The 57,671-nt window shown below is 69.8% G+C and carries 49 protein-coding genes and 1 pseudogene (1 of these 50 running past the window's edge); 28 read left to right on the forward strand and 22 right to left on the reverse strand.

Features of this window, described 5'->3' with window-relative positions:
• Positions 1 to 186, reverse strand: a 186-nt coding sequence (locus HLK59_RS09160; RefSeq protein WP_171140791.1) for a DUF397 domain-containing protein, incomplete at its 3' end; no start/stop codon positions are given.
• A gap of 8 nt (positions 187 to 194) precedes the next feature.
• Positions 195 to 1,046 carry a helix-turn-helix transcriptional regulator gene (locus tag HLK59_RS09165; protein WP_171140792.1) on the reverse strand — a complete coding sequence of 284 codons (852 nt, stop codon included), beginning with the start codon at positions 1,044 to 1,046 and terminating at the stop codon, positions 195 to 197.
• A gap of 222 nt (positions 1,047 to 1,268) precedes the next feature.
• Between HLK59_RS09165 and HLK59_RS09170 the strand changes: the two genes are divergently transcribed.
• Together HLK59_RS09170 and HLK59_RS09175 are read left to right on the forward strand one after the other, a co-directional pair.
• Positions 1,269 to 1,676 (forward strand): ATP-binding protein, encoded by a 408-nt coding sequence (locus tag HLK59_RS09170; protein ID WP_171140793.1) that lies wholly within the window; start codon positions 1,269 to 1,271, stop codon positions 1,674 to 1,676.
• Positions 1,677 to 1,709: 33 nt separating this feature from the next.
• Positions 1,710 to 2,636, forward strand: a complete 927-nt coding sequence (locus HLK59_RS09175) for a hypothetical protein (protein WP_171140794.1) — start codon at positions 1,710 to 1,712, stop codon at positions 2,634 to 2,636.
• A 19-nt stretch (positions 2,637 to 2,655) separates the two neighbouring features.
• Here HLK59_RS09175 and HLK59_RS09180 read toward each other — a convergent pair whose 3' ends face one another.
• The 3 genes and pseudogenes from HLK59_RS09180 to HLK59_RS09190 form a co-directional block, all read right to left on the reverse strand.
• Positions 2,656 to 3,684 carry a hypothetical protein gene (locus HLK59_RS09180; protein ID WP_171140795.1) on the reverse strand — a complete coding sequence of 343 codons (1,029 nt, stop codon included), beginning with the start codon at positions 3,682 to 3,684 and terminating at the stop codon, positions 2,656 to 2,658.
• 179 nt (positions 3,685 to 3,863) lie between these two features.
• Positions 3,864 to 4,875, reverse strand: a pseudogene (locus HLK59_RS09185) (hypothetical protein).
• A gap of 56 nt (positions 4,876 to 4,931) precedes the next feature.
• Entirely contained in the window at positions 4,932 to 5,609 is a 678-nt protein-coding gene (locus HLK59_RS09190; RefSeq protein WP_171140796.1) for a hypothetical protein, read from the reverse strand.
• 328 nt (positions 5,610 to 5,937) lie between these two features.
• On the opposite strand from HLK59_RS09190, the gene HLK59_RS09195 reads away from it, so the two are divergent.
• The 4 genes from HLK59_RS09195 (at position 5,938) to HLK59_RS09210 (ending at position 11,402) form a co-directional block, all read left to right on the forward strand.
• On the forward strand, positions 5,938 to 8,937 hold the full coding sequence (locus HLK59_RS09195; RefSeq protein WP_171140797.1) for a BTAD domain-containing putative transcriptional regulator: 3,000 nt from the start codon (positions 5,938 to 5,940) through the stop codon (positions 8,935 to 8,937).
• Positions 8,934 to 9,659, forward strand: coding sequence for an A24 family peptidase (locus HLK59_RS09200; protein ID WP_171140798.1), 726 nt, complete (start codon positions 8,934 to 8,936; stop codon positions 9,657 to 9,659). The genes HLK59_RS09195 and HLK59_RS09200 overlap by 4 nt, the downstream gene beginning before the upstream one ends.
• A 71-nt stretch (positions 9,660 to 9,730) precedes the next feature.
• Positions 9,731 to 10,930 carry a cyclic dehypoxanthinyl futalosine synthase gene (gene mqnC, locus HLK59_RS09205; protein WP_171140799.1) on the forward strand — a complete coding sequence of 400 codons (1,200 nt, stop codon included), beginning with the start codon at positions 9,731 to 9,733 and terminating at the stop codon, positions 10,928 to 10,930.
• Positions 10,931 to 10,937: 7 nt separating this feature from the next.
• A complete protein-coding gene (locus HLK59_RS09210) occupies positions 10,938 to 11,402 on the forward strand; it encodes a hypothetical protein (protein WP_171140801.1) in 465 nt (154 codons plus the stop codon).
• Here HLK59_RS09210 and HLK59_RS09215 read toward each other — a convergent pair.
• Positions 11,399 to 12,430: a chitinase gene (locus tag HLK59_RS09215; RefSeq protein ID WP_171140802.1), complete on the reverse strand. Its 1,032-nt coding sequence runs from the start codon at positions 12,428 to 12,430 to the stop codon at positions 11,399 to 11,401. The two genes, HLK59_RS09210 and HLK59_RS09215, sit on opposite strands and share 4 nt — an antisense overlap.
• Before the next feature lie 307 nt (positions 12,431 to 12,737).
• Here HLK59_RS09215 and HLK59_RS09220 point away from each other — a divergent pair, with 307 nt between their 5' ends.
• From HLK59_RS09220 to HLK59_RS09235, 4 genes are read left to right on the forward strand one after another with little or no spacing between them, the layout of a single operon-like run.
• Positions 12,738 to 13,127, forward strand: a complete 390-nt coding sequence (locus HLK59_RS09220) for a hypothetical protein (RefSeq protein WP_171140803.1) — start codon at positions 12,738 to 12,740, stop codon at positions 13,125 to 13,127.
• Positions 13,128 to 13,146: 19 nt separating this feature from the next.
• Positions 13,147 to 15,441 (forward strand): glycosyltransferase, encoded by a 2,295-nt coding sequence (locus tag HLK59_RS09225; RefSeq protein ID WP_171140805.1) that lies wholly within the window; start codon positions 13,147 to 13,149, stop codon positions 15,439 to 15,441.
• A complete protein-coding gene (locus HLK59_RS09230; RefSeq protein WP_171140807.1) occupies positions 15,441 to 16,778 on the forward strand; it encodes an acyltransferase in 1,338 nt (445 codons plus the stop codon). Before HLK59_RS09225 ends, HLK59_RS09230 begins: the two co-directional genes overlap by 1 nt.
• Positions 16,779 to 16,813: 35 nt before the next feature.
• Positions 16,814 to 17,509, forward strand: coding sequence for a demethylmenaquinone methyltransferase (locus HLK59_RS09235; protein WP_171140809.1), 696 nt, complete (start codon positions 16,814 to 16,816; stop codon positions 17,507 to 17,509).
• A 57-nt stretch (positions 17,510 to 17,566) separates the two neighbouring features.
• On the opposite strand, the gene HLK59_RS09240 is transcribed toward HLK59_RS09235, so the two are convergent.
• Positions 17,567 to 17,881 (reverse strand): PASTA domain-containing protein, encoded by a 315-nt coding sequence (locus HLK59_RS09240; protein WP_171140811.1) that lies wholly within the window; start codon positions 17,879 to 17,881, stop codon positions 17,567 to 17,569.
• 264 nt (positions 17,882 to 18,145) lie between these two features.
• Between HLK59_RS09240 and HLK59_RS09245 the strand changes: the two genes are divergently transcribed.
• A complete protein-coding gene (locus HLK59_RS09245; RefSeq protein WP_171140874.1) occupies positions 18,146 to 19,435 on the forward strand; it encodes a geranylgeranyl reductase family protein in 1,290 nt (429 codons plus the stop codon).
• Positions 19,436 to 19,450: 15 nt separating this feature from the next.
• On the opposite strand, the gene def is transcribed toward HLK59_RS09245, so the two are convergent.
• Positions 19,451 to 20,077 carry a peptide deformylase gene (def, locus tag HLK59_RS09250; RefSeq protein WP_171140813.1) on the reverse strand — a complete coding sequence of 209 codons (627 nt, stop codon included), beginning with the start codon at positions 20,075 to 20,077 and terminating at the stop codon, positions 19,451 to 19,453.
• A gap of 396 nt (positions 20,078 to 20,473) precedes the next feature.
• Positions 20,474 to 21,295, reverse strand: coding sequence for a C40 family peptidase (locus HLK59_RS09255; RefSeq protein WP_171140814.1), 822 nt, complete (start codon positions 21,293 to 21,295; stop codon positions 20,474 to 20,476).
• Between the two features lie 714 nt (positions 21,296 to 22,009).
• Here HLK59_RS09255 and HLK59_RS09260 point away from each other — a divergent pair.
• The 14 genes from HLK59_RS09260 to nuoN are packed head-to-tail and all read left to right on the forward strand — an operon-like array spanning position 22,010 to position 37,892.
• A complete protein-coding gene (locus HLK59_RS09260) occupies positions 22,010 to 22,369 on the forward strand; it encodes an NADH-quinone oxidoreductase subunit A (protein ID WP_046261007.1) in 360 nt (119 codons plus the stop codon).
• Positions 22,370 to 22,383: 14 nt separating this feature from the next.
• Positions 22,384 to 22,938: an NADH-quinone oxidoreductase subunit B gene (locus HLK59_RS09265; protein ID WP_171140816.1), complete on the forward strand. Its 555-nt coding sequence runs from the start codon at positions 22,384 to 22,386 to the stop codon at positions 22,936 to 22,938.
• Positions 22,935 to 23,681 (forward strand): NADH-quinone oxidoreductase subunit C, encoded by a 747-nt coding sequence (locus tag HLK59_RS09270; RefSeq protein ID WP_171140817.1) that lies wholly within the window; start codon positions 22,935 to 22,937, stop codon positions 23,679 to 23,681. The genes HLK59_RS09265 and HLK59_RS09270 overlap by 4 nt, the downstream gene beginning before the upstream one ends.
• Positions 23,678 to 25,009, forward strand: coding sequence for an NADH-quinone oxidoreductase subunit D (locus HLK59_RS09275; RefSeq protein ID WP_171140819.1), 1,332 nt, complete (start codon positions 23,678 to 23,680; stop codon positions 25,007 to 25,009). The genes HLK59_RS09270 and HLK59_RS09275 overlap by 4 nt, the downstream gene beginning before the upstream one ends.
• Positions 25,006 to 25,788, forward strand: coding sequence for an NADH-quinone oxidoreductase subunit NuoE (nuoE, locus tag HLK59_RS09280; RefSeq protein WP_171140821.1), 783 nt, complete (start codon positions 25,006 to 25,008; stop codon positions 25,786 to 25,788). Before HLK59_RS09275 ends, nuoE begins: the two co-directional genes overlap by 4 nt.
• Positions 25,785 to 27,134, forward strand: a complete 1,350-nt coding sequence (gene nuoF / locus HLK59_RS09285; protein ID WP_171140823.1) for an NADH-quinone oxidoreductase subunit NuoF — start codon at positions 25,785 to 25,787, stop codon at positions 27,132 to 27,134. The genes nuoE and nuoF overlap by 4 nt, the downstream gene beginning before the upstream one ends.
• The gene (locus HLK59_RS09290; protein WP_171140824.1) at positions 27,131 to 29,635 is read left to right on the forward strand and encodes an NADH-quinone oxidoreductase subunit G; all 2,505 of its coding nucleotides are present in this window, start codon (positions 27,131 to 27,133) and stop codon (positions 29,633 to 29,635) included. Before nuoF ends, HLK59_RS09290 begins: the two co-directional genes overlap by 4 nt.
• Positions 29,632 to 30,987 (forward strand): NADH-quinone oxidoreductase subunit NuoH, encoded by a 1,356-nt coding sequence (gene nuoH, locus HLK59_RS09295; protein WP_171140826.1) that lies wholly within the window; start codon positions 29,632 to 29,634, stop codon positions 30,985 to 30,987. The genes HLK59_RS09290 and nuoH overlap by 4 nt, the downstream gene beginning before the upstream one ends.
• Entirely contained in the window at positions 30,980 to 31,582 is a 603-nt protein-coding gene (gene nuoI, locus HLK59_RS09300) for an NADH-quinone oxidoreductase subunit NuoI (protein ID WP_171140828.1), read from the forward strand. The genes nuoH and nuoI overlap by 8 nt, the downstream gene beginning before the upstream one ends.
• Positions 31,579 to 32,421, forward strand: coding sequence for an NADH-quinone oxidoreductase subunit J (locus HLK59_RS09305; RefSeq protein ID WP_171140829.1), 843 nt, complete (start codon positions 31,579 to 31,581; stop codon positions 32,419 to 32,421). The genes nuoI and HLK59_RS09305 overlap by 4 nt, the downstream gene beginning before the upstream one ends.
• Positions 32,418 to 32,717 carry an NADH-quinone oxidoreductase subunit NuoK gene (nuoK, locus tag HLK59_RS09310; protein ID WP_003974374.1) on the forward strand — a complete coding sequence of 100 codons (300 nt, stop codon included), beginning with the start codon at positions 32,418 to 32,420 and terminating at the stop codon, positions 32,715 to 32,717. The genes HLK59_RS09305 and nuoK overlap by 4 nt, the downstream gene beginning before the upstream one ends.
• Positions 32,718 to 32,731: 14 nt before the next feature.
• Positions 32,732 to 34,645 carry an NADH-quinone oxidoreductase subunit L gene (nuoL, locus tag HLK59_RS09315; RefSeq protein WP_171140831.1) on the forward strand — a complete coding sequence of 638 codons (1,914 nt, stop codon included), beginning with the start codon at positions 32,732 to 32,734 and terminating at the stop codon, positions 34,643 to 34,645.
• Between the two features lie 5 nt (positions 34,646 to 34,650).
• Positions 34,651 to 36,246, forward strand: coding sequence for an NADH-quinone oxidoreductase subunit M (locus HLK59_RS09320; RefSeq protein ID WP_171140832.1), 1,596 nt, complete (start codon positions 34,651 to 34,653; stop codon positions 36,244 to 36,246).
• Entirely contained in the window at positions 36,243 to 37,892 is a 1,650-nt protein-coding gene (nuoN, locus tag HLK59_RS09325) for an NADH-quinone oxidoreductase subunit NuoN (protein ID WP_171140833.1), read from the forward strand. The genes HLK59_RS09320 and nuoN overlap by 4 nt, the downstream gene beginning before the upstream one ends.
• A 121-nt stretch (positions 37,893 to 38,013) precedes the next feature.
• Here nuoN and HLK59_RS09330 read toward each other — a convergent pair whose 3' ends face one another.
• Positions 38,014 to 38,577 carry a hypothetical protein gene (locus tag HLK59_RS09330; protein ID WP_171140834.1) on the reverse strand — a complete coding sequence of 188 codons (564 nt, stop codon included), beginning with the start codon at positions 38,575 to 38,577 and terminating at the stop codon, positions 38,014 to 38,016.
• A gap of 242 nt (positions 38,578 to 38,819) precedes the next feature.
• Here HLK59_RS09330 and recQ point away from each other — a divergent pair, with 242 nt between their 5' ends.
• On the forward strand, positions 38,820 to 40,847 hold the full coding sequence (gene recQ / locus HLK59_RS09335) for a DNA helicase RecQ (RefSeq protein ID WP_171140836.1): 2,028 nt from the start codon (positions 38,820 to 38,822) through the stop codon (positions 40,845 to 40,847).
• 85 nt (positions 40,848 to 40,932) lie between these two features.
• On the opposite strand, the gene HLK59_RS09340 is transcribed toward recQ, so the two are convergent.
• From HLK59_RS09340 to fahA, 8 genes are all read right to left on the reverse strand, one after another.
• The gene (locus HLK59_RS09340; protein WP_171140837.1) at positions 40,933 to 43,755 is read right to left on the reverse strand and encodes a fumarate reductase/succinate dehydrogenase flavoprotein subunit; all 2,823 of its coding nucleotides are present in this window, start codon (positions 43,753 to 43,755) and stop codon (positions 40,933 to 40,935) included.
• Between the two features lie 11 nt (positions 43,756 to 43,766).
• Positions 43,767 to 44,588, reverse strand: coding sequence for an ABC transporter ATP-binding protein (locus tag HLK59_RS09345; RefSeq protein ID WP_171140838.1), 822 nt, complete (start codon positions 44,586 to 44,588; stop codon positions 43,767 to 43,769).
• A 94-nt stretch (positions 44,589 to 44,682) separates the two neighbouring features.
• Positions 44,683 to 45,678, reverse strand: a complete 996-nt coding sequence (locus HLK59_RS09350; RefSeq protein WP_346779679.1) for an ABC transporter permease — start codon at positions 45,676 to 45,678, stop codon at positions 44,683 to 44,685.
• Positions 45,675 to 47,033, reverse strand: a complete 1,359-nt coding sequence (locus tag HLK59_RS09355; RefSeq protein WP_171140839.1) for an ABC transporter substrate-binding protein — start codon at positions 47,031 to 47,033, stop codon at positions 45,675 to 45,677. Before HLK59_RS09355 ends, HLK59_RS09350 begins: the two co-directional genes overlap by 4 nt.
• 16 nt (positions 47,034 to 47,049) lie before the next feature.
• On the reverse strand, positions 47,050 to 47,277 hold the full coding sequence (locus HLK59_RS09360; RefSeq protein WP_010986276.1) for a ferredoxin family protein: 228 nt from the start codon (positions 47,275 to 47,277) through the stop codon (positions 47,050 to 47,052).
• 88 nt (positions 47,278 to 47,365) lie between these two features.
• A complete protein-coding gene (locus HLK59_RS09365) occupies positions 47,366 to 48,154 on the reverse strand; it encodes a GntR family transcriptional regulator (RefSeq protein WP_171140841.1) in 789 nt (262 codons plus the stop codon).
• A gap of 191 nt (positions 48,155 to 48,345) precedes the next feature.
• The gene (locus tag HLK59_RS09370) at positions 48,346 to 49,287 is read right to left on the reverse strand and encodes a M56 family metallopeptidase (protein ID WP_171140843.1); all 942 of its coding nucleotides are present in this window, start codon (positions 49,285 to 49,287) and stop codon (positions 48,346 to 48,348) included.
• Between the two features lie 157 nt (positions 49,288 to 49,444).
• Positions 49,445 to 50,602, reverse strand: a complete 1,158-nt coding sequence (gene fahA / locus HLK59_RS09375; protein ID WP_171140844.1) for a fumarylacetoacetase — start codon at positions 50,600 to 50,602, stop codon at positions 49,445 to 49,447.
• A gap of 248 nt (positions 50,603 to 50,850) precedes the next feature.
• On the opposite strand from fahA, the gene HLK59_RS09380 reads away from it, so the two are divergent.
• Positions 50,851 to 52,089, forward strand: coding sequence for an ATP-grasp domain-containing protein (locus tag HLK59_RS09380; protein WP_171140846.1), 1,239 nt, complete (start codon positions 50,851 to 50,853; stop codon positions 52,087 to 52,089).
• A 28-nt stretch (positions 52,090 to 52,117) separates the two neighbouring features.
• Positions 52,118 to 53,311 (forward strand): NAD(P)-binding domain-containing protein, encoded by a 1,194-nt coding sequence (locus tag HLK59_RS09385; protein ID WP_171140847.1) that lies wholly within the window; start codon positions 52,118 to 52,120, stop codon positions 53,309 to 53,311.
• Here the strand turns inward: HLK59_RS09385 and HLK59_RS09390 are convergent.
• From HLK59_RS09390 to HLK59_RS09405, 4 genes are all read right to left on the reverse strand, one after another.
• The gene (locus HLK59_RS09390) at positions 53,308 to 53,913 is read right to left on the reverse strand and encodes a hypothetical protein (RefSeq protein ID WP_171140849.1); all 606 of its coding nucleotides are present in this window, start codon (positions 53,911 to 53,913) and stop codon (positions 53,308 to 53,310) included. The two genes, HLK59_RS09385 and HLK59_RS09390, sit on opposite strands and share 4 nt — an antisense overlap.
• Before the next feature lie 12 nt (positions 53,914 to 53,925).
• Positions 53,926 to 55,056: a glycosyl hydrolase 53 family protein gene (locus HLK59_RS09395; RefSeq protein ID WP_171140851.1), complete on the reverse strand. Its 1,131-nt coding sequence runs from the start codon at positions 55,054 to 55,056 to the stop codon at positions 53,926 to 53,928.
• 108 nt (positions 55,057 to 55,164) lie between these two features.
• The gene (locus tag HLK59_RS09400; protein WP_171140853.1) at positions 55,165 to 56,313 is read right to left on the reverse strand and encodes an arabinogalactan endo-1,4-beta-galactosidase; all 1,149 of its coding nucleotides are present in this window, start codon (positions 56,311 to 56,313) and stop codon (positions 55,165 to 55,167) included.
• Positions 56,314 to 56,402: 89 nt separating this feature from the next.
• A protein-coding gene (locus HLK59_RS09405; RefSeq protein WP_171140854.1) for a beta-galactosidase crosses the window boundary here: on the reverse strand, positions 56,403 to 57,671 show its 3' portion. The gene runs 720 nt beyond the window's last position; the window shows 1,269 of its 1,989 coding nt (coding positions 721-1,989); the start codon falls outside the window, past its right edge — the gene reads right to left on this strand; it ends in the stop codon at positions 56,403 to 56,405.

Below are 57,671 nucleotides of genomic sequence, written 5' to 3' on the forward strand. Positions count from 1 at the left end.
ATAGGAGTTGCTCAGGGGTGTCGTGGGCTCGGAGATGGGTATAAGAGACCGGGAGAGGGTGGCGTGGGTGGGGGTTTTTGAGTCGCGTATGGCTACTCGGGTGGGCAGGTTCGCTATCTCCACGCAGGCGTTGCCGTCGCCGCTGCCGGAGTAGGAGGACTTCCGCCAGGCGTCGGGGGTGGTCATCGAGTGCCTCACAGTTCCTTGGCCAGCCCGTGGATGAGATCACGCGACCGCACGGGGTCGAGTGATGCTGACTCCACCCTACGGAAGAGTGTTCGGAACACGCTGAGCTGTGCCTCGGAGTCGATGAAGAGCGTGCCGTGGGGTCCGTCGCGTACCACGGTGTCCAGCTTGGGGGCGGCACCTCCCGCGTACACCATGGCGGCCGTGATGTCGGCGAAGCTCTCCAGGTCGAAGGGGATGACGCGTACGGTGACGTGATCCGCTTCGGAGAGTTCCAGGATGCGGGCGAGTTGGGAACGTGAGGTGCTGCGGCCTCCGACCCTGATCCGAAGCGCCGCCTCGTGGACCAGCGCTTCGTACGGGACCGGCTGGTCCTCTCCGATGACGACGCGCCGCTGCATGCGGTGCCGGACGCGCAACTCGAGATCGCTGTCGGGGAGTTCGGGAACTCGGCACGAGAAGAGGGCCCGCGCGTAGTCCTCGGTCTGGAGGAGGCCGGGGATGTGCAGGAAGTCGACGTCCCAGCGGTGGGTCGCGTGGTGCTCCAGTTCGGACAGGTCCAGGAACGATGTGGGCAGGTGCCCTCTGTACTCCTCCCACCAGCCGTGGGTCCGGTCTGTGGCCATGGCGACCAACGCACTGACGAAGTCGCGGTCCGTGCAGGCGTAATGGGCCGCGAGTCGGCGCAGTCGCTGCTCGCTCACACCGGAGGTGCCGGACTCGATCTGGCTGATCTGGACGGAGTTCACGCCGAGCAGCTCCGCCGCCTCTCGGGCGCTCAGGCCGGCGGCCTCTCTCAGTCGACGTAGTTCGACCGCCAGACGCAACTGTCGCGCTGTCGGTTGGCGTTTGGTCCCCATCGACTGCTCCTTGGTCCAACGCGCGGGTGGGGTCGACTCGTTCAGGGGGAGGTTACGCGATCAGCTTGCCGTTTCTTAAATATAAGGTCTACCGTCGGTGACGCGACGCACACCCTGCGGAACCCCGGGCCCCGGAAGCGCACCACTCCGTCCTGCCATGACGGTCGCGGCATTGCCGCCGGAGCCCGCCTCTACCCCCTCACTCCTCACAGGAGTTCACCCATGCCCGAAAGCGAGCGCTGGGAGTACACCCTGTACATCCCGGCCGACCCCCGAGCCGTCACCGTCTGCCGCCGTACCCTCCGGCTGATCCTCACCCTGCACGGCCTGATCCGCCTGGTCGACACCGCCGAGCTGCTGGCGACGGAGCTGGTCTCCAACGCCGTGCGGCACACGCAGGGTCCGGCCGCTCTGCGGGTGCGGTGGGCCGCCGGTGTGCTGCGGATCGGGGCGTGGGACGCGGACCCCGAACCGCCTGAGCCGCCGGGGGAGTTCGACATGCCCGACCTCGCCGAGGACGGGCGCGGGCTCGGCCTCGTGCGTGCCTGTGCCGACCTCTGGGGGTGGCAGCCGCTCACCCGGAACGGCCAGCGGGGCAAGCTCGTCTGGTGTGACCTCGTCGCGGCGTAGCTCGTTGATCACGTCGTATGGAAAGGAGGGCGGATGGTCGGTTCGTCGCACGAAGGTCTCCATCGGCTCAGTCAGAAGGACCCGGCGGGTTTCACGCGGACCCTTCAACGGGTCCTGCGTATCCCGATTCCCGAGCCTCGCGAATTCGCGGTCCTCAACGCCGACCTGACGGAGATCGAGCCGATCGAGCGGCGCGTGGACACGTTGTTGCAGGCGGAGACGGACGAGGGGACGTATCTGCTGGTCGTCGAGTCCCAGGGGAAGCCGGACGACGACAAGCGGAGCAGTTGGGCGTACTACCTCAGCTATCTCTACGCGAAGTACCGCTGGGAACCGGTGCTCATCGTCCTGACGCAGAGCAGGGCGACGGCTCGCTGGGCGGCCGAGCCGATTCGGTTGGGGCTGCCCGGCTGGCACTCGCTCGCCGTACGGCCGCTCGTGCTGAGTCCGGAGAACGTGCCGCTCATCGCCGATGAGGAAGAGGCCAAACGGGATGTGTTCCTCGCGGCCTTCTCGGCGATGACGCATGGTATCGGGAGGGGCGCCGCTGCCCTACTGAAACCGCTGGCGGCAGCCTTGGAGACGACCGATTCCGACAGCGCGGGGATGCTCGCGCAGTTCGTGGAGTCATGTCTGGTCGATGACCAGGCACGGCAGATCTGGAAGGAGCTGATGATGTCGGTGAACTACTTCTTCCGGCACGAGGTCGCCGAGAAGGTCCGTGAAGAGGGTCGTGAAGAAGGCCGTGAAGAGGGTCGTGAAGAAGGCTTTGGGCTTGGTCAGGAGCAGGAACGGCTGTCGATGATCCTGCGGATCCTCGAGTGGCGCGATATCCCGGTACCGATCTCCGTGCGAAGGCGGGTGGAGGGCTGCACCGACCTGGCGCAGCTCGAAGCGTGGGCGCAACGGGCGGTGCACGCGACGAAGGCGGAAGACCTGTTCGCCGACACCTTGGCCTGACCCGACCCTCAAGCGCGGCTCACCGCGAATCGACGTGCTGGAAGTCGACGGTCGTGATCCGGGCGGACTTCGGCGTCAGTTCGGCCACGCCCTGGCCCTGGAACTCGTCGGTGATCACAGCGCCCCGCGTGGCACCGAGGGCGGACTGCGCATCGCTCGGCACGAGTGCGGCGTTGGAGCGGTAGGCGGGCTTCAGCAGGGTTTCCTGGGTGTGCGAGGCCGGGAACAGGGCGAGGACGCCGCCGTCCGCGGTGCGCAGCGCGTACACGCTGGGGTCGGCCGGGGTCTTGGTGAAGAACTTCAGGGTGGCGGCGCCGTCGGCCGCACCCTTGGTGCTGCTGCTCTGGTAGGTCTTGAGAGCGTTTCTGACCGGCTCCGTGGAGGCGAGGCTCTTGCCTTCCTTCGTGCCCCCGGTCGCGAGCAGGTCTTCGTAGGCGGTGGCCACACCGGACGGGGTGAGCGCGCCGACCTTCGTGCCGGGGTCGACGGCCTGGGCCAGACCGCCCTGGCCGACGGCGAGCTTCGGGAACGGTTCCGCGCTGTCGGCCCACAGGGACAGCACCATCTTGTACGCCCCGTCCACCCTGTCGAAGACCAGCAGCACCGAACTCTTCTCGTCCTCGCTGGACCTGGCCTGGACGGCGAACCAGTCGCCGGTCCCCTTCTCCGGGATCACGTACCGGCGGTCCTGGTAGGAGAAGGGCTTGGCGTAGGCCTTCCGTTCCTTTGCCGAGAAGGTCGGGACGAGGATGTAGTTGGCCTTGTCCATCGCGTGGACCTGGCCCCCTTCGACCGTGCCCAGGAGCTTCTCGTCCAAGGCCGCGTTGGCCTTGTTGTTGACCTTCTCGTAGTTGTCCATCACCGCGGCGGCGGCCTTCTCCGTCACCACGCCCTGGGGAGCGGCGCTCGCGGACGCCTCACCGTTCGCGCCGTCGGAGCCCGCGCCGCCACCGCATGCCGTGAGACTGACCGCCACGGCCACGCCGAGCAGGGTCGCGCCGAGGCGGTGGCCGGGCCGGAAGCGGAGGGTGTGCGCGGGGGGCGTCATCGGGCTCTCTTCTCTCTCACAACTGTTCAGGTGGGTAACGCGTCGGCTGATGGTGGAGCAGCGGGCAGGGAGCTGCTCGGAAGTGTGATCCTGGGCGGTTCGCCTTGGTCGACGCGGGCGTCGAAGCGGCGGGCACTGTCTCGTGCTGTTGCGGCTCAGTGGCTCAGCGGCTCAGTGGCTCAGCGGTTGATCGACTGGATCTCCTGGACGGTCATGTCCTGCGTCGTCTCGAACGTGCCGTCGGGCAGGTCGCCGCCGGTGCCGCCGGAGCCTTGCCAGGTGATCTGCCAGGTGATGGACGCCCTCAGCCGGTACGGCGTGCCGTCCGTGGCCTTGAGGTAGCGGATGCCGCACGGTGGCGTCCGGTCGGAGTCACCCCTCACGTACGGGGTGCCGGTCGAGCCGTCGGCGTTGATCCCGCAGGCACCCGAGGCCGGGTACGTCTGCGCGTACTCCGTGCCCGGGTCCAGGTGCAGGGCGATCGGCTCGGCCGTCGTCTCCGCCCACAGGCCCGTGTTCGGCAGCTCCGCGCGGACCTTGACCTCGTGGAAGGTGCCCTTGTCCAGCCAGGCCCAGGTCGGGGCGTTCACCGTGGACTTGGTCCGCGGCTTCAGGTCGATCTCGGTGGTCGGGACCTTGACCTTGTCGTAGGCGTACTCGGCGAGGGTCTTCGCCGTGGGGGCGTTCGGTACGTCGGGGATCTCGCCGGCGTCCTGCCAGAACATGACGCGTTCGCAGCCGAAGGAGTCCCGGTCGGCGGGATCGCGGGCCACGCCACGCCAGAAGGCCGTCCTCGCCGGTGTTGTAGTCCTTGTAGCCGTCGCGCGTCACGAGGGAGTCGTCCTCGTAGTTGTAGGCGGCTTTGCCGTCCCGGTAGTGGTCCGTCCACAGCTTCTGGCCTCCCCACATCTCATGCGGGGCGACATACCCGAGCGGATTGTCCCCCTCCGAGAACGCCTTGAGCTGCGCCGGCGTGTAGACGGGCTCGTACCAGCAGGCCGGGGGCTCCCAGTTCACGTCCGTCGACGAGAGGCCGCCGGTGCTGTCGCCGGTGGGACCGCTGAGCTGGGTGACCTTGATCCGGGAGACGGCGGCCGACAGCTCTCCGGTGCCGTTCGTGTCGCCCGAGGCCGGGGGAGGAGTCGTGTTGTCGGCGGGCCCGTTGGCGTGAGCGGCGCCACCGACGCCCAGCACCGCTGCCGCGCCGACGGCGGCACCCCGGCGCAGCCTCCGCCGCGCGGGCGTACTCACCGGCACTCCTTGGACTTGCCCACCACCTCGACGCTCCAGGCTCTCCAGACCTCGGAGGAACCGGACGGCGGCACCATACGCAGCCGGAACGTCTGGTAACTGCTCAGGTTCTCCTCCGAGTAGAGGACCTTCCCGCTCTTGATCTCCTTGCCGTAGAACTTGGCCTGGTTCCGGCAGAACGCGACCAGGACGCCCTGGCCACCACTGAGCGTGCTGACCTCTTCGTCGTAGTACTTGTCCGTCCCGGTGACGGTCCAGCCGCCCTTCTTCCAGGTCTCGATCTGCGACTTGGCGTACTGCGCGGCCTGGTTGAGCGAGTAGTACTGGTACGCCGGGTCGTTCGGGTCCTGCTCGTCGATGCCGTGATCCAGCGCACGGATGTAGTTCTGCGCGCCGGCGAGAGCCGCCGCGTGCTTCGCGTCGGACGGCTCGTCGAAGTCGAAGACCAGGTCGAGGTCCTTCGGAGCGCTGATGTCGGGGGCGCCTTCCGGCGTCGACGTCGAGGCCGAAGCCGAAGCCGAGGCCGATGGACTGGCCGATGGACTGTCCGACGTCCCGTCCGCGCCCTTGATGTCGTCCGGAGCCCCCTCGTCACCCCCACCGCACGCGGTGAGCACAAGGGTCGCCGCCATGGCGAACGCGGCGGCGGTGGCGGGCAGGGCGCGGCGGGCCACGATGGATCTCCCCCGGAGGTCGGCGTGTGCAATGGGGAACGAAGCTATCAGGGGCCGGTGATGGGCCTTTGATCACCTGCGGGGGATTGTGTAGAGAGCGTGAGGGTGTGGCGTGGCGATTGCGAACAGAGCGATCGGCGCGAGCTCAAAGGGGCGTCAACTCGGGCATGTCCGGCAGGTCGTGAGGAAGTGATCCGGGAGGTTGTCCACAGGCCCCTGCCCGACCTTCGACGTCGTACATAAGATCTCTGTAGGCTCAGCACACCCCTCAGGACACCCTCAGGACCCCTTCACCCACTCCCTCCACACACCACCCAGGACACCCGCCATGCCGCGACGCCGCACTTCCAGCTCGTCAAGCTCGACGGGAAGCTCGACGGGCAGCCCGAGTACCCCGAGGAACCGGACCCCGCAGGCCGTGCGGATCCGACGGCGTTCGTTCGGGGACTTCGTCAAGGCGTTCTTCGCGTTCGTCGCGCTGCTCGTGCTGGTCGTGGGAGTGCCGGGTGCGTTGGCCATGTCCGTCGGGTGGCCGTTGCCCAGCGGGGTGCCCGAGCTGGAGTGGTTGCAGAAGCCCATCACCACCGGCACCTTCCTGAACATCCTCACGGTCATCGTGTGGCTCGCGTGGGCCCAGTTCACCGCCTGTGTGCTCGTCGAGATAAAGGCCGCGGTCTCCGGCATCGGCGTCCCCGGCCGCGTTCCCGGCTCCGGCCCCAGCCAGCTCCTCGCCCGGCAGCTCGTCGCCGCCCTCCTGCTCATCGGCGCCACCGCCGCCAGCCTCACCCCGGGGCTGTCCCAGCTCGGGCACAGCATGGAGGGGAACCAGAAGGGCACGGTCGCCGCCGCGCAACAGACCCCGGGCGGCGGCCTCTTCGCCCAGCAGCAGGAGCAGGCCGCCAGCACCGCCGCCGCCCTCGCCGAGCAGGCAGCCGGTGCGGCCGCCGCGCACGCCGACACCGGGGGCAGCGCGTCCAAAGCCGACGACACGAAGTACTACCGGATCCAGCCGCCCGAGGGCCGTCACCACGACTCCCTCTGGGAGATCGCCGAACGGCACCTCGGTGACGGACGCCGGTACAAGGAGATCTTCGACCTCAACAAGGACCGGGTGCAGCCGGACGGCTCCAAGCTGTCCGAGGCCAGCCTCATCCGGCCCGGCTGGATCATGGAGATGCCGGGCGACGCCCGCGGCGGGGACCTCGTCGAGATGCCCGAGGCGGGTGGCTCCGCCGCCCAGCAGCAGCTCCACGACTACGGCAAGGCCGGTGGTGACCAGGCCGGAGGGGGCGGCGGTCACGCACAGGGCGGCGGACAGCAGGGTGGCGGACAGCAGGGCGGCGCCGCCCAGGTCTCCCTTCCCGAGCAGCGCCCCGCACCCGACCAGCAGACCGGCGGTCACCAGCAGCACGCCACCGCTTCCGACAGCGCCTCCGACGCCTTCGGCCTCCCGCAGGCCCTCGTCGGCGCCCCCCTCCTCGCCGCCGGTCTCCTCGGCGCCCTCGGGCGCCGCCGCCGGCAGGCCCTGTGGCAGTCGGCCTTCGGTGCCGTCGGCGGCCGGCGCGGCATGGAGCCGCCCACGCCGACCGGGGACGCCGCCGACGCACAGGACGCGCTGCTCGTGGGCGCCGACCCCGAAGGCGTACGCCTGCTCGACCGCTCCCTGCGCGGACTCGCCGCCTCCCTCGCCGCCGAGTCCCGCCCCCTGCCCACCGTCTACGCGACCTGGCTCAGCAACAACGGCGACCTCCACCTCCAGCTCGCCCAGCCGTCCGGAAACCCGCCGGCCCCCTGGCAGCTCGGGCAGGACCAGACGTTCTGGATGCTCGCGCGCACCGACGCCGAGCGGTACGAGGACGTCGACGCCGCCGCCCCCTACCCCGGCCTCGTCAGCCTCGGCACCATGGACGACTCCCGCCTGCTGCTCAACCTGGAGTCGGTGCCCGGCATCGTGTCGCTGAGCGGCCGCGAGGCCGACCGCGCCGCCGTCTTCGCCTCCGTCGCCGCCGAACTGGCCACCAACGGCTGGTCGGACCGTATGACCATCACCCTCGTCGGCTTCGGCGAGGACCTCACGCCCCTCGCGCCCAACCGGCTCCGGCACCTCGAAGGGATCGACGACCTCGTCGAGACCATGGAGGCCGAGACCCGGCAGCGGCGCGGCGCGCTGGGGGCCGCCGGGCACGACTCGGTCCTCACCGGCCGTACCGGCCCCGCCCAGCACACCCGCTGGGCCCCGCACCTCGTCCTCCTCGCCGCCGAGCCCTCCGCCGACGACGCGATCAAGCTCGCCGAGCTCGCCGCCGACGCCAGCCGGCTCGGCATCGGCTACCTCGTCGGCACCGAGAGCGGTGATCTGCCCGGCGCCGCCTGGGAGATGGAGATCACCGGCGAGGGCAAGCTGCTCGCCCCGCTGCTCGGCCTCGAACTCGACGCCCAGCTCCTGCCCGTACCCCTCCAGCGCGCGGTCGTCGAACTGTTCGTCGAGTCCGACCCGGAGCGCGAACCGCAGGGACCGGCCACCACGCCCCCGTTCCTCGTCGACATCAGCGAGCAGGGACGGCCCGCGGTGTACGCGCGGCTCGTCGGGCCGTACGAGATCATCGGTCTGGACACCCCCGACGGCGACCGCAGCGCCCTGCTCCACGAGGCGCTCGCTCTGCTGCTCCTGCACCGCGAGGGCGTGCACCCGCGCGTGCTGTCCTCCGCGCTCTGGCCGCGCGGCGTCACGGACGACGTACGCGAGGCCCTCCTCGACCGGCTCCGGGCCTGGCTCGGCACCGACCCCGACGGCTCGCCGCGCCTCAGGACCGACAGCACCGGCCGGCTCACGCTCGCCAAGACCGTCGTCTCCGACCTCGACGTCCTGCGCTCCCTCTACCACGAGGCCACACAGGGCCGCGGTGTCGACAGCCGTGCCGTGCGCGGGCGGCTGCTCACCGACGCGCTGGTGCTGGTGCGCGGGCCGCTGCTCGCCGACCGGCAGGAGGGACGCTACCGCTGGCTCACGCACGAGATCATCGACGCCCAACTCCCGCTGCTCGTCGCGGACATCGGGCTCGCGCTCTCCGAGTTCCACCTCGTCAAGGACCGCGCGGAGAAGGCCATCGAGGCCCTCGGCGCCGCCCTGAACTCCGCGCCCGGCGACGAGCGCCTCTGGCACGAACTGCTCCGCGCCACCCACGCCACCGGCGACACCGACCGGCTCCAGGCCCTCGCCGCCGACCTCATCGGCCGCAGCGGGGCCCGCGGACTGCCGCCGCGCACCGAGGCACTGCTCGACGAGCTCCTGCCGACGTGGCGCAACGGCGTCGCGGCCGTGGGATGACCCCCCTTCTCGTGATCGCCGCCGCGCTGTGGGGCGCGGCGGCGGGCGCGCTCCTGCCGAGGGCCGCCTATCGGTTCTCCGTCCCGGCGGGGGAGGACTGGCGCACGGTGTGCCCCGGCGGCCACCAGGTCACGGGGTGGCTCGGGCGGGGCCGGTGCAGGCAGTGCGAAGCGCGGTCCTACGGTCCTCCCGCCGCCCTTCTCGCCGCCGTCACCGCCGTCGTCTGCGCCGCCCTCGCCGCCGCCACCGGCACCCGGCCCGAGATCGCCGTCTGGCTGCTGCTCGCCCCCGTCGGCGTCCTGCTGGCCGTGGTCGACCTGCGGGTGCAGCGGCTGCCCGACGCCCTGACCCTGTCGCTCGCGGGCGCCGCGCTCGCGCTGCTGGGCGTGGTCTCCTTCGTGCCCGAGCACACCGGGGAGTGGCTGACGGCACTCCTGGGCGCCCTCGCGCTCGGCGGCGGCTACTTCGTGCTGTTCCTGATCAACCCCGCCGGCATGGGCTTCGGCGATGTGAAGCTCGCGCTCGGGACCGGGGCGGTACTGGGCTGGTACGGGTGGCCGACGGTCATGCTCGGGACCTTCGCCGGGTTCCTGCTGGGGGCGCTGTACGGCGGTGCGCTGATCGTGGCGCGGAAGGCGGGGCGCAAGACGTCGATCCCGTTCGGGCCGTTCCTGATCATGGGGGCGTTCGTGGGGGTCCTGATCGGCGCGTACGCGGCCTGACGTCGGCGCCCCGAACCGGCTGGCGTAGGCTGGATCAGTCCGTCCACAACCCTTGACGAAAGGGACGCCCGGTGACCGAGATGGCCGACCTTCAGTCCGTTCTCGACCGCGCCGCCGACGGTGGGAGGATCACCCCTGAAGAGGCGCTCGACCTGTACCGCGACGCCCCGCTGCACGCGCTGGGCGCCGCCGCCGACGCCGTACGCCGCCGTCGGTACGCCGGGACCGAGCACATCGCGACGTACATCATCGAGCGGAACATCAACTACACGAACGTCTGCGTGACGGCGTGCAAGTTCTGCGCGTTCTACGCCCCGCCGAAGGCCAAGGACAAGGGCTGGACGCGCGACCTCGACGACATCCTGCGCCGCTGCGCGGAGACCGTCGAGCTGGGCGGTACGCAGATCATGTTCCAGGGCGGCCACCACCCGGACTACGGCGTCGAGTACTACGAGGAGCACTTCTCCGCGATCAAGCAGGCCTTCCCGCAGCTGGTGATCCACTCGCTGGGCGCGTCCGAGGTCGAGCACATGGCGCGGATCTCGAAGGTGAGCGCGGAGGACGCGATCCGGCGCATCCACGCCGCCGGTCTCGACTCCTTCGCCGGTGCCGGTGCCGAGCTGCTGCCCGAGCGCCCCCGCAAGGCCATCGCGCCCCTCAAGGAGTCCGGCGAGCGCTGGCTGGAGATCATGGAGACCGCCCACCGGATGGGCGTCGAGTCGACGTCGACGATGCTCATGGGCACCGGCGAGACCAACGCCGAGCGCATCGAGCACCTGCGGATGATCCGTGACGTCCAGGACCGCACCGGCGGTTTCCGGGCCTTCATCCCGTACCTCTACCAGCCGATGAACAACCACCTGAAGGGCCGCACCCAGGCCACGATCTTCGAGTACCTGCGGATGATCGCGATCTCCCGGCTCTTCATGGACAACATCGCCCACATCCAGGGCTCCTGGCTGACCACCGGCCAGGACGCGGGTCAGCTGACGCTGCACTACGGCGCGGACGACCTCGGCTCGGTCATGCTGGAGGAGAACGTCGTCTCGGCGGCCGGCGCCAAGCACCGCTCCAACCTCCAGGAAATGATCGACATGATCCGTACGGCGGGGCGGGTCCCGGCCCAGCGCTCCACCACGTACGAGCACCTCGTCGTCCACGACGACCCGGCGAACGACCCCGCCGACGCGCGCGTCATGTCCCACATCTCCTCCACGGCGATCGAGGGCGGCACGGCACATCCCGAGCTGAAGATCCTCGCCTCCAACTGACGTACCGGTGCTGACGATCCACGCCGCCGACGCGCTGCGGTACGGGTGGGACGAGGAGTTCGAGCCGGTGCCGGGCGGCGCCGTGGCCGTGCAGGGCAACCGGGTCGTCGGGATGGGGACGCTGGCCGAGGTGCGGGAGCAGTTCCCGGACGCCCGGGTGCGGCACTGGCCCGGCGTCCTCGGCCCCGCCTTCCTCCACCGGGGCCCGCTCCCGGATGCGCCGACCCCGCGCGAGCGCATGCACGCGGTGCTGAAACTGGGGGCGACGGCCGTCCTGGAGGAGCATGCCGACACCCCCGAACTGCGGGCCGCGGCCGCCCGGAACGACATCGTCGTGGTGCCGACGAGCATGCCGACCCACCGCCGGTACGGCTTCCTCCACGCCGGCCGCGCCGACTTCGCCGTCTTCGACGAGAACGGCGAGTGCGTCGCGACGGTCCTCGGCGGCCGACTGGTGCACCGCAGACGCTAGTTCTCCGCGAACGCCTCGGCGAAAGCGCCCGAACTCTGCTCCACCCCACTGCAGTTGGTCAGCGCGTCGTCCTCATCGGAGTCCCCCTCCACGCACGCCTGGTCCCGGAACGTCGACCACATCGACACCCACCCGATCTCCTTCTCCTCGGCGAAGGAACGCACCTGGGCCGCGTCCGACAACGTGAACGTCTCGTTGTCGACGTCGTTGACGCCGATCATCGACGTCAGCGCGATCGCCCGCCACGCGACGGCGTCCGAGGTGCCGAAGACATCCATCAGCTGCGTGTGCGCGGCCTTCGCCGCCGTGATCGCGTAGTCGCCCATGTCCTCGTCGTACGACTCGCCGTAGTTCATGGTCATGATGTTGATCGTCGAGACCTGCACCGCGCTGTTGTTGGCGGACTCCAGCAGCGCGAGGCTGTCGTCGTCGAGCCCCGACGGCATCACCGGAAGGGTGAAGGAGACCGTCAGGTCGCTCCGCTCCTCCTGTAGCAACGCGATGGCCTCCGACCGCAGTTCCACCGAGTCGGAGTCCGTCAGCGCGTCCCCCTCGATGTCGAAGTCGGCCTGGGTGGAGCCGGCCGCGTCGAGCGCCTCGCCGTACGCCTTCGCGAGCGCCGACGCGCTGTCGCAGCTCTCCGCCAGCTCCTTGCCCGACGCCCCGCCGAAGGAGACCCGCACACTCGCGCCGTCCTCCTTGAGCTGCGAGATCCGGGACGCCACCGAGGAGTCGCCGATGGCGTGCGAGTCGTTCCACGTCGGCGTGCAGTCGCTGCCGTCCGCGATCACGAAGGCCAGGTTGTACGTCGTCGGCGAGCCGGCGGAGTCGTTGTCGGAGGCCTCCGTGGCGCTGACGTAGGGGGCGTACGAGGTGCTCGACGACGTCTCCTCGGACGCCTCGGCGGATGCCTCGGCGGACTGGGTCGGCGTCGCTTCCGAGGTGGTGTCGGTGTTCGAGGAACAACCCGCCGTGGCCAGGGCAAACAGGCAACTGAGCCCTGCCGCCGGCCGTAGGAAACGCCGCATTCCGCATGCACCCGCTCTCGTGATTTCTGTCTCAGGATGGAAACAAACTGTGTTGGGCGAGTGGAAATGTCTCACACGAGGCTGAGCTTCATGAGGACAGGATTTACACGGAGAGCTCATGGGCACGTGCGGACAAAACGGGCTATACGACCACGCGAAGCGGACAATCAACCCCTTTCCCCTACCCGGGAGTTGCGCAGGCGTTCCAGCGAACTCTCAGGAAAGAGACAGGTTAAGACGTTTCTCATAAGCGCCTCACATGAATACCTGAGTTTCGGACACATAAAGACTCTCTAACGTCCGGGGAATGCATTCCGAGCCTGCCATCGAAAACCGCGCCGAACGTGGTCGCCGTCGCAAACGCCGCGGCAACGAGTCCGCCGACGGACCCGTGTTCGTTGACAACTCCGGACGCCGCTCCAAGCTGCTGCGCCGGATCGGTCTTCTCGTCGGTGTCCTGTGTGTGGGGTACGCCGTCGTCCTGGGCCTCGCCTTCATGGGCATCGGCACCTCGAACCCGTCCTCGCTGCTGCCCTTCGGAGGCGGCCAGGGCCAGGGCGGTCCGGGTGTCCAGAACGGCAACGGACCCGGCACCCAGCCGCAGGGCGGCATCGGCAACAGCGTGAAGCCCAGCGGTTCCCCGCCCGCGCTGCCGTCGGGCGTGCCCACCCCCTCGGCCTCCGCGACCGCCAACTGACCGGAGCGCAGCCACCGCTATGACTACGACGACTCCCTCCCGCGGCCGCCGCCGCGCCCCCTCCCGTCTGGGACGGGCGGCCGGCAAGGCCGCGGCGCTCCAGAAGCCGCGCGTCCTCCTCGCCGGCCTGCTCCTGCTCGCGCTGACCAGCGTGATGCTGCTCGACGGCTATCTGCGCGCCGAGGTCGGCGGCGACGAGCGGGTCCGCGACGGGGCCAGCTCCAGCAAGGTGCCGGACAAGGTCCTCGACGGCGGCCCGATCGTCAGCTTCCGCGGCGGCTCGGCGACCAGCATCTCCGTCCCGGACAAGACGATCGCGCTGACCTTCGACGACGGGCCCAACCCGACGTACACCCCGCAGGTGCTGAAGATCCTGGAGGAGTACGACGTCCCCGCCACGTTCTTCGTGGTCGGCTCGATGGTCTCGCGCTACCCGGGGATCGTGAAGGACATGGTCGAGCAGGGCAACGAGGTGGGCATCCACACCTTCACCCACGTCGACCTCTCCTACCAGAGCGACGCCCGGGTCAACCGTGAGATGCAGCAGACCCAGTTGGCTCTCGCGGGCGCCGCCGGCATCACCACCACGCTGTTCCGGGCGCCGTACTCCTCGGAGACGGACGCCATCGACAACTACAGCTGGCCCGTCTACGAGAAGCTCGGCGAGGACGGCTACACCAGCGTCTTCGTCGACACCGACAGCGACGACTGGAAGAAGCCGGGTGTCGCGAAGATCGTCAAGTGGGCGACGCCGGACGACGACGACGGTGCCTCCGTGCTCTTCCACGACGCCGGCGGTGAGCGCTCGCAGACGATCAAGGCGCTGCCCAAGTACATCGAGAAGATGAAGGCGAAGGGGTACACCTTCACCACCATCAGCGGGGTGATCGAGGAGGAGCAGGCGGGCAACGCGCAGGCGGCGGGCGCGCCGACGGGTGCCAACGGCCAGCAGAACGGCCAACAGAACAGTCAGCAGCCGGGTGGGGGCGCGTCCGGTGCCTCCAGCCTCCAGGCCGCCCACCGCGAGGCCACCGGCGCGACCCTCTACGAGGGCAAGGCCCTGCTCGCGGCCGTCGCCGTCGCCGAGTACGCCGTACCCGCCCTGTCGGTCGGCCTCATGGTCGTCGGCGTGGCCGTCATGGGGCGGTTCGGGATGATGCTGATCCTCGCCCGACGTCACTACAGACAGCGCAACAAACGCCGCTTCAGCTGGGGGCCGACGGTCACCCGGCCGGTGAGCGTGATCGTCCCGGCGTACAACGAGAAGGAGTGCATCGCCAACACGCTCAAGTCGCTGGCGCAGAGCACCCATCCGATCGAGATCATCGTCGTCGACGACGGTTCGACGGACGGCACGTCCGAGATCTCGCGCAACGCGGCCCTCGAACTCGGCATGACGAACGTCCGGGTCATCCGCCAGGAGAACGCGGGCAAGCCGGCCGCCCTCAACAACGGGGTGCGCAACGCGAGTTACGACATCGTCATCATGATGGACGGCGACACCGTCTTCGAGCCGGACGCCGTGCACCAGCTGGTGCAGCCCTTCGCCGACCCCGACGTCGGCGCGGTCGCCGGCAACGCCAAGGTGGGCAACCGCAACACGATCATCGGCGCCTGGCAGCACATCGAGTACGTGATGGGCTTCAACCTGGACCGCCGTATGTACGACCTGCTGCGCTGCATGCCGACGATCCCGGGCGCGATCGGCGCGTTCCGCCGCGAGGCGGTCCTGGAGGTCGGCGGCATGAGCGAGGACACGCTCGCCGAGGACACGGACATCACCATCGCCATGCACCGCGCGGGCTGGCGGGTCGTGTACCAGGAGCACGCCAAGGCCTGGACGGAGGCGCCAGGGTCGCTCAAGCAGCTGTGGTCGCAGCGCTACCGCTGGTCGTACGGCACCATGCAGGCGCTGTGGAAGCACCGCAAGTCCCTGACCGACAAGGGTCCTTCGGGCCGCTTCGGCCGCGTCGGGATGCCGCTGGTGGTGATCTTCCAGATCGTCACGCCGGTCTTCGCCCCGCTGATCGACGTCTTCACCGCGTACTCGATGATCTTCATCGACTTCCAGGCGGCGCTGCTGGCCTGGCTCGCGGTGCTGGCGGTGCAGCTGGTCTGCGCCGCGTACGCCTTCCGCCTCGACAAGGAGAAGTACCGCTATCTCCTGATGATGCCGCTCCAGCAGCTGGCCTACCGGCAGATGATGTACCTCGTCCTCATCCACTCCTGCATCACGGCCCTCACGGGCGGCCGGCTGCGCTGGCAGAAGCTGAAGCGCACCGGCGAGGTCGGGACACCGGCGGGGGCGAGCTGATGAGCTGGGGGCAGGAGCAGCAGGGGTATCGGCCACAGGACTACCAGCCACAGGACTACCAGCAGGATCACGGCAACGGGTACGGCGGCTATGACCAGCAGGCATACCCGCAGCAGACCTATCCGCAGCAGACGTATCCGCAACAGCCCTACCAGCAGCCGTATCCGCAGCAGTACGTGGACTACGGGCAGTGGGAGCAGACGGCGCCGCTGCCCGCGGTGGAGCCGGAACCGGAGCCCGAAGTAGCGGTCGTAGGGGAAAAGCCGGCGGAGGAGGCGGCGGAGGAGAAGCCGCAGCCCAAGCCCGCCGGTCGCGACCGCTACTTCGACACCCTGAGGGCGGTCGCCCTCATCCGGGTCGTCACGTACCACACCTTCGGCTGGGCCTGGTGCGGCATGGTCTTCCCTTCCATGGGGATCATGTTCGGCCTGGCCGGCACCCTGATGGCGAAGTCGCTGGAGCGGCCGCCGGTGAAGGTGATCAGGAGCCGGATGCGCCGACTGCTGCCGCCCTTCTGGTTCTGGGGCGCCTTCGTCATCCTCGCGATGATGATCCACGGGTGGATACCGCACTGGCAGATCGTCTTCTGGGTCGTGCCGGTCGCCGATCCCATCGGCAACAAATGGGGCGTCCAGGCCTGGGAGATCCTCTGGTACCTGCGCACCTACCTGTGCTTCGTACTGCTGTCGCCATTGCTGCTCAAGGTGTTCCGGCTCGCCCGGATCCCGATGCTGCTCCTGTCCCTCGTGCCGATCCTGGTCCTGAACTTCGTGTGGTCCGGGCCCGAGGGCCGGCTCGGCAACGAACTGTGGGACTTCTCCACGTACCTCTTCTGCTGGATCCTCGGCTTCGCGCACCGCGACGGCGTGCTCCAGAAGATGAAACCGGTGCTCGTGGTCGTCCTGTCCTTCGCCGCCATCGGCTACGGCGGCTGGTACGCCTTCTCCCACCAGGGCGAGGTCGGCACCTACGACCTCGACGAGATCCCGCTCGCGCAGGCCTTCTGGTCGGCCGGGTTCGTGATGCTGCTGTTCTGGGCGAAGGCGCACTTCGGGATCGACTTCGCGTGGCTGACCCGGTTCAAGCGGCTCGACCGGGTCGTCACGGTCTTCAACGCGCGGGCCGTGACGATCTACCTCTGGCACGAGATCGCGCTGATCCTCGCGGTGCCGCTGATCGACCAGTTCTGGAAGGTGCGCGCGTTCGAGATGTACCTGCCGCTGGAGAGCCAGTGGTTCATGTTCGGGATCGGGTGGGTGCTGATCGCGGTGTTCGTCCTGGCCTGCGGATGGGTGGAGGACGTGGCGGCGAAGAAGAAACCGAAGCTCCTCCCCTGAGCGGCCCCTGGACGTCGTACTGCAAGAATGGCCGGGTGACCCGCGCTTCCCTGAACAAGCAGCCGCACGAAGTCGCCTCGATGTTCGACGACGTGGCGGAACGGTACGACCTGACGAACGACGTGCTGTCGCTCGGCCAGGACCGGGCGTGGCGCAAGGAGGTCGCCAGGGCGGTCGACGCCCGGCCCGCGCAGAAGATCCTGGACCTGGCGGCCGGTACGGCCACCTCGTCCCTGCCCTTCGCGCAGACCGGCGCGTATGTCGTCCCCTGCGACTTCTCGCTGGGCATGCTCAGGGTCGGCAAGAGGAACCATCCGTGGCTGCCGCTGACGGCGGGCGACGCGACGAAGCTGCCGTTCAAGGACGACACCTTCGACGCCGTCACGATCTCCTTCGGGCTGCGCAACGTGCAGGACTTCGACGCCGGGCTGCGCGAGATGTACCGGGTGACCAAGCCCGGCGGCCGGGTCGTGATCTGCGAGTTCTCGCATCCGACCTGGGCGCCCTTCCGCACGGTCTATACCGAGTACCTGATGCGCGCCCTGCCGCCGGTGGCCCGTGCGGTGTCCTCGAACCCCGACGCGTACGTCTACCTCGCCGAGTCCATCCGCGCCTGGCCGGACCAGCCCGCGCTGGCCGAGCGGCTCCAGAAGGCGGGCTGGTCGAAGGTGGCGTGGCGGAACCTGACGGGCGGGGTCGTGGCCCTGCACCGCGGGTTCAAGACGGACTGAGGGCTCAAGTCAGGACAGGCGCTGACGGCTCGCTGACGGCTCAGGGCGGCCCAGGGCTCACGGCGGGCCGATCCCGACGGTGCAGGGGTCGCCCGGTTCGTCCAGCTCACGCTGCAACCCGCCGCCCGACGGCTTCGGCACGCGCGGCTCACGGATGCCTCCGCCGCCCTCGCCCGGGCCGAAGTCCAACCAGACGTAGACCATCGATTCCCGCGGCACCTCGGCGCCGGGCTGCGGGTACTGGCGGACGACGTAGTCGACGACGGCGAGATGGAAGTCCTGCCGGTCCGGCGCATTGATGAACAGGCCCTGTGCCTTGGCCGTCTCGCGCGCGTCGACGGCCATCAGGCCGACCAGACGAGGGACGCGCACTTCGGGCGTTTTGGGTGTTATTCGCACAGATGTCACCCCCAGCGGTACTGGCAGGGTAACCGCACTGGGGCGCTACCTGGAAGCGCTGTGTGTTTTTCTGTAGCCGATTATCACTCTGCGTCACGGATCAAGGGTCGGGCGCAGGGAGCTCGGTTCGCGGGGCAGCCCTTCAGCCGGGTGATCGATCGTGCTGAATAGACTGCCCATGTCCAGTGCCGGTCGGCACGCAGATTGCGAACTTGGGGAGATCCCGCCGTGACCGTCGTGACTGAGCCCCTCTCCGAAAACACCGCCGATGTCATCGTCGTCGGCGCGGGGCCGGCCGGCTCCACGACCGCGTACTACCTCGCCAAGGCCGGACTCGACGTGCTTCTCCTGGAGAAGACGGCGTTCCCGCGCGAGAAGGTCTGCGGCGACGGCCTCACCCCGCGCGCCACCAAACAGCTGGTGGCCATGGGTATCGACATCTCCGAGGAAGCGGGCTGGCTGCGCAACAAGGGCCTGCGCATCATCGGCGGCGGCGTCCGCCTCCAGTTGGACTGGCCGGAACTCGCCTCCTTCCCGGACTACGGCCTCGTCCGCAAACGCGACGACTTCGACGAGCAGCTCGCCCGTCAGGCGCAGAAGGCGGGCGCCCGGCTCTATGAGCGCTGCAACGTCGGCGCCCCGATCGTCGACGACCGCACCGGTCGTATCACCGGCGTGCACGCCAAGATCGGCGACACGGGCGAGAAGCGGGAGGTCACCTTCCACGCGCCGCTCGTGGTCGCGGCCGACGGCAACTCCACCCGGCTGTCCCTGGCCATGGGCCTGCACCGCCGCGAGGACCGTCCCATGGGCGTGGCGGTCCGCACGTACTTCGAGTCGCCGCGCCACGAGGACGACTACCTGGAGTCCTGGCTGGAGCTGTGGGACCGCCGGGGGCCCGAGCCCCGGCTGCTGCCGGGCTACGGCTGGATCTTCGGCATGGGCGACGGCACCTCGAACGTCGGCCTCGGCGTGCTCAACACCTCCGACTCCTTCAAGGAACTCGACTGGCGCGAGGTGCTGAAGGCCTGGTGCGCGTCGATGCCGGAGGAGTGGGGCTACACGCCGGAGAACATGACGGGCCCGATCCGCGGCGCCGCCCTGCCGATGGCCTTCAACCGCCAGCCCCACTACACCAAGGGCCTGCTCCTGGTCGGCGACGCCGGCGGCATGGTGAACCCCTTCAACGGCGAGGGCATCGCCTACGCCATGGAGTCCGGCAACATCGCCGCCGACGTCATCGTCCAGGCCCACGCGCGGGCGACGCCGGCCCAGCGTGAGATCGCCCTCCAGCGCTACCCGCAGGTCCTCAAGGACACCTACGGCGGCTACTACACGCTGGGCCGCGCCTTCGTGAAGCTCATCGGCAACCCGAAGGTCATGAAGATCGCGGCCCAGCGCGGCCTCACCCACCCGCTGCTCATGAAGTTCACCCTGAAGATGCTGGCCAACCTCACCGACCCGACGGGCGGCGACGCGATGGACCGGATCATCAACGGGCTGAGCAAGGTGGCACCGAAGGCCTGAACCGGTCTCTGGGGACTAACCGTTCAGCGCTTCGATGTTGGCGGCCCGGCGCGCGAAGACCTCTTCCCGCCGGTCCGCCACCTGCCGTAGCGCGTCCTTGCGTTCGCGCTTGGAGAGCCGGTCCAGGTAGACGTGTCCGTCGACGTGGTCGGTCTCGTGGGCGAGGCAGCGGGCGAAGTAGCCGGTTCCCTCGATCGTGACCGGCTCGCCGTTCTTGTCGAGTCCACGCACGACGGCCCGGTCCGGACGCGGTACGTCCATGGTGGCACCCGGCACCGACAGGCACCCCTCGCTGTCGTCGAGGAGCCTGCGCCCGGCCGGATCGAGCTGCTCCAGCACCGGGTTGACGATGTGCCCGACGTGCCGGGTCCCGTCGTCGTCCGGGCAGTCGTACACGAACAGCCGCAGATCCACGCCGACCTGGTTCGCCGCGAGCCCGGCCCCGTCCGCGATGTACATCGTCAGGAACATGTCGGCGATGAGCGCCGCGAGATCGGGCCCGAACTCGGTCACGTCCCGGCACGGCTTGTGCAGGACCTCTTCGCCGACCTCGGTGATGCGCCGCACCTGTCCGCGCCGGGCCTCGGGCGCGAGGCGGGGGTAGGAGTCGTTCGGCCTGCCTTGTACGAACACGCTGGGCATGTCTCTCCTCGTCGTGCGGATGCTGTGAGCGGTGGGCCGGTGCCCACGACAACAGACCACACGGAGCAGCGCGACGGCCACACCCGCGGACGGTTCCGGCCGGAGCGGCACCGTCTGCAAGTACGGCGACGAAGGGGCCTGGGCGGCCCGGAGCCGCGGGACCGGGAGTAACTCGCCATCCACCCCGTGGGCGTGCTCCACAACCGCCACACGGCCCGCACAGAGGCGCCGAACTTCTTCCTCAACGCACCGCCGTGTGCGGACAATTCGGGCGATCTGTCCTCGGTCCTGTCCTCGGCCCCGGCCTCGGGCGGGCTCCGGAAAGGGCGGAAGGGCCGCTGCCCCCGAGCGGCTGCGGCCCTTCCGACGTTCCGTACGTACGCGTGTGCGCGCTCGTCAGAGTACGCGCACCGCGCCCGACGCCGGGTATCCGGACAGGTCCTGGATGACGACACCCTTGGAGGGGTTGGCCGCGTCCAGGTACTGGCCGTTACCGATGTAGACGCCCACGTGGTAGGCGGAACCCTTGCCGCCCCAGTACAGGATGTCGCCGACCTGGATCTGCGACAGCGGGATGTCGGTGCCCTGCATCGACTGGTCCTGCGAGACACGCGGCAGTTCGACGCCGACCTGCTTGAACGCGGCCTGGACCAGGCTGGAGCAGTCCCACGCGTTGGGCCCGGTGGCGCCCATGACGTAGGCGTCGCCCACCTGTGCCTTGAGGAAGGCGATGACCGTGGCGACGCTGCCGCTGGCGGGTGCCGAGGCGGTCGTCGTGGTGGAGAGGGTGCTCCGCTCCGAGGAACGCGAGGCGGCGGCCTCGGCGGCGGCCTTGCGGGCCTCCTCCGCCTTCTTCTTGGCCTCTGCCTTCTTCTTCGCGTCGGCGAGGTCCTTCTTGGCCTCCTTGGCGGCCGCGGCGGCTGCCGCGTCGCGCTCGGCCTGGAGCTCGTAGTTCGCGGCCGCCTGCTGCGTGGCGTCCGCGGACTCGGCGACCTGGACGGCCAGGTCGGCCGTCAGGGTGGGCAGTTCGAGGGTCTGCGTCGTCGACTCGGCGGCGTACGCCGTGGCCGACGCGCCCGCCGCTGCCATGCTGAGGACGCCACCGGCGACTCCGGCGCGCACGGCGATCGAAGTCGTCGCGCTGCGGCGGGGTTTCCGGTGGCTGCGTATGTGAGCGGTGTGGGACATGAGACCAAGCGGTATCAGGGGCTCCTCCATACCTTCAAGAAACGTGTGCTGCGCCACAGTTGTTCAACGGGCGCCCCGAATTTGTGTCCTGCCGCTCTTTATTGACGCCGTAACGGACATTGCGGACGTGACCTAGCAAGGCCTTGATCACGCACTTTCGCGTTTACGTCCGAATTGCCCCGTGCCTACCACCGGTTGGGACAGGTGGCCAAGCCCGGTTCTCAGAGGTCTCTCATCGATGTGGCGGAGGTCACGCAACGGTTACAGGGGTGGCTGCGTCACGCGCATGCATCTCGCCCTCACCCGCTCGTGAATGTGTGCACGCGTCCACATCGCGCCCCGCGACTCCTCCTGATGTGTGAATGCGGCGCACTACCAAGCGGCCGCGTCCAGCACCAATTTGCATGCAAGGGAACTCTCTTGATATGGAGACGACCACTCCCAGCTGCGCCGACGAGCCAAAATGTCACCTCTGGTGATCGCTCGGACGCTTCACGTACGAAGATCACCGCTCATCCGACTTCATGATCCTTCGTCAGGTGGTGGAGATCACAAAGCTTGTGCAATACCCCGTGTCGCAGATCACAGACCGGCGGGCATAAGATGCGGGTCAGTTGGGCTTGTGACCTGCTTCACATGTTCGCGATCTTCGCCGGGACGGGCGGGACTTGCGGGGCGCGTGAGACGGAAGCGAACTCAACGCCATCGCCAGCAGTCAGTGCCGACTGAGAGGAGCGAGGAGCGGTGAACGCGTATGCGCCCATCCTCGTACTGGGAGCCCTCGGGGCAGGCTTTGCGATCTTCTCCGTGGTCATGGCCACGCTGATCGGTCCGAAGCGGTACAACCGGGCCAGGCTCGACGCCTACGAGTGCGGGGTCGAACCAACCCCCACGCCGGCCGGTGGCGGGCGGTTCCCCATCAAGTACTACCTGACGGCGATGCTCTTCATCGTCTTCGACATCGAGATCGTCTTCCTCTACCCCTGGGCCGTCACCTTCGACGCCCTGGGTGTTTTCGGGCTCGTGGAGATGCTGCTCTTCGTGCTCACCGTCTTCGTCGCGTACGCGTACGTGTGGCGGCGCGGCGGCCTGGAATGGGACTGAGGGGCCTCTAACTCATGGGACTCGAAGAAAAGCTGCCGAGCGGCTTCCTGCTGACCACCGTCGAGCAGGCCGCGGGCTGGGTGCGCAAGGCGTCCGTCTTCCCGGCCACCTTCGGCCTCGCCTGCTGTGCCATCGAGATGATGACCACCGGCGCCGGACGCTACGACCTGGCCCGCTTCGGCATGGAGGTCTTCCGCGGCTCACCCCGCCAGGCCGACCTCATGATCGTCGCCGGCCGGGTCAGCCAGAAGATGGCCCCGGTGGTCAGGCAGGTCTACGACCAGATGGCGAACCCCAAGTGGGTCATCTCCATGGGGGTCTGCGCGTCCTCGGGCGGCATGTTCAACAACTACGCGGTCGTCCAGGGCGTCGACCACATCCTCCCCGTCGACATCTACCTCCCGGGCTGCCCGCCACGGCCCGAGATGCTGCTGGACGCCATCCTCAAGCTCCACGAGAAGATCCAGGGCGCCAAGCTCGGTGTGAACGCCGAGGAGGCGGCCCGCGAGGCGGAGGAAGCGGCGCTCAAGGCCCTGCCCATGATCGAGATGAAGGGGCTGCTGCGGTGAGCGACGCGAACGGTGCCGGCGACGGCGCGAACCCCGAGAAGGACCTCGGCACCTCCAACCTCCCCGGCCAGCGCGGCCAGGGCGGCGAGGAGATCCGCGTCCAGCGCGGCATGTTCGGTGCCGACAACGGCGGCGACACCTCCGGCTACGGCGGCCTGGTGCGCTCGGTCCGCCTGCCGGGCCCCGCGGCCCGCCCCTACGGAGGCTGGTTCGACGAGGTCGCCGACGAACTCGAGGGAGCACTGGAGGAACAGGGGCTCCTGCCCGACAACGCGATCGAGAAGACGGTCGTCGACCGCGGCGAGCTCACCTTCCACATCGAGCGCGAACACCTGCCGCGCGTCGCCCGCACCCTGCGCGACGACCCGGCCCTGCGCTTCGAGCTCTGTACCGGCGTCAGCGGGGTGCACTACCCGCACGACAAGGGCCGCGAGCTGCACGCCGTCTACCACCTGCGCTCGCTCACCCACAACCGGCTGATCCGCCTGGAGGTCAGCGCCCCGGACGCCGATCCGAAGATCCCGTCCCTGGTCTCCGTCTATCCGACCAACGACTGGCACGAGCGCGAGACCTACGACTTCTTCGGGATCGTCTTCGACGGTCACCCGGCCCTGACGCGGATCATGATGCCGGACGACTGGCAGGGCCACCCGCAGCGCAAGGACTACCCCCTCGGCGGCATCCCCGTCGAGTACAAGGGCGCCCAGATCCCGGCTCCGGACCAGCGGAGGTCGTACTCGTGAGCACGCAGTCAGCATCCGCCGCTTCGGCGCGCGAGACCACCGAGGGCACCGTATATACGGTCACCGGCGGCGACTGGGACGAGGTCGTCCAGTCCGCGGCCCGCGCCGACGACGAGCGCATCGTCGTCAACATGGGCCCGCAGCACCCCTCCACGCACGGAGTGCTCCGCCTGATCCTGGAGATCGACGGCGAGACGGTCACCGAGGCCCGCTGCGGCATCGGCTACCTCCACACCGGCATCGAGAAGAACCTCGAATTCCGCACGTGGACACAGGGCACCACCTATGTGACGCGCATGGACTACCTGACGTCCTTCTTCAACGAGGCCGCCTACTGTCTCGGCGTCGAGAAGCTCCTCGGCATCGAGGACCAGATCACCGAGCGCGCCAAGATCATCCGGGTGCTCCTGATGGAGCTGAACCGGCTCTCCTCGCACCTGGTGTGCATCGCCACCGGCGGTATGGAACTCGGCGCCACCACGATCATGATCTACGGATTCCGTGATCGTGAAATGATTCTCGACATCTACGAGCTCATCACGGGCCTGCGGATGAACCACGCGTACATCCGCCCCGGCGGACTCGCCCAGGACCTGCCGCCCGGCGCGGTGGACCACATCCGCGAGTTCGTGAAGAAGATGAAGAAGAACCTCCCGGAGTACGACAAGCTCGCCACCGGGAACCCCATCTTCAAGGCCCGTATGCAGGACATCGGCTATCTCGACCTGGCCGGCTGCATGGCCCTCGGCGTCACCGGCCCGATCCTGCGCTCCACCGGGCTGCCGTTCGACCTGCGCAAGGCACAGCCGTACTCCGGTTACGAGACCTACGACTTCGAGGTCCCGACCGCCGACACCTGCGACTCCTACGGACGCTTCCTGATCCGCATGGAGGAGATGCGCCAGTCCCTCAGGATCATCGAGCAGTGCCTGGACCGGCTCCAGCCGGGTCCGGTCATGGTCGCCGACAAGAAGATCGCCTGGCCCGCCCAGCTCGCCCTGGGCCCCGACGGGCTCGGCAACTCCCTGGACCACATCAAGAAGATCATGGGCACCTCCATGGAGGCCCTGATCCACCACTTCAAGCTGGTCACCGAGGGCTTCCGCGTGCCGCCGGGACAGGCGTACGCGGCCGTCGAGTCGCCCAAGGGCGAACTCGGGGTGCACGTCGTGTCCGACGGCGGCACCCGTCCCTACCGGGTCCACTTCCGTGAGCCGTCCTTCACCAACCTTCAGTCCATGGCGGCGATGTGTGAGGGCGGCCAGGTCGCCGACGTCATCGTCGCCGTCGCGTCCATCGACCCCGTGATGGGAGGCGTCGACCGGTGACCACCTCTTCCTCCGAGCAGGGCGTCAGCCTGGGCATGCCCGAACTGCCCGCGCCCGCCTACCCGGACGACGTTCGAGCCCGGCTGGAGGCGGACGCGCGCGAGGTCATCGCGCGCTACCCCGACTCCCGGTCCGCACTCCTTCCGCTGCTGCATCTCGTGCAGTCGGAGGAGGGCCATGTCACGCGCACCGGCATGCGGTTCTGCGCGGACGTGCTGGGCCTGACCACCGCCGAGGTCACCGCGGTCGCCACCTTCTACACCATGTACCGGCGCAGGCCGAGCGGTGACTACCAGGTGGGCGTCTGCACCAACACCCTCTGCGCGGTGATGGGCGGTGACGCGATCTTCGAGGAGCTCCAGGAGCACCTCGGCGTCGGCAACGGCGAGACCACCGAGGACGGCAAGGTCACGCTGGAGCACATCGAGTGCAACGCGGCCTGCGACTTCGCACCCGTCGTGATGGTCAACTGGGAGTTCTTCGACAACCAGACCCCCTCCAGCGCCAAGCACCTCGTCGACGACCTGCGTGCGGGCCGGACGGTCGAGCCCACGCGCGGGGCGCCGCTGTGCACCTTCAAGGAGACCGCGCGGATCCTCGCCGGCTTCCCCGACGAGCGGCCAGGGGCCGTCGAGGCGAGCGGCGGTGCGGGACCCGCGTCGCTGGTGGGCCTCCGCCTGGCCAGGGGTGAGGCCGCACCCGTGCGCGTGGTCCATCCGCGGACCGAGGAGCCAGAGGACCAGGCGCCCTCTGACCACATCGAGGAGGGGGAGGGATGACCTTGGCACCCGAGCTGAAAGACACCAGCCCCGAGAAGCTGCTCGCACCCGTGCTGTCGGCCTTCTGGGACGAGGACAAGTCCTGGTCGCTGGACGTCTATCGAAGGCACGAAGGATACGAGGGGCTCCGCAAGGCGCTCGCCATGTCGCCGGACGACCTGATCGCGTACGTCAAGGAATCAGGTCTGCGCGGCCGCGGTGGCGCGGGATTCCCCACGGGAATGAAATGGCAGTTCATTCCCCAGGGTGATGGAAAGCCGCACTATCTGGTTGTCAACGCCGACGAATCGGAACCCGGGACCTGTAAGGACATCCCGCTCCTCTTCGCGAACCCGCACAGCCTCATCGAGGGCATCGTCATCGCGTGTTATGCCATCAGGTCGTCGCATGCCTTCATCTATCTGCGGGGTGAAGTCGTCCCAGTACTGCGGCGGTTGCACGAGGCCGTGCGCGAGGCCCAGGAGGCGGGCTACCTCGGCGAGAACATCCTGGGCAGCGGGCTCGACCTGGAACTCACCGTGCACGCGGGCGCGGGCGCGTACATCTGCGGTGAGGAGACCGCACTGCTCGACTCGCTCGAAGGCCGCCGGGGTCAACCGCGGCTCCGTCCCCCTTTCCCTGCCGTCGCGGGCTTGTACGCGTGCCCGACTGTGGTGAACAACGTGGAGTCGATTGCGTCGGTTCCCGCGATCCTGCAAAAAGGAAAAGACTGGTTCAGGTCGATGGGCAGCGAGAAGTCCCCGGGCTTCACGCTCTACTCGCTCAGCGGCCATGTCGCCAGCCCCGGCCAGTTCGAGGCCCCGCTCGGCATCACGCTCCGCCAGCTCCTTGAGATGAGCGGCGGAATGCGGCCCGGGCACCGGCTGAAGTTCTGGACGCCGGGCGGCTCCTCGACGCCGATGTTCACCGACGAACACCTCGACGTCCCCCTCGACTACGAGGGAGTGGGAGCGGCCGGCTCCATGCTCGGCACCAAGGCCCTCCAGTGCTTCGACGAGACGACCTGCGTGGTCCGCGCCGTCACCCGCTGGACCGAGTTCTACGCCCACGAGTCCTGCGGCAAGTGCACACCCTGCCGCGAAGGCACCTACTGGCTCGTGCAGTTGCTGCGCGACATCGAGGCCGGCAAGGGCGTCATGTCCGACCTCGACAAGCTGAACGACATCGCCGACAACATCAACGGCAAGTCGTTCTGCGCCCTCGGCGACGGCGCCGCCTCGCCGATCTTCTCCTCGCTCAAGTACTTCCGCGAGGAGTACGAGCAGCACATCACGGGCCGCGGCTGCCCCTTCGACCCGGCCAAGTCGACGGTCTGGGCCGACTCCCGCACGGAGGTGAACGCATGACCGTGACCACCAACGCTCCCTCGGGAGGGGGAGAGGCGGCGGTCCCGCCGGAAGATCTCGTCTCGCTGACCATCGACGGCGCAGAGATCAGCGTGCCCAAGGGCACCCTGGTCATCCGCGCCGCCGAACAACTCGGCATCGAGATCCCCCGCTTCTGCGACCACCCCCTCCTCGACCCGGCCGGCGCCTGCCGCCAGTGCATCGTCGACGTCGAGGGCCAGCGCAAGCCGATGGCGTCCTGCACCATCACCTGCACCGACGGAATGGTGGTGAAGACCCACCTCACCTCGCCGGCCGCCGAGAAGGCCCAGCACGGTGTGATGGAGCTCCTCCTCATCAACCACCCGCTGGACTGCCCGGTCTGCGACAAGGGCGGCGAGTGCCCCCTCCAGAACCAGGCCATGTCGCACGGTCAGGCCGAGTCCCGCTTCGAGGGCAGGAAGCGGACGTACGAGAAGCCCGTGCCGATCTCCACACAGGTGCTGCTCGACCGCGAGCGGTGCGTGCTGTGCGCCCGCTGCACCCGCTTCTCCAACCAGGTCGCGGGCGACCCGATGATCGAACTGGTCGAGCGGGGCGCGCTCCAGCAGGTCGGCACCGGTGAGGGCGACCCCTTCGAGTCGTACTTCTCCGGCAACACCATCCAGATCTGCCCGGTCGGCGCGCTCACCTCGGCGGCATACCGCTTCCGCTCGCGCCCCTTCGACCTGGTGTCCACCCCGAGCGTCTGCGAGCACTGCTCCGGCGGCTGTGCCACGCGCACCGACCACCGGCGCGGCAAGGTCATGCGCAAGCTCGCGGCCAACGACCCCGAGGTCAACGAGGAGTGGATCTGCGACAAGGGGCGGTTCGGCTTCCGGTACGCGCAGCAGCGCGACCGCCTGGAGACGCCCCTGGTGCGCAACGCCGAGGGTGTCCTGGAGCCCGCTTCCTGGCCCGAGGCCCTGGAGGCGGCCGCACAGGGACTCGCCGCGGCCCGCTCGCGGACCGGAGTCCTCACCGGTGGCCGGCTCACCATCGAGGACGCCTACGCGTACAGCAAGTTCACGCGCGTGGCGCTCGACACCAACGACATCGACTTCCGCGCACGCGTGCACAGCGGCGAGGAGACCGACTTCCTCGCCGCGCGGATCGCCGGACGCGGCCGCGACCTCGACGGCACGGGTGTCACGTACACCACGCTGGAGAAGGCGCCCGCCGTCCTGCTGGTCGGGTTCGAGGCCGAGGAGGAGGCGCCCGGCGTCTTCCTGAGGCTGCGCAAGGCCTGGCGCAAGCACGGGCAGAAGGTGTTCGCCCTGGCCACGCACGCGACGCGTGGTCTGGAGAAGGCCGGCGGCACGCTGCTCCCCGCCGCTCCCGGCACCGAGGCCGAGTGGCTGGACGCACTCGCGGGCGGGGTCGGCCTGGAGGGCGACGGGGCTCGGGCCGCCGAGGCGCTGCGCTCCGAGGGCGCGGTACTCGTCGTCGGTGAGCGGCTGGCCGCCGTGGCGGGCGGACTGACCGCCGCCGTACGGGCCGCGTCCGCGACCGGCGCGCAGCTGGTGTGGATCCCGCGCAGGGCGGGCGAGCGCGGTGCCGTCGAGGCGGGCGCGCTGCCGTCGCTGCTGCCGGGCGGACGTCCGGCGACCGACCCACGCGCGCGTGAGGAGGTCGCCACGGCCTGGGGTGTCGCCGAACTCCCGCACCGCTACGGCCGCGACACCAGCCAGATCGTCGAGGCCGCCGCCACCGGAGAGCTCCGGGCGCTGGTCGTCGCGGGCGTCGAGGTCGCCGACCTCCCGGACCCGGCACGCGCGCGTGAAGCACTTCACGAGGTCGGCTTCCTGGTCTCGCTGGAGCTGCGGCCCAGCGAGGTCACCGAGCACGCGGACGTGGTCCTGCCGGTCGCCGCGGTCGCCGAGAAGGCCGGCACCTTCCTCAACTGGGAAGGCCGGGTGCGCTTCTTCGAGACCGCGCTCAAGCCCGAGCAGATGACCCGACGCCTCGCGCCCACCGACGCGCGTGTGCTCCAGATGCTGGCCGACGCCATGGACGTCCACCTGGGTCTGCCGGACCTGCGGACCGTGCGCGGCGAGATCGACCGGCTCGGCGCCTGGGACGGACCGCGCGCCACCGAACCCCTCGAAACCGGCGCCCAGTTGCCGAGGCCGGCCGCCGGGGAGGCCGTCCTCGCCGGGCACCGGCTGCTGCTCGACCAGGGCCGCCTCCAGGAGGGCGACGAGGCACTCGCCGGGACGCGGCACGCGGCCCGCGCGCGTGTGTCGGCCGCGACCGCCGCCGAGGCCGGGGTCAAGGACGGCGATGTCCTCGCCGTGACCGGTCCCGCCGGAGCCGTCGAACTCCCGCTGCGGATCACCGAGATGCCCGACCGCGTGGTCTGGCTCCCGCTGAACTCCGCGGGCGCGGGAGTCGCCTCCGACGCCGGTGTGGTGCCCGGCTCACTCGTCCGCATCGGCCCGGCGACGCTCGCCGCCGAAGCCCCCAAGGAGGTGGAGGCATGAGTCCGTACCTCGCCGCTGAAGACCTCTCGCTGTTCGGCACCGACCCCTGGTGGCTGGTCGTCCTCAAGGCGGTCTTCTGCTTCGCCTTCGTGGTGCTGTCGGTGCTGATCGCCATCGTCTGGGAACGCAAGGTCGTCGCCTGGATGCAGCTGCGCATCGGCCCCAACCGCAACGGCCCCTGGGGTCTGCTCCAGTCGCTCGCCGACGGCGTCAAACTGATGCTCAAGGAAGACCTCGTCGTCAAGCGCGCCGACAAGGTCGTCTACATCCTCGCGCCGATCGTCATGACCGTGCCGGCCTTCATGGCCATCGCGGTGATCCCCTTCGGCCCGGCCGGCAACGAGATCTCGATCTTCGGCCACCGCACCACGATGCAGCTCACCGACCTGCCGATCGCGATGCTCTACATCCTCGCGGTCGCCTCCGTGGGCATCTACGGCCTCGTCCTCGCCGGATGGAGCTCCGGATCGACGTACCCGCTGCTCGGCGGCCTGCGCTCCTGCGCGCAGATGATCTCGTACGAGATCGCCATGGGCGCGGCGTTCGCCTCCGTGTTCCTCTACTCGGGCTCGATGTCGACGTCCACGATCGTCGAGCAGCAGCAGGACCGCTGGTACGTCCTGTTGCTGCCGGTCTCGTTCGTCCTCTACATCGTCACGATGATCGGCGAGACCAACCGCGCCCCCTTCGACATGCCGGAGTCCGAGGGCGACCTGGTCGGCGGCTTCAACACCGAGTACACGTCCATCAAGTTCGCGCTGTTCATGCTCGCCGAGTACGCGAACATGATCACCGTCTCGGCCGTGGCGACCACGCTGTTCCTCGGCGGCTGGCGGGCCCCCTGGCCGATCAGCACCTTCTGGGAGGGCGCGAACCACGGCTGGTGGCCGATGCTCTGGTTCGTCCTCAAGGTCCAGGCGTTCCTCTTCATGTTCATCTGGGTGCGCGCCTCGCTCCCACGGGTCCGCTACGACCAGCTGATGAAGCTCGGCTGGAAGGTCCTCATCCCGGTCTCCGTGGTGTGGCTGATGCTCGTCGCGACCGTGCGGACCCTGCGCAACGAGAACTACGACTTCGCCGACATCGCCCTCTACGTCGGCGGCGGCGTCCTGCTGCTCCTGCTCCTGTCCTTCGTCGTGGACATGTTCCGCGGGAAGCCGAAGGAGGAGCCCGCCCCGGCCGTCGCCTTCGACCCGATGGCCGGCGGATTCCCCGTACCGCCGCTGCCCGGACAGGAGTTGCCACCCGCGCCGAGGCGCCGCCCGCGCCGGGAGCGGGAGCTGATTGTCAGTGGTGGGCCCGATACTCAGAGTGACGGATCTCTGGATGGAAAGGAGGCGTCCGATGGCTGAGGAGTCCAAGGGGACCGAGCCCGGTTTCCAGAACCCCGTGGCCGGCTTCGGCGTGACCTTCAAGGCCATGTTCAAGAAGCGGCTGACCGAGCAGTACCCCGAGCAGCAGAAGACCACCGCTCCCCGTTTCCACGGACGGCACCAGCTCAACCGCCATCCGGACGGCCTGGAGAAGTGCGTCGGCTGCGAGCTGTGCGCCTGGGCCTGCCCCGCCGACGCGATCTACGTCGAGGGCGCGGACAACACGGACGAGGAGCGCTACTCGCCGGGCGAGCGGTACGGGCGCGTCTACCAGATCAACTACGCCCGCTGCATCCTGTGCGGCCTGTGCATCGAGGCGTGCCCCACGCGCGCGCTGACGATGACCAACGAGTTCGAGCTCGCCGACTCCAGCCGCGCCAACCTCATCTACACCAAGGAGCAGCTGCTCGCCGGGCTGGAGGAGGGCATGGTCGACTCGCCCCACTCGATCTTCCCGGGGACCGACGAACAGGACTACTACCGGGGCCTGGTGACGGAAGCCGCGCCCGGCACGGTCCAGCAGGTCGCCGTCTCCAAGGGTGAGAAGCCAGAGGAAGAGGAGGTCGGCGCATGAGCACGCAGCTCGCCGCCTACTCCACCTCCACCGGCGAGGCCTTCCAGTTCTGGGTGCTCGGCACCGTCGCGGTGATCGGCGCCCTGTGCACCGTCTTCATGAAGAAGGCCGTGCACAGCGCACTCTGTCTCGCCGGCACCATGATCATCCTGGCGGTGTTCTACCTCGCCAACGGCGCCTACTTCCTGGGCGTCGTCCAGATCATCGTCTACACCGGCGCGATCATGATGCTGTTCCTCTTCGTGGTGATGCTCGTCGGCGTCACGGCCGCGGACTCCCTGAAGGAGACCATCAAGGGCCAGCGCTGGCTGGCCCTTCTCTGCGGGCTCGGCTTCGGCATCCTGCTGGTCGCCGGCATCGGCAACGCCTCCCTGACGGAGTTCAACGGGATGGCGCAGGCCAACGCCAACGGCAATGTGGAGGGCCTCGCCACCCACATCTTCACCAATTACGTGTTCGCCTTCGAGATCACCGGCGCCCTGCTGATCACGGCCACCGTCGGCGCCATGCTGCTCACCCACCGCGAGCGCACCGAGCGAGCCAAGACCCAGCGTGAACTGTCCGAGCAGCGCGTCCGCGAGGGCAAGCACCTTCCGCCGCTGCCCGCGCCCGGTGTGTACGCCCGGCACAACGCCGTGGACATCGCGGGCCTGCTGCCCGACGGCACCCCCTCCGAACTCACCGTCAACAAGACGCTGCGCGAGCGCGGCCAGATCCGTGACGTCTCGACCGAGGCGCTCAACGATCTGCGCGCACTGGAGCAGCGCGCCGAGGATCGCCTGGAGCGGACCGACGTGGAACCGGCGAACCTCAAGCGGGCCGAGGAGGCGTCGAAGTGAACCCCGTCAACTACCTCTATCTCGCGGCCCTGTTGTTCACGATCGGCGCCACCGGTGTGCTGATCAGGCGCAACGCGATCGTCGTGTTCATGTGCATCGAGCTCATGCTCAACGCCTGCAACCTCGCGTTCGTCGCCTTCTCCCGGATGCACGGCAACCTCGACGGCCAGATCATCGCGTTCTTCACGATGGTCGTCGCCGCCGCGGAGGTCGTGGTCGGGCTCGCGATCATCGTGTCCCTGTTCCGCTCCCGCCACTCGGCCTCGGTCGACGACGCCAGCCTGATGAAGCTCTGAGGGGTCGCTGAATCGTGGAGAACCTGATTGCGCTGCTGGTGGCGGCGCCTCTGCTCGGAGCGGCCGTACTGCTGTGCGGCGGCCGGCGGCTCGATGCCGTCGGCCACTGGATCGGCACGGCCCTCGCGGCCGCCTCCTTCCTGATCGGTGCCGTCCTCTTCGCCGACCTGCTCGGCAAGGACGCCGAACACCGGACCCTGACGAGCCACCTGTTCAGCTGGGTCCCGGTCGAGGGCTTCCAGGCGGACATCGCCTTCCGCCTCGACCAGCTGTCGATGACGTTCGTGCTGCTGATCACCGGCGTCGGCTCGCTGATCCACCTGTACTCGATCGGGTACATGGAGCACGACGAGCGCCGCCGCCGCTTCTTCGGCTATCTGAACCTGTTCCTCGCGGCGATGCTGCTGCTCGTCCTCGCCGACAACTACCTTCTGCTGTACGTCGGCTGGGAGGGCGTCGGTCTCGCCTCCTACCTGCTGATCGGCTTCTGGCAGCACAAGCCCAGCGCCGCCACCGCCGCGAAGAAGGCCTTCCTGGTCAACCGCGTCGGCGACGTGGGCCTGTCGATCGCCATCATGCTGATGTTCACGACGTTCGGGACCTTCGCCTTCGGCCCGGTCCTCGGCACCCACGAGGAGCCGGGCGCGGTCAGCGGCGCCGGCGAGGCCACCCTCACCGGCATCGCCCTGATGCTGCTGCTCGCCGCCTGCGGCAAGTCCGCCCAGGTGCCGCTCCAGTCCTGGCTCGGGGACGCGATGGAGGGCCCGACCCCGGTCTCGGCCCTCATCCACGCCGCGACCATGGTGACCGCGGGCGTCTACCTGATCGTCCGCTCCGCCAACATCTTCAACCTCGCGCCCGACGCACAGCTGGTCGTCACCATCGTCGGTGCCGTCACGCTCCTGTTCGGTGCGATCGTCGGTTGCGCGAAGGACGACATCAAGAAGGCGCTGGCCGGCTCGACCATGTCGCAGATCGGCTACATGGTGCTGGCCGCGGGCCTCGGCCCCATCGGCTACGTCTTCGCGATCATGCACCTGGTGACGCACGGCTTCTTCAAGGCCGGGCTGTTCCTCGGCGCCGGTTCGGTCATGCACGGCATGAACGACGAGGTCGACATGAGGAAGTACGGCGGCCTCAGGAAGTACATGCCGGTCACCTTCGTCACCTTCGGCCTCGGCTACCTCGCGATCATCGGCTTCCCGGGACTGTCCGGCTTCTTCTCCAAGGACAAGATCATCGAGGCGGCCTTCGCCAAGGGCGGCACCGAGGGCTGGATCCTCGGCGGTTGCGCCCTGCTGGGCGCGGCCATCACGGCGTACTACATGACGCGCGTGATGCTGATGACGTTCTTCGGCGAGAAGCGCTGGCAGCCGGACGCCGAGGGCCACGAGCCGCACCCGCACGAGTCGCCGAAGTCGATGACGATCCCGATGATCGTGCTGGCCTTCGGATCGGTCTTCGCGGGCGGCCTGTTCAGCATCGGTGACCGCTTCATGCACTGGCTGGAGCCCATCACCGGGCACGACCACGGCGACGCGCCGATCAGCGCCACGACGGTCACGGCCGCCACGGTCGCCGTGATGGTCATCGGCGTCACCTTCGCCTACCTCCAGTACGGCCGCCGCCCGGTCCCGGTCGTCGCCCCGCGCGGATCGCTGCTCACCCGGGCCGCCCGACGCGACCTGCTCCAGGACGACTTCAACCACGTCGTCCTGGTCCGCGGCGGCGAGCACCTCACGCGGTCCCTGGTGTACGTCGACCACACCCTGGTCGACGGAGTGGTCAACGGCACGGCGGCCTCGGTCGGCGGCCTCTCCGGACGGCTGCGCAAGCTGCAGAACGGCTACGCGCGGTCGTACGCGGTCTCGATGTTCGGCGGTGCGGCAGTGCTGATCGCCGCGACCCTGCTGATGAGGGCGGTCTGATACCGATGTCCTTTCCTCTGCTGACAGCGACGGCGGCGCTCCCGGCGATCGGGGCGATCGCCACGGCTGCCGTACCGGCCGCCCGGCGCACCGCAGCCAAATGGCTCGCGCTGCTCGTCTCGCTCGCCACACTCGTGCTCGCGGCGATCGTCCTGGTCCGCTTCGACCCGGACGGCGACCGCTACCAGCTCACCGAATCCCACTGGTGGATCAAGGACTTCGGGGTCCGCTACGAACTGGGCGTGGACGGCATCGGGGTGGCGCTCATCGCGCTGACCGCACTGCTGATCCCGTTCATCATCCTCGCGGGCTGGCACGACGCCGACCCGTTGGAGACCGGCGCTGCATCACTTAGCAGCTTCGCTGCGGGCAGGTGGCGGCCGACTCAGGGCTTCTTCGCCCTGATCCTGGCCGTCGAGGCGATGGTGATCATCTCCTTCGAGGCCACCGACGTCTTCCTGTTCTACATCTTCTTCGAAGCCATGCTGATCCCGATGTACTTCCTCATCGGCGGCTTCGGGGACCGGGCCCACGAGCACGGCGAGGAGACGGCGTCCACGCAACGGTCGTACGCCGCCGTGAAGTTCCTCCTCTACAACCTCGTCGGCGGTCTGATCATGCTGGCCGCGGTGATCGGCCTGTACGTGGTCGCGGGCAACTTCAGCCTCCAGGAGATCGCCGAGGCGCGGGCCAACGGCTCGCTCGACATGGCGACCAACACCGAACGCTGGCTGTTCCTCGGCTTCTTCTTCGCCTTCGCGGTGAAGGCCCCGCTGTGGCCGCTGCACACCTGGCTGCCCAACGCGATGGGGGAGGCCACCGCCCCGGTCGCCGTCCTCATCACGGCCGTCGTCGACAAGGTCGGCACCTTCGCGATGCTCCGCTTCTGCCTCCAGCTGTTCCCGGAGGCCAGCAAGTGGGCGACGCCCGCGATCCTCGTCCTGGCGGTGATCAGCATCATCTACGGCGCGCTGCTCGCCGTCGGCCAGCGGGACATCAAGCGGCTGGTGGCGTACGCGTCGATCTCGCACTTCGGCTTCATCATCATGGGCATCTTCGCGATGACCAGCCAGGGCCAGTCCGGCGCGACGCTCTACATGGTCAACCACGGTATTTCCACGGCCGCGTTGATGCTGGTCGCCGGGTTCCTGATCTCGCGGCGCGGGTCGCGGCTCATCGCCGACTACGGCGGGGTGCAGAAGGTGGCACCGGTGCTCGCCGGCACGTTCCTGATCGGCGGTCTGGCGACGCTCTCGCTGCCGGGTCTGGCGCCCTTCGTGAGTGAGTTCCTGGTCCTGGTCGGCACGTTCGCGCGCTACCCGGTGATCGGGATCATCGCCACCTTCGGCATCGTGCTCGCCGCGCTCTACACCCTCGTCCTCTACCAGCGGACGATGACGGGCCCGGTGAAACCCGAGGTCGCGGAGATGCCCGACCTCAGGGTGCGTGAACTCGTGGTGGTCGCGCCGCTCGTCGTACTGCTGATCTTCCTGGGCGTCTACCCGAAGCCCGTCACGGACATCGTCAACCCGGCGGTCAAGGCGACCATGTCCGACGTACAGAAGAAGGACCCCCAGCCCGAGGTGGAGGCGGCCAAGTGAGCGCTACAGCCGTCCACAGCCTGTGGACAACCGCGGCCGACCCGATCTCCAAGATCGATACGCCGAAGATCGAATACGGACAATTGTCACCCACGCTGATCGTCGTCGGTGCGGCGATCATCGGAGTGCTGATCGAGGCGGCGGTACCGCGCAAGCAGCGGTACTACGCCCAGGTGTTCGTCTCCGCCGTGGCGCTGATCTCGGCCTTCGCCGCGGTCGTCGCGCTCGCGACGAACGGATACGCCACCACCAAGGCGGGCATCGTCGCGATGGGCGCGATCGCCGTCGACGGGCCCGCGCTCTTCCTTCAGGGCACGATCCTGCTGGCGGGCCTGGTCGGCCTGTTCACCTTCGCCGAACGCCGCCTGGATCCGGTGGAGCACGGGAAGCAGGTCGACTCCTTCGCCGCACAGGCCGCCTCCGTGCCGGGCAGCGACAGCGAGAAGGCCGCGGTGAAGGCCGGGTTCACCACCACCGAGGTGTTCCCGCTGCTGCTGTTCGCCGTCGCCGGCATGCTGATCTTCCCGGCGGCCAACGACCTGCTGACACTGTTCATCGCGCTGGAAGTCTTCTCGCTGCCGCTGTACCTGATGTGCGCCCTGGCCCGCCGCAAGCGGCTCATGTCGCAGGAGGCCGCGGTCAAGTACTTCCTGCTCGGCGCCTTCGCCTCCGCGTTCACCCTGTTCGGCATCGCACTGCTGTACGGGTACGCGGGCTCGGTGTCCTACGCGACCATCGCGCAGGTCGTCGACGGCACGGTCACGAACGTCGACCCGGCGCTCGCGGACACCATGGGCAACGACGCGCTGCTGCTGATCGGCGCCGCGATGATCGTGATGGGCCTGCTGTTCAAGGTCGGCGCGGTCCCGTTCCACATGTGGACGCCGGACGTGTACCAGGGCGCTCCGACTCCGCTGACCGGGTTCATGGCGGCGGCGACCAAGGTGGCCGCGTTCGGCGCGCTGCTGCGGATCCTGTACGTCGTCCTGCCGGGCCTGCGCTGGGACTGGCGGCCGGTCATGTGGGGCGTCGCGATCGTCACCATGCTCGGCGGTGCGATCGTCGCGATCACCCAGACCGACATCAAGCGACTGCTGGCGTACTCGTCGATCGCGCACGCGGGCTTCATCCTCGCGGGCGTCATCGCGACCACGCCGGACGGTATCTCGTCCGTCCTCTTCTACCTGGCGGCGTACTCGTTCGTCACGATCGGCGCGTTCGCGGTGGTGACCCTGGTGCGCGATGCCGGTGGCGAGGCCACCCATCTGTCCAAGTGGGCCGGTCTCGGCCGTCGTTCGCCCCTCGTGGCCGCCGTGTTCGCGGTGTTCCTGCTGGCCTTCGCCGGCATTCCGCTGACCTCCGGGTTCGCCGGGAAGTTCGCCGTGTTCAAGGCGGCGGCGGAAGGCGGCGCGGCGCCGCTGGTCGTGGTCGGTGTGATCTCGTCGGCTATCGCGGCGTTCTTCTACATCCGCGTCATCGTGCTGATGTTCTTCAGCGAGCCGCGGCCCGACGGCCCCACGGTCGCCGTGCCGTCGCCGCTGACGATGGCGGCGATCGGGGTCGGCGTGGCGGTCACGCTGGTGCTCGGTGTGGCGCCGCAGTACTTCCTGGACCTGGCGAACCAGGCGGGAGTGTTCGTTCGCTGACCAGCGGTGCCTGTATCTGCGGGCCTGTGGTGCTTGCGGGCCTGCGGTGCCTGTGGTGCCTGCGGTGCTTTTGCGGTGGCCCCGGTTCCCCTTCGTGGGAGCCGGGGCCACCGCGCTGTGCTCAGGACGTCCAGAGGGCGTCGAGGTCGGTCACCCAGTCGGGCACGGCAGCGGTGGTGGTCGCCGGCGCCGGAGCGGCGGAGCACTGCACGGTGGGGTTCAAGGCCGCGAAGAGCCCGTCGGGGTTGTTCTTGTAGATCCACGCGTGCAGCGTGTAGTAGCCGGCCAGCGCGGTGCTGCTGAACGTCTCGCCGAACAGCACCGGCGCGGCCTGGCCCGTGTTCTTGACGATCCACTCCACCCCGACCAGATCGCGGTCGTCCGCGTCGGAGCCGCCTTCGTACAGCAGGGCCTCCGGTTTGGCGGGGTCGACGACGGCGTCGGCGAGGTACTCCGCGTTGACGTAGTGGTAGCCCATCTCGGGCACGCAGTCGTTGGTGCGGGCCCAGCCGTCCGGCGGGGCGAGCGGCTCGTAGGAGTACTTGCCGGTGGTCGTGTACGCCGGGACCAGATCCACCCAGGCGAGGGGGTCGGGCTCGGGCGCCGCCTGTGCGGGGGCGGCGGTCAGGGAGAGAGCGCCGGCTATCGCCATGGTGATGGCGGCCTTGAGGGGCCGAGAGGACATGATGGGGCTCCTTGAAGCGGAAGAGGCGCGCGCTCCTGTGGGACACGCCGTCCAGAGAGGGACGGGCCTCCCCTGCCCGCCCGAGCAGCATGTCCCGGTGACCACGACCGCGCCATGTGACGGAGTCCATTCGTATGAGCGCGCAGAGTGACGGGGCGGGCCTGTGGATAACTCCGGCATTGTCGGTGCGGACCCCTATCGTGGACGCAGTGGTCGAGGGACCACGTACGGGGGACAGGGCTATGCGCGGGATGGGTGGGATCAGCGAGATGCCAAGGGTGACCGAGGTGGCAGGGACGGCCGAGAGCGAGGCGCTGGCCACGCTGCACCGGGTCTTCGGGTACGAGGCCTTCCGTGGTGAACAGGGCGAGGTCATCGAGCATGTGGTCGCGGGCGGCGACGCCGTGGTCCTCATGCCGACCGGCGGCGGCAAGTCGCTGTGCTACCAGATCCCGTCGCTGGTCAGACCCGGTACAGGCATCGTGGTCTCGCCGCTCATCGCGCTGATGCAGGACCAGGTGGACGCGCTGCGGGCGCTCGGTGTGCGCGCCGGGTTCGTGAACTCCACGCAGGACTTCGACGAGCGCCGGGTGGTGGAGGCGGAGTTCCTGGCGGGCGAGCTGGACCTGCTCTACCTGGCGCCGGAGCGACTGCGGCTCGATTCCACGCTGGACCTGCTCTCGCGCGGCAAGATCTCGGTCTTCGCGATCGACGAGGCGCACTGCGTGTCCCAGTGGGGCCACGACTTCCGCCCCGACTATCTGTCCCTGTCCCTGCTCGGCGAGCGCTGGCCGGACGTCCCGAGGATCGCGCTGACCGCGACGGCCACGCACGCGACCCACCAGGAGATCACCCAGCGGCTGAACATGCCGACGGCCCGGCACTTCGTCGCGAGCTTCGACCGGCCCAACATCCAGTACCGGATCGTGCCCAAGGCCGACCCGAAGAAGCAGCTGCTGAGCTTCCTGCGGCAGGAACACGAGGGCGACGCGGGCATCGTGTACTGCCTCTCGCGCAACTCCGTGGAGAAGACGGCGGAGTTCCTGAGCAAGAACGGCATCGAGGCCGTGCCCTACCACGCGGGGCTCGACGCGGGCACCCGCGCGGCCCACCAGTCGCGGTTCCTCCGCGAGGAGGGCCTGGTCGTGTGCGCGACCATCGCCTTCGGCATGGGCATCGACAAGCCGGACGTCCGCTTCGTCGCCCACCTCGACCTGCCCAAGTCGGTCGAGGGCTACTACCAGGAGACCGGTCGCGCCGGACGTGACGGAATGCCGTCGACGGCCTGGATGGCCTACGGACTCAACGACGTCATACAACAGCGCAAGCTGATCCAGTCGGGCGAGGGCGACGAGGCGTTCCGACGCCGGGCCGCCTCCCATCTGGACGCGATGCTGGCGCTGTGCGAGACGGCCCAGTGCCGGCGCGGGCAGTTGCTGAACTACTTCGGCCAGGAGCCGGACCTCCAGGGCTGCGGCAACTGCGACACCTGCCTCACTCCGCCGGAGACCATGGACGGCACGGTCGCCGCGCAGAAGGTGCTGTCGACGGTGGTGCGGCTCCAGCGCGAGCGCGGTCAGAAGTTCGGCGCGGTGCAGATCATCGACATCCTGCTCGGCAAGCGCACCGGCAAGGTCATCCAGTTCGACCACGACCAGCTGTCCGTGTTCGGCATCGGCGAGGACCTGTCCGAGGGCGAATGGCGAGGTGTCGTCCGTCAGTTGCTGGCGCAGGGACTGCTCGCTGTCGAGGGGGAGTACGGCACGCTGGTGCTGACCGAGGCGAGCGGCTCGGTGCTGCGGCGGGAACGCGACGTGCCGCTGCGCAAGGAGCCGAAGAAGCCGGCCTCCGCGAAGGCCGCCGGGTCCTCTTCCGGGCGGGGCGAGCGCAAGGCGAAGGCCGCGGCGGTGGAGCTGCCCGAGTCGCTGGTACCGGCCTTCGAGGCGCTGCGGGCGTGGCGGGGCGAGCAGGCGCGGGAGCAGGGCGTTCCGGCGTACGTGATCTTCCACGACGCCACGCTCAGGGAGATCGTGACCGTCTGGCCGACGTCGGTGGCGCAGCTCGGGACGGTCGGCGGGGTCGGCGAGAAGAAGCTGGTGACGTACGGGGAGGGTGTGCTGGCGGTCCTGGCCGGGCTCGGCGACGGCGGTCCGGCCGCGGGGGTGCCGGGTCCGCAGGGCGATGTGGATGCGGGTGCGGATCTGGGTGCGGATCCGGGTGCGGACGACTGGCCCGAGATGGACGAGGAGCCGGAGCCCGACTGGACCTAGGGAAGGTCGGGGGCGCCGGCTCCGGCGCCGGAACGGATACGGGCTCCGGCGCCGGAACTCTCACGGACCTCTCCGCCGGTCCCCGTCACAGGGCTCGGGTCGCATACGCCCTGACGTCCGCGTCCGGGTCGGCCGTCGCCGTGGCCAGGGCCGCGCGGGCGTCCGCGGTGGCCGTGTGGCGGGTCAGGGACAGGACCGTGGCCTTGCGGACGTCGGCGTTCTGGTCGGCGAGGGCCTTGGCGAGGGCGGGGACGGCGATATCCGGGTCCGCCGCGGACAGTGCGGTCGCGGCTCCGGAGCGGACCTGCCAGGCGGGGTCGGTGAGGGCGGTCACCGCGCGGACGGCGAGCGGCTCGGGGCAGCCGGTGGTGCCCAGTGCGGCGTAGGCGGCGGCGCGCACCAAGGCGTCGGTGTCCTCGGTGAGTTCGGCGAGCGCGGTGACGACTGCCGCGACCGGGGGTGTAGTCGACACCGTTGCCAGGGCCTTGGCGATGGTGACCCGGACCTCGCGGGACGGGTCGGCCGCCGCTGCGTGGGCGAGTTGCTCCGCGGCGTCGACCGAGACGAGGGCGCGTACCGCCTCGATGCGGACGGCGATGTCGGAGTCCGCCAGCGAGCCGGCGAACAGCTCCTTGTCGCCCAGCCGCAGGGCGCGCAGGACGTCGAGGGCGGCGGCGCGGACGACCGGGTCGGGCTCGGCGAGGGCGTTGGCGAGGCCGTCGCGGAGCGCGGGTCCGGGCGGGAGCGTCTCGACGAGCTCACGCAGTGAGGCCGCGGCGGCGGCGCGTACCTCGGCGGCGGGGTCGCGCAGCGCTTCGGCCAGGGCGGGGCCGGTGCCGGGTGGCAGCGCCTCGGTCAGGACGGCCACGGCCTCGCGCCGCACGGCGGACTCGGGGTCGGTCAAGTACGGCTGAAGGGCGTCCAGTTCGGGTTGCTCATCGGCCTCGGCGAGGGCGACGAGTGCGAGGAGGCGGGCGGAGACCCCGGGGAGCGGGGCGGCTGCGACGGAACCCGCAGGCTCCGGCTGCCCGGGGTCATCGGCCCCGGCCGACACGACGGCGCCGGCCGACACCAGGGCTCCGGCCGGCGCCAGGGCCTCGGCGGCCACCGGCGCGCGGTCCCTGGAACCGGCCGTCGCCACGTCCTCCGGATGCACCTCGCCCAGGTGCCGGGAGGGGCCGCCCGTCGGGGTGAACTCCTCGACGGGGACCAGATAGGGAGCCACGGGACGCGCCGTGAACTCCATCGTGCCGGAGGGGGACTTGTGCAGGTCGAGGTGGTGGAACCAGGAGGCGTCGTCGCGCTGGGGGTGGTCGAGACGGTCGTGGTAGAGGCCCCAGCGGGACTCCGTGCGGGCCAGGGACGCGCGCGCGGCCATCTCCGCGCAGTCGCGGATGAAGGAGACCTCGGCGCAGCGCATCAGTTCGTGCGGAGTGCGGGCGCCCATCTCCGCGATGTCGGTGCGCATCCGCTCGAAGGCCTCCAGGGCGAGCGAGAGTCGGGCACCGGACTTCGGCGGGGCGACATAGTCGTTCACGAACCGGCGCAGCTTGTACTCGACCTGGGGCTGCGGCGGGCCGTCCGGGTTGCGCAGCGGACGGTAGATCAGCTCATGCGCCTCGCGGAGCTGGTCCGGCGGCAACTCCCCTTCGTACGGCGTGTACCGGGACGCGTCCGCGCCCGCCAGGTCGCCGAAGACGAAGGCGCCGATCATGTAGTTGTGCGGGACACAGGCGAGGTCGCCGGCGGCGTACAGACGGGGAACGGTCGTACGGGCGTGGTCGTCCACCCGTACCCCCGAGGCCGAATGCCCGCCGCACAGGCCGATCTCGGAGATGTGCATCTCGATGTCGTGGGTGCGGTAGTCGTGGCCGCGGCCGGAGTGGAAGGTACCGCGCGACGGGCGTTCCGTGGAGTGCAGGATCGACTCCAGCGCCGATATCGACTCCTCCGGCAGATGGCTCAGCTTCAGGTACACCGGACCCCGGTCCGAGGCCACCTCCGCCGCGAACTCCGCCATCATCTGCCCCGACCAGTAGTCGGAGTCGACGAAGCGCTCGCCGTGCCGGTTGACCTGGTAGCCGCCGAAGGGATTGGCGACGTAGGCGCAGGCGGGGCCGTTGTAGTCCTTGATCAGCGGATTGATCTGGAAGCACTCGATGCCGGTGAGTTCGGCGCCCGCGTGGTACGCCATCGCGTAGCCGTCGCCCGCGTTCGTCGGGTTCTCGTACGTGCCGTACAGGTAGCCGGAGGCCGGCAGACCCAGGCGGCCGCAGGGGCCGGTCGCGAGGATGACGGCGCCCGCGCGGACCGTCACGAAGGCGCCCGTGCGGGTGTTGAAGCCGACCGCGCCCACGGCCCGCCCCTCAGCCGTCAGCACCCGGACCGGCATCACCCGGTTCTCGATACGGATCCGCTCCCGCATCTCGCGCCGCCGCAGCTGCCGGTACAGGACCTTCTTGACGTCCTTGCCCTCCGGCATGGGCAACACGTAGGAGCCGGAGCGGTGGACCTGGCGGACCGCGTACTCGCCGTGCTCGTCCTTCTCGAACTTCACGCCGTAGGACTCCAGCCGCTGCACCATGGCGAAGCCGCGGGTGGCGGTCTGGCGGACGGTGGACTGGTCGACGATGCCGTCGTTGGCGCGGGTGATCTCGGCGACGTAGTCGTCGGGTTCGGCACGGCCCGGGACGACCGCGTTGTTGACGCCGTCCATGCCCATGGCGAGGGCGCCGGAGTGCCGGACGTGGGCCTTCTCCAGAAGGATCACGTCGGCGCCGTGCTCGGCGGCGGTCAGGGCGGCCATGGTGCCGGCGGTGCCGCCGCCGATGACGAGGACGTCGCAGCTCAGCTCCTCCGCGTCGGTGAGTGCGGGGATCTCCAGGGGGGTGTTCACGGAGGCGGTCACCAGAGGGCCTTTCAGGTACCGAGCGAGGTGAGGACTTCGCGCCGCAGGGCCAGGCGCGCGGGATCTTCGTGTGCCGTGCGGTCACGCGGGCGGGGTATCTCGCGTACGGCGGTGAGGCGGCCGGCCCCGAGGAGGGCCACGCGGTCGCCGAGGAACAGGGCCTCGTCCACGTCGTGGGTGACGAAGACGACGGTCGCGCCCGTGCCCCGCAGCACCTCCACGAGCAGGTCCTGCATGCCGGCGCGGGTCTGGGCGTCGAGCGCGCCGAAGGGTTCGTCCATCAGGACGGCGCGGGGCGTTCCCGCGAGGGCCCTGGCCAGCTGGGCGCGCTGGCGTTGCCCGCCGGAGACGCGGTGCGGCAGATGCCGGGCCCGGTCGGCGAGTCCCACGCGGTCCAGCCAGGACGCGGCCTGCGCCCGGCGTTCGGTGCGGGGCACCCCCTTGATGGCGAGGGGGAGTTCGACGTTGGCCCGCAGGGTGCGCCAGGGCAGGAGGGCGTCCTCCTGGAAGACCAGGGCGCGGTCCGCCGCCGGCGCGGTGATCGGGTGGCCGTCCTGCTCCACGGTTCCGTCGAGCGGGGGCAGCAGGCCGGCGAGGGTGCGCAGCAGGGTCGACTTGCCGCAGCCGGAGGAGCCGACGACGGTCAGGATCTCACCGGGCGCGATGTCCAGGTCGACACCGGACACCGCGGGGGCGCCGGGGCGTCCGAGGCCGGCGGCGGTGAGGGTGAGGCGGGTGCCGCGGTGGGGGGCGGTCGCTTGGCCGGTGGTGTCGGCGCTGATGCCGGTGGCGTCGGTCGGGCCGGAAGCTGTCGAGGTCGGGGCGGTTGTCATGGCCGTCCCCGATGCCTGCGTGGCTGCGCCCGTCGAAGCGGCCTCCCCGGAATCCCTGGAATCCTCCGAGACCCCACCCGCCGTCCCGGTCGTCTCAGACGAGGTGCTCATCACGTGCCTCCTCGGTCCTGGAGTCGAACCCCTTGTCCTTGGGCCTGTCGTGCACGGACCCCTCCTCCACGACCCCGATGTCCACGGCCGCCCCTGCGCGCAGGGGAGCCGACGGCACCGCCCCGGCGCCCCGCACGGATCGCGCGGACCGCGGCCGGGGCCCCGCGCCCACGTCGTACGACGTCCGCGGCAGCCACCGCGTCAGCCGCCGCCCCAGTGCCTCCACCGCCGTGGAGGTCAGCCAGCCGAGGATGCCGATCGTGACCATGCCGACGAAGACGCCGGGGTAGTCGACGACCGTGTAGTCCTGCCAGGTGCGGTAGCCGACGCCGTACTGGCCGGAGATCATCTCGGCGGAGATCACGCAGATCCACGAGACGCCGATACCGACCGACAGGCCGCCGAAGATGCCCGGCAGCGCGCCCGGCAGGACCACCGAGGCGAGGATGCGCGCCCGCCCGCCGCCCATCGTCAGCACCGCCTCCTCCCACGCGGGCGTGAGCGCGCGGACCGCGTGCCGGGTGGAGACCAGGACCGGGAAGAACGCGGCGGTGAAGGTGATGAAGACGATGCCCTGCTCGTTGGAGGGGAACAGGAGGATCGCGACCGGGACGAGGGCGATCGCCGGGATCGGGCGGACCACTTCGAGGACCGGTCCGAGCAGGTCCTCGGCGAGACGGGAGCGCGCCACGAGCACGCCCGTCGCCACGCCGAGCACCGCGGCGAGCAGGAACCCGCTCAGGATGCGGGTGAGGCTGTCGGTGAGGTCGGTCCAGTAGTCGGGCCCGGACAGCCGGTCGGCGAAGGCGCGGGCGACGTCGGCGACCGTGGGGAACTGCGAGAACCGCAGCCACAGATCGATGTCCAGGCTGGTCAGCAGCTGCCACACACCGAGGGCGGCGGTGAGCGCGCCGGCCCGCAGGACGAGTCGGCCGGCCCGGCGCGGATACCGGGGCGCCCGCCGCGCGTACCCGCTCACGAGGCCCGCGCCAGCGCGGTGGCGTAGGTGACCACGCGGGCGCCACCGTGTCCGGCGACGTACTCCTGCGCGGTCGCCGGGGTGACGAACGGCAGCAGCTTCTCGCCGTCGGCCACCCAGACCGCCTTGTCGGCGAACCACAGGGTGCCGGTGGTGGCGTCGGGGACGTACGCGGCGCGGATGCCGGACTTGTGCTTCGCGACGTAGGCCAGCAGTTCGGCCGGGGTCTTGAAGGTGCGGGTCCCGGAGGCGGGGGTCCCGGAGGCGCCCTTGGGCCAGACCTCGCTGGCGGCGGCCGGGGGAGTCGCGGTGAGCCGCTTCGCGTAGTCCGTGCCCAGGGCCTTCTTGACGTACTGGTCGTCGACGAAGGCGTCCACGTCCACGTCGCCGGTCAGCTTGGCCGACTTCAGGATCGAGACGTCGTCCTTCAGGGCGGAGATCAGCTGGGGCTTGATCGCCGGGTCGAAGGTGGAGATGCCGTGGGCGCCGTTGTAGAGGTAGACGACCTCGGCGGGCAGGCCGGTGGCCTCGGCGACCTTCTCGGCGGCGGCCACGGGGTGGTCGTTCAGATAGTCCGTGGCCTCGGCCTGGGCCTTGAGGAAGGCCTCCAGGACGGCCGGGCGCTCCTTGGCGAAGTCCTCGCGGGCGGTGACGCCGTGGAAGGTGGGGAGGTTCAGCCGGGCACCGTCGTAGAGGGCCTTCGCCTTGCCCTGGTAGGCGAGCAGGCCGGGCCAGGCGACGAACTGGGAGAGGGCGTCCGCGCTGCCGGCGGAGAGGGCGGAGGCGCCGACCGCGGGCTGCTGGTTGAGCTTCTCGATGCCCTGGTCGGGGTCGATGCCGGCCCGCTGGAGGGCGCGGACGAGGGTGCCGTCGGCGGCCGATCCGATGCTGGTCGACACCTTCTTGCCCTTGAGGTCCGCGAGGGAGGCCAGCTTCGAGTCCGGGGCGGTGACGATCGTGTTGAGGCCGCCGCGGAGGTTGTAGCCGGTGACGGAGACCAGGTGCGTCGGCTTGCCGAGCTGCTTGCCGCGGGCCGCGTTGATGAGGAGCGGGAAGTCGCCCATCGAGCCGATGTCGATCTTCCCGGCGGTCATCTGGGCGGTGATCGGGGCGCCGGTGGCGTAGTCCTGCCAGTCGACCTTGTACGTCTTGCCGTCACCCAGCGAGTTCAGCTGTTTCTCGAAGTAGCCGAGGGAGCGCAGCAGGGTGCCGGCGGTGACGGTGTTGATGGTCTTGGACTGGTAGCCGACGGTGACGGTCACCGTGGAGCCGTCGCCCGCCCGGGCGCTGCCGCCGCAGGCCGTCAGGGGCGCGAGCAGGAGCACCAGCGAAGCGGCGATTGCCTTGTGTTTCATGGGAGTCGGGGACCTTTCACCGGAGCAGATAGGGCATGTTGACCGTGACGGCTCCGGTGGGACAGCGGGCCGCGCACGGGCCGCAGTACCAGCACTCGTCGACGTGCATGTAGGCCTTGCCGTTGCTCTCGTCGATGGCGAGGGAGTCCAGCGGGCACATGTCCACACAGAGCGTGCAGCCGTCGATGCACTTCGACTCGTCGATGGTCACGGGCACGTCGGCCCGCTGGGGCGCCAAGGGCATGGCTGTCTCCAGAGATGTCCTGAGATTTCCCGCGCGGAAGTGAACCGCGCCGGGTCTGCCGAACGATGAAGAGGTGAGAGGGGGGTGGTCAGAGGGAGCGGTGCAGCAGGCCGCTCATGGTGATGCGATCGCCGCGGAAGCGGATGAACTCCAGATCGACCGGGCGGCCGTCGGCGAGGTGGGTGAGGCGTTCCAGCATGAGGACGGCCGCGCCGCGCGGGGCCTCCAGGACGGCGGCGGAGTGGGTGTCCGCGTTCACCGCCTCCAGGGTGATCTCGGCGTGGCCGAGCCGCTGGCCGGTGATCGTCTCCAGGAGGCGGAAGACGTCGGTGTTCTCCAGGTCGGCGCCGAGCAGGGCGGTGCCGATGTCGAGCGGGATGTAGGTGAGGTCCAGAGAGAGGGGAAGTCCGTTGAGGCGGCGCAGGCGTTCGATGTAGAGGACGTCGGTGCCGGGTGGGACCTGGAGGCGTTCGGCCACCGGGGCGGGTGCGGGTGCGGGGCCCATGGTGCGGACCTCGTTGGTGACCGTGCCGTGTTCGTGGAGGGTTTCCGCGAGGCCCATCAGACGGTCCAGGCCGTGGGGGTACTTCTGGGCGACGACCACGGTGCCCACACCGGGCAGGCGGTCGACGAGACCTTCGGCGCGCAGCAGGTCCAGGGCCAGGCGGACCGTGTTGCGTGAGGCCCGGTAGTCGGTGGCCAGGGTCGACTCGTGGGGGAAGGAGTCGTCCGCGAAGCCGCCGGTGAGGATCTGGTGGCGCAGGAGGTCGGCGAGTTGCCTGGCCTGGTCCGCGCGCAGCCGACGCCGCGCGCGGTGGGCGGCGACGGTGGTCGCGCCCTGGCCGGCGTGGTCGCGGACGCGGTCGGAGGGAGGCATGCCCCGAACCATAGCGAGGAGGTAGGAAAAGGGGTGTTGCGGCAGTGTTGCGCCACCTGCCAGGGCGTCAGGCGGGCCGCTGACCTGTGCAAACGGCTCACCCGGAGCAAGATCTGCCAGGTCAGGTCAGGTCAGGTCGGGTCAGGTCGGCTCAGCTCAGGCCAGCTCAGGCCAGCTCAGGCCAGCTCAAGTCAGGCCAGTGCCGTCAGCCCCGGCCCGAACGCGATCAGCAGGGGCAGCAGGGGGATCAGGGCCGCGAGGGTCGCCGTCAGCGCCCGGTGTCGGCGCAGCAGGCGCGGCCGGGGCTCCAGCAGCCGGTCGACCCGCTCGCCCAGCAGCCGGTGGCTGGAGGAGCAGGACAGGACGCCCCGGTGCTGGTTCAGCTCGATCAGGGCCAGGGCCGTGGTCAGGTGGCCGCAGCGGCGGGAGGCCGTGTCGTCGGCCGCCAGTTCGACCAGGCGGTGGGTCTCGTCGCAGAAGTGGGCGAACAAGGGCACCCGGGGGAAGCCGGTGGCGAGGGCGGTGGAGAGGTGGAGCAGCCAGTCGTGGTGAGAGCGGGCGTGGTCGCGCTCATGGGTGAGGACGGCGTCCAGCTGGTGGTCGGTCAGGCGGTGCAGCGCACCGGTCGTCACCACGAGCTGGGGCGGGCTGCCCGGCATCCACCAGGCGTCGGGGTACTCGTCCTCCAGCACCAGCAGGGGGCCGCGCGCGGCCTTCTCCAGACCGCCGGGCAGTTCGGGGGCGCGTTCGCGCAGGTGGGCCCTGGTGAGGCCGCGACGGCGGCGGGCCTCCACCAGCTCGCGGGCCAGCATCGCGGTCGTCCAGGCGGCCCCGCAGGCCAGCAGCAGGGTCAGTAGCGCCGCCCAGGCGGGGGCGGCGGACAGGTCGTAGGCCGCGGTCACCGCCGGCGGTGCGGGGGCGAAGACATGGTCGCGGACGGTGTGGAAGACGGCGGCGGCGCCGAGCACCAGGGCCGTCAGACAGCACATCAGGACGGTGGCGACCAGGCATTGCCACACCCACAGCGCGACCACGGGTTCGCGTTCGGGCCAGTTGGCCCGGGTCAGCGCACGGGGCGCCGGGACGGCGGCGGCCAGCGCGACGGCGCTCAGCAGGAGCAGGCAGAACGTCATCCCACGGGCTCCGGATCCGGTCGGTGGAAGAGGCGGCTACGGGTGGGCCGACGCACACGTCCGCTGTGTCGCCCGCCGCCAGTATGACGGCGACGGGCGGCGCACGGCAGACCTCGGGACGGCCCCCGGCCCGTACATCAACCCGATGTCGACCGCATCACCCCGACACCACCTGCCCCACCACGTCCCCGTCCTCCAGGAAGGTCCGTTTGCCGTCGGGGAGTTCGAGGGAGTCGCGGCCGTTCCAGGTCAGCTCCAGCAGGGAGCCGCGTTGCCGCTCGGAGGGCCCGCTCACGGTTCCCGAGCCGTACAGGTCACCGGTTCGCAGCGAGGCCCCGTTCACCGTCATGTGGGCCAGTTGCTGCGCGGCGGTCCAGTACATGGTGGAGAAGGGGGGCTCGGAGACCAGGTGCCCGTTGACCGACACGGAGATACGGAGGTCGTAGCCGCCCGGGCCGTCACCCGAGGCCGAGTCGTCCAGGTACGGCAGCAGTTCGTGCGTCCGCTCCGGCGGTGCCACCCGCGCCTCCTCCAGCGCGTCCAGCGGGGTGATCCAGGCCGACACGGAGGTGGCGAAGGACTTGCCGAGGAACGGGCCGAGGGGGACGTACTCCCAGGCCTGGATGTCGCGCGCGGACCAGTCGTTGAGGAGGCACAGCCCGAAGACGTGCTCGCGGAAGTCGCCCAGCGCCACCGGCGAGCCCATCGCCGACGGCACGCCGACCACGAAGCCGACCTCCGCCTCGATGTCCAGCCGGATCGAGGGGCCGAAGACGGGGGCCGCGTCCGTGGGGGCCTTGCGCTGGCCCGAGGGCCGTACGACATCCGTCCCCGACACCACGACCGTGCCCGAACGGCCGTGGTAGCCGATCGGCAGGTGCTTCCAGTTGGGGGTCAGGGAGTCCGCGGCGTCGGGGCGGAAGATGTGGCCGACGTTGCGGGCGTGGTTCTCGGAGGCGTAGAAGTCCACGTAGTCCGCGACCTCGAAGGGCAGGTGCAGCGTCACCGACGAGAGCGGGTGCAGGAACTCCTCGACGGCCGACTGGTGCGAGGGCACCGTGACCCATGCCGTCAGGGCCCGCCGTACGTCCGACCACGCGGTGCGGCCCGCGGCCAGCAGCGGGTTCAGGGTCGGTCGGGCGAGCAGGGCGGCGTAGGGCGAACCCAGTGCGTGGGCCGCCGCGCCCGTGTCGAGGACGTGGTCGCCGAGCCGGACGCCGACGGTCCGGTCGGCCGGCTCTCCCAGGGAGAAGACGCCGTAGGGAAGGTTGTGCGGGCCGAAGGGGTCTCCCTCGGGGAGATCGAAGGGGGGCATGGGGTGCTGCCTCGCTCTCAATCGTTGCGTGTGCCATGTGGTCGCGGCACACGTTACGGCCGAGTCGGTTGTCTTGGGAGGGCTTAAAGGGCTGACCGGGAAGGGCTAAAGAGTCCGTAATGGTCTGGTAAGAGGCCGTTGGAGGCATCGATTCCGGCTTAGCGTCCTTTGGGGACTACGGGCGGGGTGGGGCCGTTCCGCAGCCGGGACACGTGGGGGGACCCGTGGCCAGGAGCGCAGACGTACGTGTGCCTTTCGAAGCCGATCGTGAGGTGCCGGGCCTGATCGTGAAGTTCGGCGACTACCCGCTGCACCACGGCGGGGTCGGCGCGATCCGCAGTCTGGGCCGCCTCGGCGTCCCGATGTACGCGATCACGGAGGACCGTTTCACACCCGCGGCGGCCTCCCGCTATCTGACGAAGGCCTTCGTCTGGCCGACGACGGGGGCGGAGGAGCCCGGACGGCTCGTCGAGGGGCTGTTGCGGATCGGGCGCGCCATCGGCCGCCCGACGGTCCTGGTCCCCACGGACGAGGAGGCCGCGGTGCTCATCGCCGAGCACCGCGACGAACTCGGCGCCCGCTTCCTCGTCCCGCGCGTCGAACGCGGGCTGCCGCGCCGCCTCGCCAGCAAACAGGGCCTGCACGAACTGTGTGTGGAACACGGCATCCCCAGCCCGACGGCGGCTTTCCCGCAGTCGTACGACGACGTCGTCGCGTTCGCCGACAAGGCGCTCTTCCCGGTGGTGGCCAAGAACCGCGAGGCGTTCGTGCGGCGCACCCGGCCGGCGGTGAACGGCACGACCCGGATCGCCACCCGCGAGGGCCTGCTCAGCCTCGCCCGCGACTGGGGCGAGCGGCCTGGGGTGATCCTCCAGGAGTATCTGCCCAGGGAGCAGGCGGAGGACTGGATCGTGCACGCCTACTTCGACGCGGACTCCACGCCGCTGGCGATGTTCACCGGGGTCAAGGTCCGTTCCTGGCCCCCGCACGCGGGCATGACCGCGAACGCGTACGTCGTCGACAATCCGGAACTCGCGGACCTCGCCGCGCGTTTCATCAAAGAGATCGGCTTCACCGGCGTCATCGACCTCGACCTGCGCTTCGACCGTCGCGACGGGCTGTACAAACTCCTCGACTTCAACCCGCGCATGGGCGCCCAGTTCCGGCTCTTCGAGAACGAGTCGGGGGTGGACGTCGTCCGCGCCCTGCACCTGGACCTGACCGGCCGCCGTGTCCCGGAGGGGGAACAGCGGGCCGGCCACCGGTACATCGTGGAGAACATCGACCTGCCCGCCCTCCTCGCCTACCGCCGCAGCGGCTACACGACACCGCACGCGCCGGACCGGGCGAGCGGGACCGAGCTGGCCTGGCTCGCGGGTGACGACCCGCTGCCGTTCCTCACGATGCTCGCGCGCCTCGCGCGCCCCGGCGTGAAGCATCTGCGCCAGATGTACCGGCTGTGGCGGACCAACCACACCACGAAGTGACGAAGAGACGTTCCTGGGGAGGGACTTCGTGATCCGACCGGTAGCAGTCATCGGTGCCGGGCCCTACGGCCTGTCCACCGCCGCGCATCTCAGGGCCCGCGGTATCCCCGTCCGGGTCTTCGGTGACCCCATGGTCAGCTGGCGCGACCACATGCCCGCCGGCATGCTCCTCAAGTCGACCCCGGCCGCCTCCGACCTCGACGCGCCCCAGCCGGGCCACACCCTCGTCGACTACTGCGACGCGGCGGGCATACCGCGGCTGGTGACCGACGAGGACATCGTCCCGGCGCAGACCTTCATCGCGTACGGCGAGTGGTTCCAGCAGAAGCTGGTGCCCGAGCTGGAGCGGGTGCGGGTCGTGTCGGTGGACCGGAGCGCCCAGGGCTTCGAACTCAAGCTGGACTCGGGCGAGTCGTTCACCGCCCGCGCGGTCGTCGTGGCCACCGGACTCGCGGGGCTGGCCCATCTGCCGCCCGAGCTGACCACAGGGGACGGACCCACCCCCACGGGCCCGGTCTCCCACAGCTCCCAGCACCACGACCTCGGCCGTTACGCCGGCAAGGAGCTGATCGTCGTCGGCGCCGGCCAGTCCGCGCTGGAGACGGCGGCCCTCGCGGCGGAGGCGGGCGCCCAGGTCAGGGTCGTCTCGCGGGGCCGTGGCCGGGTCGCCTTCGGCGCACCCCCGTGGCAGCAGCCCCGGTTCCGCCCGGAGTCGCCCTTCGGCCGCGCCTGGTCCCTGTGGGCGCTCAGCTACTACCCCCACCCCTACCGCCACCTCCCGGCCCAGGCCCGCCACTACCTGGTCCGCCGCGTCCTCGGTCCGCTCGGCGCATGGTGGCTGCGCGACCGCTTCGAGGGCAAGGTGCCGGTCAGCGAGGTCCGTCGCGTCCTGAGCACGGACGCGGCCGACGGCCGGCCCACACTGACGGTCCGCACCCCCACCGGCGCCACGGAACGGCTGTCGGGCGACCACGTCATCGCCGCGACCGGCTACCGCGTCGACCTCGCCGCGATGGACTTCCTCGGCCATGAACTGCGTACCGCACTCGCGGTGAGCCGGGGTGCGCCGAAACTGGGCGCGGGATATGTGTCGTCGGTGCCGGGGCTCTACTTCACCGGCCTTCCCGCGGCCTCGTCGTACGGGCCCGTGATGCGGTTCGTGTGCGGCACCGAGTTCGCGTCACCGAGGCTGGTGAGGCACCTGGCGGCCGCCCACGGCTAGAGCTCCTCCGCCGCCCGCTGCCAGGCCATGAACTCCTCGGTCAGTTCGGGCGGGTTGGCGTACTCGGTCGCGTGGATCTCCCAGCCGGGGCAGTCCATGTCGAACACGACCACGGGGATCGGGCGGCCGAAGGTCTTCTCGATCACCCCGTCGGCGTGGAGATGGCGGGCGAGGTCGATGACGGCGTCGTAGAAGTGCAGGCGAAGGAGGTCGGTCCTGGCGCGGAGGTCGTCGTCCTCCAGCGTCCGGCCGAGGTCGAACCCGCCGTCGTACCAGACGCCGAGCCGCTTGACCTCCTCCACGTACACCGGGCTGCCCACCGGATCCTCGGGGACGTTCCCGAGCTTCTCGAAGCCGTCGAGGATCCAGTAGGCGTAGTTCCAGCGGACCTCACCGTCGTCCCCCGGATACCGCTCCCGCTCGCACTGGCTCTCCGTGTTGTAGCCGATGTCGACGTAGGGGTGACGGTCGTCGCCGTCGACGCGCCAGATGTTGAAGGCCAGGGTGTAGACCTCGGCCCTCAGCTCCTCGGGTATGCGCTCCAGCACGCCGGCCGCGGCCGTGCGCAGATGGTCCAGAAAGGTCCCCGGTCGGTCCGTCACCCCGCGAGCATCTCACCCGCGCCGATACGCCCCCACCGTGGAGAGCCCGGTCAGTGCCCTGCTGTTGTAGTCGAACAGGGCCTGGTTCTCCCAGGCGTTGCCCGAGCCCGGGTTCGCCGGGTCCCAGCCGTTGCCGGTGACCGCCGTCCACAGGCCCTCCCAGTACACGTACCCGAGGCCCCTGTTGCTGGGCGCCGCGGCCACCGTGTCGGCGATCGCCCTGATCCACGCGTCCTGGCCGGCGGGCGTGGCGGGGTAGCCGGAGGTGAGCTGGCTGCTGGAGTTGACGATGTTGCCGGTGGAGTCCTTGTTGGCGAGGGTCCAGGGGTAGGCGGTCTCGACGACGATCGCCGGGGTGGCGTAGCGGTTGGTGACGAAGGCAAGGTTGGCGGCGAGCGCCGACAGTGTGCCGTGCCAGTACGGGTAGAAGGACAGGCCGATCACGTTCCAGGTCACGCCCCGTGAGCGCATGTTGTCGAAGAACCACTGGTAGAGGCTCTGCGTGCCGCCGTTGGCCAGGTGCAGGACCGTCCGGACGCCGGAGGTCGTCGCACGGGCGGCGTTGGTGCCGGACTTGAGGAAGGCCGCCAGGTTGTCCAGGTGCTCCCAGTTGCCGTCCGGCCAGAGCATGCCGCCGTTGAGCTCGTTGCCGATCTGGACCAGATCGGCGGGCGTGCCCTGGGAGACCAGGGCGCCGAGGACGTCGGCGGTGTGGTTGTAGACGGCCGTGGACAGCTGCGAGACGGAGTACGAGGACCAGGCGGCGGGCTTGGTCTGGGTGCCGGGGTCGGCCCAGGTGTCCGAGTAGTGGAAGTCGATGATCAGCTTGATGCCCTGCGCGCTCAGCCGCCTGGCCAGCGGCAGGATGCGGGCCTTGTTGTTGTAGCCGTCCGCGGGGTTCACCCACACCTTCAGCCGGGCGTGCGAGATGCCGACCGTGCCGAGGAGGGCGACTGGGTCGACCCTGGTGCCGGCGGAGTTGTAGTAGACCCCGCCGTAGGCCTCGGACTTGGGCAGGGTGGAGATGTCGATGCCACGGACCGAGAGGGTGGTCGCGGCGGCGGCCGGGGTGACGGTGGCGCCCAGAGCCACGGGGGCGGCCGTGGAGACGGCGGCGGCTTTGAGGATCGTACGACGGCGCATGCGGGTGCTTCCTTCCACAGTGGTCGGAGAGTCGAGCGACGTACGTGCGTGTGCTGGAGCGGCCGTCGGCGGCCCGGCGACCGCCGACGGAACACTGACGAAGGGGAGTTACGACCGGTAGCGGCCCAGGGTCCGCAGCCCCGGCAGCGCCCTGTCCGCGAAGTCGAACAGCGCCAGGTTCTCCCACGCGTTGCCCGAGCCCGGGTCCTGCGGGTTCCAGCCGCTGCCCGCGCGGTAGGTCCACACGCCTTCCCAGTAGCAGTAGCCGAGGCCCAGCCCGTCGGGGACGGCGGCGGCGAGGTCGGCGACCGCACGCAGCCAGGCGGCCTGCCCCTCGGGGGTCGCGGGGAAGCCGGGGGTCAGCTGCGAGGGGCTGTTGAGGATGTCGTTGATGTCGTCCTCGCTGCCCAGCGTGAACGGGTACGCCGTCTCGGCGATCACGACCGGCTTGCCGTAACGGGCGGTGAGATCCGCGAAGTTGGCGGCGGCGGTCTCCAGGGTGCCGTGCCAGAACGGGTAGTACGACTGGGCGATGATGTCGAAGTCGAGGCCGTAGGACACCGCGGTGTCGAACCACCAGCGGGACGTGCCGTTGTCGCCGCCCGAGGCGATGTGCAGCATCGTGCGGATCCGCGGCGAGCTGTCACGGGCGGCGCTCAGACCGGCCTTGAGCAGCGCGGCGAGATTGCCCCAACCACCGCTGTCACTGCCCCAGTTCTTGCCCTCGGGCCAGAGCATGCCGCCGTTGATCTCGTTGCCGACCTGGACGAGGTCGGCCGGGGTGCCCTGCCGCTTCAGGGCACCGAGGACGTCGGCCGTGTGGTCGTAGACGGCCCGTGTCAGACCGGTGATGTCCAGGTCCGCCCATGCGGCCGGCTTCGTCTGGTGCGCCGGGTCGGCCCACGTGTCGGAGTAGTGGAAGTCGATCCAGATGCCGATGCCGGCCCGTCTCAGACGGCGGGCGAGCGGGAGAACACGGGCCTTGTTGTTGTAGCCGTCGACCGGGTCGACCCACACCTTCAGCCGGGCGTGGGTGATCCCCGCGTGCGCGAGGAGACGGATCGGGTCCTCGCGGCGGCCGTCGGCCGTGCGGTACACGGCGCCGTGGTCCTCGTTCTTGGGCAGCGAGGAGATGTCCATGGCGCGGATGTCCAGCCCACGTCGGCTCCCCGCGGAGGCGGCCGCGGGGGCCGCCCCCAGCACGGGAACGGCCAGCGCGGCGGCTCCCGCAGCGGTGAGAACACTGCGTCTACGCATGTCAGGGTCCTTTCACAGAGCAAAAAACAGAGATGTCGTCTCACAGAGCGAGAACAGAGATGTCGGCTCACAGGGCAAGAACAGAGATGTCAGCGAGGCTCGCGGAACACCTCGACCGCACCCGCCGGCACAGCGGCCTGACCGCCGTCCGGCAGCACGACCTTCACCTCGACGCCGGTGTGGTTGACGGCGAACCGGTACGTCCCCGACTCGCCCTCCCGTAAGACGAGTTCGACGTCCCGGGGCAGCGCGGCGGGCGTGATGCCGGCGTCCGTGAGCGCCAGGTCCACGACCGCCGCCGCCCCGTCGCCGGTGAGCCGGGTCGCCAGGTACCAGGCCACACCGTCGCCGAGCGGGCGCCGGGTGAGCGCCGGCCGTCCCGCCGTACGCCCGTCGGCGAAGACGGCGACCGTCTCGCAACCGTCGCCGGGGACGACGTACTCGGACCACAGGTCGGCCTCGTACGCCTCCCCTCGCAGGGTCCGTACGGTGACCCGCTCGCCCGGCAGCAAGGGGTCGAACTCCTCGACGGTCAGCCCCAGTACGTCCCGCATCGCACCCGGATGCGCCCCGGGGTGCACCGCGTCGTGCTCGTCGACGATGCCGGAGAAGAACGAGACGAGCAGGGTGCCGCCGCCCGAGACATACCGCGCCACCGCCTCGGCGAAGGACGCCGGAGCCGAGTACAGCTGCGGCACGACGAGCAGCGGATACCGCGCGGGGTCGAGCCCGGCCACGCCCTCCGGAGGGAAGAAGTCCACCGTCAAGTGCCGGTCGTACAGGGCCTCGTAGAAGGAGTCCAGCCGCTCCCGCGCGTCCAGGTCCGCACTGGGATGCCACTCCAGGCCTTGCGCCCACCAGGACTCCCACGACCAGACCATGGCCACGTCCGCGCGGGTGCGGGTGCCGCGCAGGTCGGCCAACTCGCCTACGCGTGAGCCGAGTTCGACGACCTCCTGCCAGACCCGCGTCGAGGTCCCGCCGTGCGGCAGCATCGCCGAGTGGAACTTCTCGGCGCCCCATCGGGACTGCCGCCACTGGAAGAACATCGCGCCCTCGGAGCCGCGCGCCACGTGCGAGAGGGAGTTGCGGGCCATCTGCCCGGGCTCCTTGGCAGGGTTGTGGGGCTGCCAGTTGACGGCCGAGGTGGAGTGTTCGAGGAGCAGCCACGGGTTGCCGCCGGCCAGCGAGCGGGTCAGGTCGGCGGCGAGGGCGAGGTTGACGTGGGTGCGGCGGCCGTCGGTGATCAGATAGTGGTCGTTGGTGACGAGGTCGACCTCGCGGGCCCAGGCCCAGTAGTCGACCGAGGAGCACTGGCTCGGCGCGACCATGAAGTTGGTGGTGACCGGGACGCCGGG

Source organism: Streptomyces sp. S3(2020) (assembly GCF_013044505.1).
Taxonomy (GTDB): Bacteria; Actinomycetota; Actinomycetes; order Streptomycetales; family Streptomycetaceae; genus Streptomyces.

Excerpts from the sequence above, each read along its gene's own strand:
- HLK59_RS09290 (WP_171140824.1), top strand. The coding sequence starts at position 27,131 with ATGACCGTGACCACCAACGCTCCCTCGGGAGGGGGAGAGGCGGCGGTC.
- HLK59_RS09400 (WP_171140853.1), bottom strand. The coding sequence starts at position 56,313 with ATGCGTAGACGCAGTGTTCTCACCGCTGCGGGAGCCGCCGCGCTGGCC.
- HLK59_RS09255 (WP_171140814.1), bottom strand. The coding sequence starts at position 21,295 with ATGGAGGAGCCCCTGATACCGCTTGGTCTCATGTCCCACACCGCTCAC.
- HLK59_RS09215 (WP_171140802.1), bottom strand. The coding sequence starts at position 12,430 with ATGCGGCGTTTCCTACGGCCGGCGGCAGGGCTCAGTTGCCTGTTTGCC.
- HLK59_RS09365 (WP_171140841.1), bottom strand. The coding sequence starts at position 48,154 with ATGCCTCCCTCCGACCGCGTCCGCGACCACGCCGGCCAGGGCGCGACC.
- HLK59_RS09230 (WP_171140807.1), top strand. The coding sequence starts at position 15,441 with ATGAGCTGGGGGCAGGAGCAGCAGGGGTATCGGCCACAGGACTACCAG.
- HLK59_RS09395 (WP_171140851.1), bottom strand. The coding sequence starts at position 55,056 with ATGCGCCGTCGTACGATCCTCAAAGCCGCCGCCGTCTCCACGGCCGCC.
- HLK59_RS09330 (WP_171140834.1), bottom strand. The coding sequence starts at position 38,577 with ATGTCCTCTCGGCCCCTCAAGGCCGCCATCACCATGGCGATAGCCGGC.
- HLK59_RS09355 (WP_171140839.1), bottom strand. The coding sequence starts at position 47,033 with ATGAAACACAAGGCAATCGCCGCTTCGCTGGTGCTCCTGCTCGCGCCC.
- HLK59_RS09320 (WP_171140832.1), top strand. The coding sequence starts at position 34,651 with ATGTCCTTTCCTCTGCTGACAGCGACGGCGGCGCTCCCGGCGATCGGG.
- HLK59_RS09180 (WP_171140795.1), bottom strand. The coding sequence starts at position 3,684 with ATGACGCCCCCCGCGCACACCCTCCGCTTCCGGCCCGGCCACCGCCTC.
- nuoF (WP_171140823.1), top strand. The coding sequence starts at position 25,785 with ATGACCTTGGCACCCGAGCTGAAAGACACCAGCCCCGAGAAGCTGCTC.
- HLK59_RS09360 (WP_010986276.1), bottom strand. The coding sequence starts at position 47,277 with ATGCCCTTGGCGCCCCAGCGGGCCGACGTGCCCGTGACCATCGACGAG.
- nuoH (WP_171140826.1), top strand. The coding sequence starts at position 29,632 with ATGAGTCCGTACCTCGCCGCTGAAGACCTCTCGCTGTTCGGCACCGAC.
- HLK59_RS09265 (WP_171140816.1), top strand. The coding sequence starts at position 22,384 with ATGGGACTCGAAGAAAAGCTGCCGAGCGGCTTCCTGCTGACCACCGTC.
- HLK59_RS09175 (WP_171140794.1), top strand. The coding sequence starts at position 1,710 with ATGGTCGGTTCGTCGCACGAAGGTCTCCATCGGCTCAGTCAGAAGGAC.
- HLK59_RS09170 (WP_171140793.1), top strand. The coding sequence starts at position 1,269 with ATGCCCGAAAGCGAGCGCTGGGAGTACACCCTGTACATCCCGGCCGAC.
- fahA (WP_171140844.1), bottom strand. The coding sequence starts at position 50,602 with ATGCCCCCCTTCGATCTCCCCGAGGGAGACCCCTTCGGCCCGCACAAC.
- recQ (WP_171140836.1), top strand. The coding sequence starts at position 38,820 with ATGCGCGGGATGGGTGGGATCAGCGAGATGCCAAGGGTGACCGAGGTG.
- HLK59_RS09345 (WP_171140838.1), bottom strand. The coding sequence starts at position 44,588 with ATGACAACCGCCCCGACCTCGACAGCTTCCGGCCCGACCGACGCCACC.
- HLK59_RS09225 (WP_171140805.1), top strand. The coding sequence starts at position 13,147 with ATGACTACGACGACTCCCTCCCGCGGCCGCCGCCGCGCCCCCTCCCGT.
- HLK59_RS09370 (WP_171140843.1), bottom strand. The coding sequence starts at position 49,287 with ATGACGTTCTGCCTGCTCCTGCTGAGCGCCGTCGCGCTGGCCGCCGCC.
- HLK59_RS09305 (WP_171140829.1), top strand. The coding sequence starts at position 31,579 with ATGAGCACGCAGCTCGCCGCCTACTCCACCTCCACCGGCGAGGCCTTC.
- HLK59_RS09220 (WP_171140803.1), top strand. The coding sequence starts at position 12,738 with ATGCATTCCGAGCCTGCCATCGAAAACCGCGCCGAACGTGGTCGCCGT.
- nuoI (WP_171140828.1), top strand. The coding sequence starts at position 30,980 with ATGGCTGAGGAGTCCAAGGGGACCGAGCCCGGTTTCCAGAACCCCGTG.
- HLK59_RS09200 (WP_171140798.1), top strand. The coding sequence starts at position 8,934 with ATGACCCCCCTTCTCGTGATCGCCGCCGCGCTGTGGGGCGCGGCGGCG.
- HLK59_RS09195 (WP_171140797.1), top strand. The coding sequence starts at position 5,938 with ATGCCGCGACGCCGCACTTCCAGCTCGTCAAGCTCGACGGGAAGCTCG.
- HLK59_RS09165 (WP_171140792.1), bottom strand. The coding sequence starts at position 1,046 with ATGGGGACCAAACGCCAACCGACAGCGCGACAGTTGCGTCTGGCGGTC.
- def (WP_171140813.1), bottom strand. The coding sequence starts at position 20,077 with ATGCCCAGCGTGTTCGTACAAGGCAGGCCGAACGACTCCTACCCCCGC.